Source organism: Citrobacter sp. RHBSTW-00524 (assembly GCF_013747755.1).
GTDB classification, from domain to species: domain Bacteria; phylum Pseudomonadota; class Gammaproteobacteria; order Enterobacterales; family Enterobacteriaceae; genus Citrobacter; species Citrobacter braakii.
In genome coordinates this window covers 229,978-286,802 of record NZ_CP056421.1, presented here as the reverse complement: position 1 = coordinate 286,802, position 56,825 = coordinate 229,978, and the positions used below count along the sequence as shown (strand labels likewise).

At 52.6% G+C, this 56,825-nt stretch carries 55 protein-coding genes and 3 pseudogenes (2 of these 58 only partly in view); 24 read left to right on the top strand and 34 right to left on the bottom strand.

Going from position 1 to position 56,825, the window contains the following annotated elements:
• The 3 genes from gntR to HV229_RS01315 all read right to left on the bottom strand — a co-directional run.
• Window positions 1-722 carry the 5' portion of a gluconate operon transcriptional repressor GntR gene (gntR, locus tag HV229_RS01325; RefSeq protein ID WP_016157654.1) on the bottom strand. Its footprint begins 274 nt before the window's first position, so the window shows 722 of its 996 coding nt (coding positions 1-722); its start codon is at window positions 720-722; its stop codon lies off the left edge, out of view.
• 223 nt (window positions 723-945) lie between these two features.
• Window positions 946-1,641, bottom strand: coding sequence for a quercetin 2,3-dioxygenase (yhhW, locus tag HV229_RS01320; protein WP_016154822.1), 696 nt, complete (start codon window positions 1,639-1,641; stop codon window positions 946-948).
• Between the two features lie 123 nt (window positions 1,642-1,764).
• Window positions 1,765-2,802 (bottom strand): oxidoreductase, encoded by a 1,038-nt coding sequence (locus tag HV229_RS01315; protein WP_016157655.1) that lies wholly within the window; start codon window positions 2,800-2,802, stop codon window positions 1,765-1,767.
• A 457-nt stretch (window positions 2,803-3,259) separates the two neighbouring features.
• On the opposite strand from HV229_RS01315, the gene yhhY reads away from it, so the two are divergent.
• From yhhY to HV229_RS26185, 3 genes and pseudogenes are all read left to right on the top strand, one after another.
• On the top strand, window positions 3,260-3,748 hold the full coding sequence (yhhY, locus tag HV229_RS01310) for an N-acetyltransferase (RefSeq protein WP_101700390.1): 489 nt from the start codon (window positions 3,260-3,262) through the stop codon (window positions 3,746-3,748).
• 46 nt (window positions 3,749-3,794) lie between these two features.
• Window positions 3,795-4,676: pseudogene (locus HV229_RS26475) on the top strand (hypothetical protein); the annotation flags it as partial.
• A pseudogene (locus HV229_RS26185) lies at window positions 4,671-4,782 on the top strand (hypothetical protein); the annotation flags it as partial. The pseudogenes HV229_RS26475 and HV229_RS26185, both read left to right, overlap by 6 nt.
• 82 nt (window positions 4,783-4,864) lie before the next feature.
• Here HV229_RS26185 and ggt read toward each other — a convergent pair.
• Entirely contained in the window at window positions 4,865-6,610 is a 1,746-nt protein-coding gene (ggt, locus tag HV229_RS01300) for a gamma-glutamyltransferase (RefSeq protein WP_181546741.1), read from the bottom strand.
• Between the two features lie 118 nt (window positions 6,611-6,728).
• Here ggt and HV229_RS01295 point away from each other — a divergent pair, with 118 nt between their 5' ends.
• Window positions 6,729-7,169, top strand: coding sequence for a DUF2756 family protein (locus tag HV229_RS01295; protein WP_016157658.1), 441 nt, complete (start codon window positions 6,729-6,731; stop codon window positions 7,167-7,169).
• On the opposite strand, the gene ugpQ is transcribed toward HV229_RS01295, so the two are convergent.
• The 11 genes from ugpQ to livK form a co-directional block, all read right to left on the bottom strand.
• Window positions 7,166-7,909 carry a glycerophosphodiester phosphodiesterase gene (ugpQ, locus tag HV229_RS01290; protein ID WP_019078127.1) on the bottom strand — a complete coding sequence of 248 codons (744 nt, stop codon included), beginning with the start codon at window positions 7,907-7,909 and terminating at the stop codon, window positions 7,166-7,168. The genes HV229_RS01295 and ugpQ overlap by 4 nt on opposite strands.
• Window positions 7,906-8,976 (bottom strand): sn-glycerol-3-phosphate import ATP-binding protein UgpC, encoded by a 1,071-nt coding sequence (locus tag HV229_RS01285; RefSeq protein WP_016154829.1) that lies wholly within the window; start codon window positions 8,974-8,976, stop codon window positions 7,906-7,908. The genes ugpQ and HV229_RS01285 overlap by 4 nt, the downstream gene beginning before the upstream one ends.
• A 2-nt stretch (window positions 8,977-8,978) precedes the next feature.
• Window positions 8,979-9,824: a sn-glycerol-3-phosphate ABC transporter permease UgpE gene (gene ugpE, locus HV229_RS01280; RefSeq protein WP_181546738.1), complete on the bottom strand. Its 846-nt coding sequence runs from the start codon at window positions 9,822-9,824 to the stop codon at window positions 8,979-8,981.
• Window positions 9,821-10,708: a sn-glycerol-3-phosphate ABC transporter permease UgpA gene (gene ugpA / locus HV229_RS01275; protein WP_016154830.1), complete on the bottom strand. Its 888-nt coding sequence runs from the start codon at window positions 10,706-10,708 to the stop codon at window positions 9,821-9,823. The genes ugpE and ugpA overlap by 4 nt, the downstream gene beginning before the upstream one ends.
• A gap of 112 nt (window positions 10,709-10,820) precedes the next feature.
• Complete coding sequence (ugpB, locus tag HV229_RS01270; RefSeq protein ID WP_016154831.1) at window positions 10,821-12,137, bottom strand: sn-glycerol-3-phosphate ABC transporter substrate-binding protein UgpB; 1,317 nt, start codon at window positions 12,135-12,137, stop codon at window positions 10,821-10,823.
• Between the two features lie 248 nt (window positions 12,138-12,385).
• A complete protein-coding gene (locus tag HV229_RS01265) occupies window positions 12,386-12,667 on the bottom strand; it encodes a hypothetical protein (protein ID WP_046274511.1) in 282 nt (93 codons plus the stop codon).
• A gap of 101 nt (window positions 12,668-12,768) precedes the next feature.
• Complete coding sequence (livF, locus tag HV229_RS01260; protein WP_085951092.1) at window positions 12,769-13,482, bottom strand: high-affinity branched-chain amino acid ABC transporter ATP-binding protein LivF; 714 nt, start codon at window positions 13,480-13,482, stop codon at window positions 12,769-12,771.
• Between the two features lie 17 nt (window positions 13,483-13,499).
• A complete protein-coding gene (livG, locus tag HV229_RS01255; protein ID WP_181546736.1) occupies window positions 13,500-14,267 on the bottom strand; it encodes a high-affinity branched-chain amino acid ABC transporter ATP-binding protein LivG in 768 nt (255 codons plus the stop codon).
• Entirely contained in the window at window positions 14,264-15,541 is a 1,278-nt protein-coding gene (livM, locus tag HV229_RS01250) for a branched chain amino acid ABC transporter permease LivM (RefSeq protein ID WP_016154835.1), read from the bottom strand. The genes livG and livM overlap by 4 nt, the downstream gene beginning before the upstream one ends.
• Window positions 15,538-16,464, bottom strand: coding sequence for a high-affinity branched-chain amino acid ABC transporter permease LivH (livH, locus tag HV229_RS01245; protein ID WP_003023435.1), 927 nt, complete (start codon window positions 16,462-16,464; stop codon window positions 15,538-15,540). Before livH ends, livM begins: the two co-directional genes overlap by 4 nt.
• A gap of 60 nt (window positions 16,465-16,524) precedes the next feature.
• Entirely contained in the window at window positions 16,525-17,634 is a 1,110-nt protein-coding gene (gene livK / locus HV229_RS01240; protein WP_016154836.1) for a high-affinity branched-chain amino acid ABC transporter substrate-binding protein LivK, read from the bottom strand.
• A gap of 424 nt (window positions 17,635-18,058) precedes the next feature.
• Here livK and panM point away from each other — a divergent pair, with 424 nt between their 5' ends.
• Window positions 18,059-18,442: an aspartate 1-decarboxylase autocleavage activator PanM gene (gene panM / locus HV229_RS01235; RefSeq protein WP_016154837.1), complete on the top strand. Its 384-nt coding sequence runs from the start codon at window positions 18,059-18,061 to the stop codon at window positions 18,440-18,442.
• A gap of 157 nt (window positions 18,443-18,599) precedes the next feature.
• Here panM and livJ read toward each other — a convergent pair whose 3' ends face one another.
• On the bottom strand, window positions 18,600-19,703 hold the full coding sequence (gene livJ / locus HV229_RS01230; protein WP_181546734.1) for a branched chain amino acid ABC transporter substrate-binding protein LivJ: 1,104 nt from the start codon (window positions 19,701-19,703) through the stop codon (window positions 18,600-18,602).
• Between the two features lie 529 nt (window positions 19,704-20,232).
• On the opposite strand from livJ, the gene HV229_RS01225 reads away from it, so the two are divergent.
• The 6 genes from HV229_RS01225 to dapA are packed head-to-tail and all read left to right on the top strand — an operon-like array spanning window position 20,233 to window position 24,547.
• Entirely contained in the window at window positions 20,233-20,634 is a 402-nt protein-coding gene (locus HV229_RS01225; RefSeq protein WP_181546732.1) for a PTS sugar transporter subunit IIA, read from the top strand.
• A gap of 6 nt (window positions 20,635-20,640) precedes the next feature.
• Entirely contained in the window at window positions 20,641-21,126 is a 486-nt protein-coding gene (locus HV229_RS01220; protein WP_049283116.1) for a PTS sugar transporter subunit IIB, read from the top strand.
• 15 nt (window positions 21,127-21,141) lie between these two features.
• Window positions 21,142-21,888 carry a PTS sugar transporter subunit IIC gene (locus tag HV229_RS01215; protein ID WP_101700397.1) on the top strand — a complete coding sequence of 249 codons (747 nt, stop codon included), beginning with the start codon at window positions 21,142-21,144 and terminating at the stop codon, window positions 21,886-21,888.
• On the top strand, window positions 21,881-22,735 hold the full coding sequence (locus tag HV229_RS01210) for a PTS system mannose/fructose/sorbose family transporter subunit IID (RefSeq protein WP_101700398.1): 855 nt from the start codon (window positions 21,881-21,883) through the stop codon (window positions 22,733-22,735). The genes HV229_RS01215 and HV229_RS01210 overlap by 8 nt, the downstream gene beginning before the upstream one ends.
• A 1-nt stretch (window position 22,736) precedes the next feature.
• On the top strand, window positions 22,737-23,657 hold the full coding sequence (locus tag HV229_RS01205; protein ID WP_101700399.1) for a phosphoglycerate dehydrogenase: 921 nt from the start codon (window positions 22,737-22,739) through the stop codon (window positions 23,655-23,657).
• Window positions 23,657-24,547: a 4-hydroxy-tetrahydrodipicolinate synthase gene (gene dapA / locus HV229_RS01200; protein ID WP_101700400.1), complete on the top strand. Its 891-nt coding sequence runs from the start codon at window positions 23,657-23,659 to the stop codon at window positions 24,545-24,547. Before HV229_RS01205 ends, dapA begins: the two co-directional genes overlap by 1 nt.
• 239 nt (window positions 24,548-24,786) lie before the next feature.
• On the opposite strand, the gene rpoH is transcribed toward dapA, so the two are convergent.
• The 4 genes from rpoH to ftsY form a co-directional block, all read right to left on the bottom strand.
• Window positions 24,787-25,641, bottom strand: coding sequence for an RNA polymerase sigma factor RpoH (gene rpoH, locus HV229_RS01195; RefSeq protein ID WP_003023425.1), 855 nt, complete (start codon window positions 25,639-25,641; stop codon window positions 24,787-24,789).
• 255 nt (window positions 25,642-25,896) lie between these two features.
• On the bottom strand, window positions 25,897-26,955 hold the full coding sequence (ftsX, locus tag HV229_RS01190; protein ID WP_016154839.1) for a permease-like cell division protein FtsX: 1,059 nt from the start codon (window positions 26,953-26,955) through the stop codon (window positions 25,897-25,899).
• Window positions 26,948-27,616 carry a cell division ATP-binding protein FtsE gene (gene ftsE / locus HV229_RS01185; protein ID WP_003023420.1) on the bottom strand — a complete coding sequence of 223 codons (669 nt, stop codon included), beginning with the start codon at window positions 27,614-27,616 and terminating at the stop codon, window positions 26,948-26,950. The genes ftsX and ftsE overlap by 8 nt, the downstream gene beginning before the upstream one ends.
• A gap of 2 nt (window positions 27,617-27,618) precedes the next feature.
• The gene (gene ftsY / locus HV229_RS01180; protein WP_181546731.1) at window positions 27,619-29,145 is read right to left on the bottom strand and encodes a signal recognition particle-docking protein FtsY; all 1,527 of its coding nucleotides are present in this window, start codon (window positions 29,143-29,145) and stop codon (window positions 27,619-27,621) included.
• 276 nt (window positions 29,146-29,421) lie between these two features.
• Between ftsY and rsmD the strand changes: the two genes are divergently transcribed.
• The gene (gene rsmD / locus HV229_RS01175; protein WP_016157666.1) at window positions 29,422-30,018 is read left to right on the top strand and encodes a 16S rRNA (guanine(966)-N(2))-methyltransferase; all 597 of its coding nucleotides are present in this window, start codon (window positions 29,422-29,424) and stop codon (window positions 30,016-30,018) included.
• Window positions 30,008-30,283, top strand: coding sequence for a DUF1145 family protein (locus HV229_RS01170; RefSeq protein WP_016154842.1), 276 nt, complete (start codon window positions 30,008-30,010; stop codon window positions 30,281-30,283). Before rsmD ends, HV229_RS01170 begins: the two co-directional genes overlap by 11 nt.
• A gap of 84 nt (window positions 30,284-30,367) precedes the next feature.
• Here the strand turns inward: HV229_RS01170 and HV229_RS01165 are convergent, their stop codons facing one another.
• Complete coding sequence (locus HV229_RS01165; RefSeq protein WP_065554373.1) at window positions 30,368-30,742, bottom strand: DUF2500 domain-containing protein; 375 nt, start codon at window positions 30,740-30,742, stop codon at window positions 30,368-30,370.
• 141 nt (window positions 30,743-30,883) lie between these two features.
• Here HV229_RS01165 and HV229_RS01160 point away from each other — a divergent pair, with 141 nt between their 5' ends.
• Together HV229_RS01160 and zntA are read left to right on the top strand one after the other, a co-directional pair.
• A complete protein-coding gene (locus tag HV229_RS01160; RefSeq protein WP_016154844.1) occupies window positions 30,884-31,510 on the top strand; it encodes a lysoplasmalogenase in 627 nt (208 codons plus the stop codon).
• Between the two features lie 74 nt (window positions 31,511-31,584).
• On the top strand, window positions 31,585-33,783 hold the full coding sequence (gene zntA, locus HV229_RS01155) for a Zn(II)/Cd(II)/Pb(II) translocating P-type ATPase ZntA (protein WP_181546729.1): 2,199 nt from the start codon (window positions 31,585-31,587) through the stop codon (window positions 33,781-33,783).
• Window positions 33,784-33,829: 46 nt separating this feature from the next.
• Here the strand turns inward: zntA and tusA are convergent, their stop codons facing one another.
• Complete coding sequence (tusA, locus tag HV229_RS01150) at window positions 33,830-34,075, bottom strand: sulfurtransferase TusA (RefSeq protein ID WP_003827551.1); 246 nt, start codon at window positions 34,073-34,075, stop codon at window positions 33,830-33,832.
• 168 nt (window positions 34,076-34,243) lie between these two features.
• Between tusA and HV229_RS01145 the strand changes: the two genes are divergently transcribed.
• On the top strand, window positions 34,244-34,909 hold the full coding sequence (locus HV229_RS01145) for a 7-cyano-7-deazaguanine/7-aminomethyl-7-deazaguanine transporter (protein WP_016154846.1): 666 nt from the start codon (window positions 34,244-34,246) through the stop codon (window positions 34,907-34,909).
• A gap of 72 nt (window positions 34,910-34,981) precedes the next feature.
• A complete protein-coding gene (locus HV229_RS01140) occupies window positions 34,982-35,539 on the top strand; it encodes a DcrB family lipoprotein (protein WP_181546726.1) in 558 nt (185 codons plus the stop codon).
• Between the two features lie 3 nt (window positions 35,540-35,542).
• Here HV229_RS01140 and HV229_RS01135 read toward each other — a convergent pair whose 3' ends face one another.
• A complete protein-coding gene (locus HV229_RS01135) occupies window positions 35,543-36,760 on the bottom strand; it encodes an MFS transporter (RefSeq protein ID WP_049283121.1) in 1,218 nt (405 codons plus the stop codon).
• A 133-nt stretch (window positions 36,761-36,893) separates the two neighbouring features.
• Here HV229_RS01135 and HV229_RS01130 point away from each other — a divergent pair, with 133 nt between their 5' ends.
• Window positions 36,894-37,943, top strand: coding sequence for an AI-2E family transporter (locus HV229_RS01130; RefSeq protein ID WP_181546724.1), 1,050 nt, complete (start codon window positions 36,894-36,896; stop codon window positions 37,941-37,943).
• A gap of 62 nt (window positions 37,944-38,005) precedes the next feature.
• Window positions 38,006-38,596, top strand: coding sequence for a 4'-phosphopantetheinyl transferase AcpT (gene acpT / locus HV229_RS01125; protein WP_046274499.1), 591 nt, complete (start codon window positions 38,006-38,008; stop codon window positions 38,594-38,596).
• Here the strand turns inward: acpT and HV229_RS01120 are convergent.
• Window positions 38,588-39,094, bottom strand: a complete 507-nt coding sequence (locus tag HV229_RS01120) for a phenolic acid decarboxylase (RefSeq protein WP_142418081.1) — start codon at window positions 39,092-39,094, stop codon at window positions 38,588-38,590. The genes acpT and HV229_RS01120 overlap by 9 nt on opposite strands.
• Window positions 39,095-39,193: 99 nt before the next feature.
• On the opposite strand from HV229_RS01120, the gene HV229_RS01115 reads away from it, so the two are divergent.
• The 3 genes and pseudogenes from HV229_RS01115 (at window position 39,194) to nikR (ending at window position 40,547) form a co-directional block, all read left to right on the top strand.
• Window positions 39,194-40,054 (top strand): LysR family transcriptional regulator, encoded by an 861-nt coding sequence (locus HV229_RS01115; RefSeq protein WP_047415905.1) that lies wholly within the window; start codon window positions 39,194-39,196, stop codon window positions 40,052-40,054.
• Window positions 40,051-40,131: pseudogene (nikE, locus tag HV229_RS26180) on the top strand (nickel import ATP-binding protein NikE); the annotation flags it as partial. The gene HV229_RS01115 and the pseudogene nikE, both read left to right, overlap by 4 nt.
• 14 nt (window positions 40,132-40,145) lie before the next feature.
• On the top strand, window positions 40,146-40,547 hold the full coding sequence (nikR, locus tag HV229_RS01110; RefSeq protein ID WP_005121550.1) for a nickel-responsive transcriptional regulator NikR: 402 nt from the start codon (window positions 40,146-40,148) through the stop codon (window positions 40,545-40,547).
• A 79-nt stretch (window positions 40,548-40,626) separates the two neighbouring features.
• Here nikR and HV229_RS01105 read toward each other — a convergent pair whose 3' ends face one another.
• From HV229_RS01105 to HV229_RS01060, 10 genes are all read right to left on the bottom strand, one after another.
• Window positions 40,627-41,751, bottom strand: a complete 1,125-nt coding sequence (locus HV229_RS01105; RefSeq protein ID WP_016157684.1) for an ABC transporter permease — start codon at window positions 41,749-41,751, stop codon at window positions 40,627-40,629.
• Entirely contained in the window at window positions 41,751-44,498 is a 2,748-nt protein-coding gene (rbbA, locus tag HV229_RS01100) for a ribosome-associated ATPase/putative transporter RbbA (RefSeq protein ID WP_181546722.1), read from the bottom strand. Before rbbA ends, HV229_RS01105 begins: the two co-directional genes overlap by 1 nt.
• Window positions 44,495-45,562 (bottom strand): HlyD family efflux transporter periplasmic adaptor subunit, encoded by a 1,068-nt coding sequence (locus HV229_RS01095; protein ID WP_046274495.1) that lies wholly within the window; start codon window positions 45,560-45,562, stop codon window positions 44,495-44,497. The genes rbbA and HV229_RS01095 overlap by 4 nt, the downstream gene beginning before the upstream one ends.
• Window positions 45,563-45,914: 352 nt before the next feature.
• Window positions 45,915-47,081, bottom strand: coding sequence for an iron-containing alcohol dehydrogenase (locus tag HV229_RS01090; RefSeq protein ID WP_103766965.1), 1,167 nt, complete (start codon window positions 47,079-47,081; stop codon window positions 45,915-45,917).
• A gap of 32 nt (window positions 47,082-47,113) precedes the next feature.
• Complete coding sequence (locus HV229_RS01085; protein WP_080859317.1) at window positions 47,114-47,428, bottom strand: putative quinol monooxygenase; 315 nt, start codon at window positions 47,426-47,428, stop codon at window positions 47,114-47,116.
• Window positions 47,429-47,445: 17 nt separating this feature from the next.
• Entirely contained in the window at window positions 47,446-48,021 is a 576-nt protein-coding gene (locus HV229_RS01080) for a glycerol-3-phosphate responsive antiterminator (protein WP_080859316.1), read from the bottom strand.
• Entirely contained in the window at window positions 48,018-49,577 is a 1,560-nt protein-coding gene (locus HV229_RS01075; protein WP_181546720.1) for an FAD-binding oxidoreductase, read from the bottom strand. Before HV229_RS01075 ends, HV229_RS01080 begins: the two co-directional genes overlap by 4 nt.
• Window positions 49,574-51,253 carry a glycerol-3-phosphate dehydrogenase/oxidase gene (locus HV229_RS01070; RefSeq protein WP_181546719.1) on the bottom strand — a complete coding sequence of 560 codons (1,680 nt, stop codon included), beginning with the start codon at window positions 51,251-51,253 and terminating at the stop codon, window positions 49,574-49,576. Before HV229_RS01070 ends, HV229_RS01075 begins: the two co-directional genes overlap by 4 nt.
• Window positions 51,250-52,794 carry an FGGY-family carbohydrate kinase gene (locus HV229_RS01065; RefSeq protein WP_080859313.1) on the bottom strand — a complete coding sequence of 515 codons (1,545 nt, stop codon included), beginning with the start codon at window positions 52,792-52,794 and terminating at the stop codon, window positions 51,250-51,252. The genes HV229_RS01070 and HV229_RS01065 overlap by 4 nt, the downstream gene beginning before the upstream one ends.
• Entirely contained in the window at window positions 52,791-54,266 is a 1,476-nt protein-coding gene (locus HV229_RS01060; RefSeq protein ID WP_103766968.1) for an MFS transporter, read from the bottom strand. The genes HV229_RS01065 and HV229_RS01060 overlap by 4 nt, the downstream gene beginning before the upstream one ends.
• A gap of 562 nt (window positions 54,267-54,828) precedes the next feature.
• Between HV229_RS01060 and HV229_RS01055 the strand changes: the two genes are divergently transcribed.
• Both HV229_RS01055 and HV229_RS01050 read left to right on the top strand, forming a co-directional pair.
• Window positions 54,829-56,118, top strand: a complete 1,290-nt coding sequence (locus HV229_RS01055) for an MFS transporter (protein WP_080859311.1) — start codon at window positions 54,829-54,831, stop codon at window positions 56,116-56,118.
• Window positions 56,090-56,825, top strand: partial view of an alcohol dehydrogenase catalytic domain-containing protein gene (locus HV229_RS01050; RefSeq protein WP_103766969.1) — the 5' portion only. 290 nt of this gene lie beyond the right edge of the window; the window shows 736 of its 1,026 coding nt (coding positions 1-736); it begins with the start codon at window positions 56,090-56,092; its stop codon lies beyond the right edge, outside the window. The genes HV229_RS01055 and HV229_RS01050 overlap by 29 nt, the downstream gene beginning before the upstream one ends.

Genomic DNA, 56,825 nt, shown 5'->3' with positions numbered 1-56,825 from the left:
TCGAGCTGCGGGTATTCACGCCGCGCCTGACGGATAAGTTCAATACCGGAGGAGTAGGAAGAGGACTGCTCCACCATCACGCTGTACGGCACCAGGTCGGCATCGCGCATTGCCTGCTCGTAGCCTCTCTGTTTGATGATAGTACGTTCATCAAGGCGTGCGCCAAGATAGGCAACATGACGGTGCCCGCGGGCGATGATAGCGGCTGTCATCTGACGCGCGGCTTCGAAGTTGTCGAAGCCCACGGCAATATCAAGACATGGGGACTGGCTGTCCATCAGCTCAACCACCGGGATACCGGCAACCTCAATCATTTTCAGCGTACGGGGCGTATGGCTACGTTCGGTGAGGATCAGGCCATCAATATTCCACGACAGCATCGATTCCAGACGCTCTTGTTCCATCTCAGGCTTATAGCCGTAGTGCGCCAGCATGGTTTGATAACCATGAGCGTCAGTGACAGCCTCAATGCCGCGTAGCACTTCAGCAAAAACCTGGTTAGTAAGAGACGGTAACAGCACGCCGATAGCGCGGCTGGTGGCGTTAGAAAGGATATCAGGAGCGCGATTGGGAATATAACCCAGCTCATCAAGTGCAGCGGCAATTTTGCCCCGCAGCGCCACGGAGACCTGCTCCGGGTTACGCAAAAAGCGGCTGACCGTCATTTTGGTCACGCCCACGCGGTCGGCTACATCCTGAAGTACGGGTCTTTTCTTTTTCATCGTCCTGAAGCGTTAAAAAGGGATAGATTCCCCCAGTTTACCACGGACGTGCGTGAACCTTCGCAGAGAAAAAAAGGAGTTTTTTAATGTGAGAAATACACAAAATCATTCGAGTTGCATCAAGGCGGCGACGCAGTAAATCCCCGGGAGCGTACATTAAGTACGCGACCGGGGTGAGCGAGGAAAGCCATCACAGATGCGGCTTGAAGGATGCCGTGTATTTTTATACAGGCGGCAGGTCAAACAGTAACACTTCGCTGTCGCTGTCGGCATGAATAGAAATGGCCTGTTCATCCCAGATTGCCAGACCATCGCTGGTGGTCGCTTTGGTCCCGTTAATTGTCACGTTACCTTTTACTACCTGGATCCAGACGCGGCGTTCAGCGGCAATCTGATGCACCGACTGCTCATCTTTGATCAGTGCCCAACGGTACAGTTCCATATCCTGGTACACTTTCAGCGACCCATCACGGGCATCCGGCGACAGCACAAGTTGTTTACCCTGAGCGGCATCAAAACGGCGCTGCTCATAGCGTGGGGTAATACCGTTTTCCTGCGGCATGATCCAAATCTGATACAGATGCAGCTTCTCTGTATTGCTCGGGTTGTACTCCGAGTGACGGATCCCCGTCCCGGCGCTCATTATCTGGAACTCACCGGCCGGAACCTGCTCTTTGTTCCCCATGCTGTCCTGATGTTCCACCGCACCTTCCAGCACGTAAGTCAGGATTTCCATGTCTTTATGGGGATGAGTACCAAAGCCCTGGCCTGCGTCAATCACGTCATCGTTAATCACGCGCAGTGCCGAGAACCCCATAAAATTTGGATCATAGTAGTTGGCAAAAGAGAAGGTATGCCAGGAATCGAGCCAGCCATGATTAGCGTGGCCACGGTCATTAGCTTTGCGTAAGTAGATCATTGTGTTCACCCCCAGATGTTTTCGATGGAGTAAGTGTGGACTCAATCCGCCGGGGATCATAGAGGGTGAAAATTGACTCCTCTGTTCAAAAAAAATGAACAAGTCCAGAGGAGTCTGCGCAGGCTATTTGGCGAGAGTTATCGTCGCCGGAGAAGCCTGTTCAAAGGCGCGTTCGAGGAGTTCCAGATTGGTAAGAACTTCAGATTCCTTGACATAATTAGGCGTACCGGCTGTCAGCGTCTGGTAAAGCGCATCATAGACGCGACCATAGTCCCCCACTTCCGGCTGCACCTCTTCTTTTACCGTCAGGCCGTCATCATTGACGTACTCCAGCATCCCAATGGAATCGTCAGCAGCGAAACCTGGCTCACCTGGCATGATATTGGCCTTCAGGCTGGTTTCCTGCTGGTCGATGCCATACTTCACAAACGAGCCTTTGGTACCGTGAACGATAAACTTCGGATAGTCGATTTTCACCAAGTGACTGGTTTTAACAATGGCTTTCAGAGAGCCGTAGAACAGCTGCGCTTCAAAGGTATCGTCCGGGTTCGCTTTGTTGCGCAGGCTGCGGATGTCATAGGCCACGCAATCGGGACGACCGAACAGCGAGATAATCTGATCCATGGTGTGTACGCCCAGACCATAGAATGCGCCGTCCTGCGGCAGTCCCGGCTTGGTTTCCGCCACGGGGCGGTAGTAATCGAAATGGCTTTCAACCTCAACAATTTCACCGAGCTTGCCGCTCTCAATCGCTTTTTTAGCGGTGAGGAAGCAGGAATCAAAACGACGGTTCTGATATGGCGTAACGGTCAGCCCTTTGCTTTGCGCCAGTTCGAACAGTGCTTTTGCTTGCGCAAGCGTCGGCGTGAAGGGTTTCTCAACCAACACGTTTTTACCCGCTTCCAGCGCGCGTTTGGCGTATTCAAAATGGCTGTCAGCATGGGTACAGACGATCACCAGCTTCACCTGCGGATCGTTTAAGATCTCGTCAAGGTCACTGGTGAAGTGAATATGTGAATATTGTGGTGCCTGCTCTTCCGGCTTGGCGTGGCGGCGAAAAATGTGCGCGACATGCCAGCTATTTTTGCGGTTGAGGACGTACGGCAAATGGTAGCGAGTGGTGCTTTTACCAAAACCAATAAATGCGCAGTGTAAGGTCATGAGACGATCCTTTCGAAGGTGATTGTCTACACCATAGCGCAAAGCGGCTGGAGACTGAATGTTGGATTCTTTGCCGGATGGCGCTTGAACTGCACCACAGGGCGACAGGATCGGCCGTCGGCGTCGCAGGCAGTTTGTTCACGGCAAGCGCGCATGGCCCGGAGCGTACTAAATGTACGTGAGGAGCACGAGCACTTCCCGGGGACGAAATGGCAAGTAAGCCAGGCAGACACAAAACCTCAAAAAAAAAAGCCAGCAAAAGCTGGCTAAAGTAATACTGGAAGCAATGTGAGCAATGTCGTGCTTTCAGGTTCTCCGTAGGGGTTCCCCTGAACGCAGAGCAATAATAATCATTCTCATTCGCACTTGTCTACTTCTTTTTGCAAAAAAATGCAGTTGACGGAATTTTCTTTCTCAGCGAGTGTAAATACACAATTAACCCTGCTGGAGATAAGGAATGAGTGAGATAGTGATACGCCACGCTGAACCGAAAGATTACGACGCAATTCGTCAGATCCACGCCCAGCCGGAGGTGTACCACAACACGCTACAGGTTCCTCATCCTTCCGTGGAGATGTGGCAGGAGCGGCTAGCCGATCGACCCGGTATAAAACAGCTGGTCGCTTGCATTGATGAAATTGTCGTTGGTCATTTGTGCATCGACGTTGCCCAGCGTCCGCGCCGCAGCCATGTGGCCGATTTTGGTATCTGCGTGGATGCTCGGTGGCACAATCGCGGCGTTGCCAGCGCGTTGATTCGCACGATGATCGACATGTGCGACAACTGGCTGCGCGTCGAGCGTATTGAGCTAACGGTATTTGTTGATAATGAGCCGGCCGTGGCGGTGTATAAGAAATACGGCTTTGAAATCGAAGGCACAGGTAAGAAATACGGCCTGCGCAACGGTGAATACGTTGATGCCTACTTTATGGCGCGCGTGAAATAAAATTAAGGGCGAGTCTTATCGCCCTTCTTATTGAAAGGACGCAAGAGTGAAAAAGTACCTTCTCCTGGTGTTGCTGGCAGCACTCTCCCCTGCTTTCGCCACTACCGTACAAAATCTCGATTCCGTGCCCAGCGCTATTCAACACCCGGAAGGTAAACAGATTTTTGCTGAGCAAATGGCGGGAGCAACCCCTGCCAAAGGATTTGGCGAGCTTCCACAGGGATTATCTGAGAACGCGTGGATTGCCTGGGTTGCGCCGAATGAAGATCCTGACAACCTGATCCTCACGGGTGCCAAAGCCTGGGGCAAAGACGGCAAATATATCGGTGTCGCCTGTTTCGCCGACAATCCGGCCGACGCCGGGCAGGCAAAGAAATACGCGGATAACAACTGTCCGGAAAACTACAGCAACGGGCGCGCCAATAAATTATATCTCGGCGTTTTTTCCTGGCAGGACCAACAGCTAACGCCGATTGCACGCTCGGAAAAACCATTAAACCAACTCTCTGAGTGGAATAAAACCGCCGAAAAAGAGAGCGATGATGAGTCCGTCAGACCGCTGGCCTATTATACAAAACTGGATCTGGCACCGTACCGGATCGCACCCGATACGCTGGCGTTTGGGGTGCGCGGTGGATACTCTGAGGCGTATTCCGGCGGCGGCGCATTTTATGAAGTGCTGGAGCTCTATGCGATCAAAGACAACAGGATAATCAACGTGTATTCCGACCTTGTTTATCAATATACGGACATCGCCGGAGAGTGGAATAAAGACGGTACAAGACAGCACGACATCAGCGAAAGTAAATATATCCTCAAAATGCGTTCGGCAAAAACGCACGGGTTTTATGATTTAGAGCGAGTAAACCTGCAGGATAAAAGCAGCCAAATATTCCGCTGGTCTGAATCGCTGCAGCGATATGCGCCATTCATCATCGATAAAAGATAGCGGCGAAATCTTTAGTTTAGGCACTGCCTGGCCGCTGGAGAAATATTTACAAGACTACGAAGAGAGCAAAACAACACGAAGCTAAGGTTACCTGGAGACAATGAATTATAATAACTGCCATTGGGCCTTCCAAACCGGCCCTCTTCCAGCGAAGAGGGCCGTTATCCTCAGTAACCCGCCGTTAAATCATCCACGGAACGCGGGTCGGACGCTCCATACAGTGCGCCATCCGGTCCAACCATAATGCTCTGCGTGCTGCCCATCGCTTCTTTCAGCGCCACTTTCTGTCCTTTTTGCTCCAGCAGCTTAATTGTATCCGGGCTGAAGCCCTTCTCAATACGAAGCTCATCCGGCAACCACTGATGATGGAAGCGTGGTGCATTGGTCGCTTCGGCGACGTTCATCCCGAAATCAATGCTGTTGACCACCATTTGCAGCACAGTAGTGATAATTCGGCTCCCGCCTGGGCTGCCGGTAACCAGCCAGGTTTTCCCATCTTTTACCACGATAGTCGGCGACATAGATGACAGCGGACGCTTCTTCGGTCCGACCGCGTTGGCATCGCCGCCTACCAGACCGTATACGTTCGGTACGCCCGGCTTGGCAGAGAAGTCGTCCATTTCATTATTGAGCAGAATGCCAGTGTTACCCGCCACAATACCGGTCCCGAAAGTGGTATTCAGGGTATAGGTCACCGCCACGGCATTGCCGTCTTTATCCACCACCGAGAAGTGAGTGGTCTGATTGCTTTCATACGGGGCGAGCTTGCCAGGTTTAATCTGGCTGGAAGGCTTAGCCTTGTTGATATCAATCTGATCGGCAAGCGTTTTAGCATAGGCTTTGTTGGTCAGAACCTGCCATGGCACTTTCACAAAATCGGGATCGCCCAGATACTCCGAGCGGTCAGCGTAGGCATATTTCTCCGCTTCAGCCATGACCTGCATGGCGTCGGCGCTGCCAAACCCGTACTTCTTCATATCAAAGTTTTCAAGAATATTGAGGATCTGCACGATGTGAATACCGCCAGAGGACGGCGGCGGCATGGAGAAGACCTGATACCCGCGATAGTCACCGCTAATCGGCGTACGCTCCACGGCTTTATAGCTGGCTAAGTCCTCTTTGGTCATCAGCCCGCCGTTCTTCTGCATTTCCCCGGCGATCTGATCGGCAATAGCCCCTTTATAAAACGCATCCGGGCCGCTTTCGGCAATCATTTCCAGGCTTTTCGCCAGGTTCTTTTGTACCAGCTTATCGCCTTTTTTCAGTGGCTCGCCGTCTTTCCAGAAAATGGCTTTGCTGTTCTCGTGATTAGGGAGCACTTCACTGCCATAGGTTTTCAGATCGTCGGCCAGTGCGTCATTAACCACAAAGCCCTCTTCCGCCAGCTTCATCGCCGGACGTACTACTTTGTTCAGCGGCATCGTGCCGTATTTCTCCAGCGCCAGCGAGAAACCCGCGACGGTACCCGGCGTACCGGATGCCAGATGCGACGTCAGCGACTTTTTCGCATCGGCGTTGCCCTGCTCATCAAGGAACATGTCACGGGTCGCGCCAGCAGGGGCCATTTCGCGAAAATCAATCGCCGTGGTGTTACCGTCTTTGGTACGCAGCAGCATAAAACCGCCACCGCCCAGATTGCCCGCCTGGGGATGCGTCACCGCAAGCGCGTAGCCAACGGCCACGGCGGCATCGACGGCATTCCCACCCTGTTTAAGAATATCCACCCCCACCTGAGTGGCAAGCGCATCCACGGAGGCCACCATCCCCTGCTGCGCACGCACGGGATGGAACACATCCTCCTCAACACCGTATGATACCGGCGGCGGTGCAGCCGGAGCGGCAGCAACGCTAAAACAACTTCCTGAGAGCAGAGCAGCAATGGCTACCCGGCGTAAAAACGTCGGTTTTATCATCGTTATTCTCCAGATGTATGGGGGTCAGCCCCCACTAAGCCTGGTGCATAACTCTGAAATAATCATCGTAACGGCGAGAAAGGAGTAAACTTAAGAGATCCCCGAGAGGAGAAAAGCGATGAAACGACTCTTACTTTTAGCCATGCTGTTGCCGTTTGCAGGCTTTGCACAGCCCATCAACACCATGAATAACCCGAATCAACCCGGTTATCAGATCCCGAGCCAGCAGCGTATGCAAACCCAAATGCAATCGCAGCAGATTCAGCAGAAAGGGATGCTCAATCAGCAGTTGCAAACGCAGACGCGTATGCAACAACAGCATATGGAAAACCAAATCAATTCCAACTCCCAGCGCGTCCTTCAGTCTCAGCCTGGCGAGTTTAATTCCAGCCAGCAGCAAATGCTGCCCAACAGCAACGGTGGGATGTTAAGTGGAACCCGTAACCCGGACAGCTCGCTGAATAAGCAACATATGCTGTCGGAGAAAAAGAACGGCGACATGCTGAAGCCCTCCAGCACGCCGCAGCCTAACGTTCCGTTAAAAACAATTGGGCCTTAACAGGGCTGGAAATCCGGACCAATCGTATCAATGGCATCGGTACAGATGCAGTCCACTCCCCAGCGTAGCAGTTCCGCCGCGCGCTGGGGTCGGTTGACGGTATACACCAGAATACGCAGTCCTGCGTCGCGCAGCGCATCCACGCGCGCTTCATCCAGCAGCTTGTGATTAAGGTGAATAGAGACGCAACCCAGCCGCGTTGTCAGCTCACGCCAGTCCTCGCGCCACTCATCAAGCAGTAAGCCTCTCGGCAGTTCAGGCGCCGCCTGCTGCGCCGCTGCAAGCGCGTCAATTTCAAAGGATGACAACAGCGGTGGTGTCATTCCCGCCCACAGTTCCCGAGCGGCCAGCGCTACGGCTTTGCCGGTTAACGTTCCGGTGCCGGTGGTGGGTTTAATTTCAATATTCGCCATCATACCGTGCTGACGGCAGCGCTCGGCCACTTGCGAGAGCAGCGGTAGCGGTTCGCCTTTAAACTCACCGCTAAACCAGCCACCGGCGTCCACGCGCAATAAATCCTGCCAGTTCAGCTCGCCTGCCACACCCCAACCATTGCTGGTGCGTTCCAGGTTGTCGTCATGCAGCAAGAAGATCTCACCGTCTTTCGACAATTTAGCGTCAAACTCAATCATGGTATGCCCGTATCGCGCCCCCATGTCGATCGCCGCCAGGGTGTTTTCCGGTGCCAGCTTACCGCCGCCGCGATGGGCGACGATATGGGGGTAAGGCCAGTTACTCATACGCGTTGTCCTGTTTCGCCATCAAAAAGATGCAGATGATTTTCTGGCAGATGCAGCCACAGCGTGCTGCCTGCCGTCGGGCGATGCTGATGCGCCAGTCGCACCACCAGCTTTTGCTCACCCCAACGTCCGTGTGCCAGGTTATCCGCTCCCAGCATTTCCAGCGTGTCGACGACCAACGGCACGCCGCCTTCGGCCTGCGAGCTTAGCGCAATATGCTCCGGGCGGATACCCAACGTCATGTTGCGCCCACCAGACTCCCTCGCGCTTCTGCCGAGGGGCAACGTCATGCCGTCATCCAGCTCAAAATGGGTGCCCGAGGCGCTGATGCGCCCGTCCAGCAGATTCATCGCCGGGCTGCCGATAAAACTCGCCACAAAGCGGCTGGCAGGCTTTTCATATACCTCAACCGGCGTGCCGATCTGCTCGGCAATGCCTTTGTTCATCACCATCACCCGCTGGGCGAGGGTCATCGCTTCAACCTGATCGTGCGTCACATACAGTGAGGTGGTTTTCAGTCGGCGATGCAGATGTTGTAACTCCAGACGCATCTGTACGCGCAGCTTGGCATCGAGGTTAGACAGAGGCTCATCAAACAGGAATACCGCTGGGTCACGGACAATCGCCCGCCCCATCGCCACACGCTGGCGCTGACCGCCAGAAAGCTCGCGCGGACGACGCTTGAGCAGTTCACCCAGCTCGAGAATACGCGCCGCCTCTTTCACCCGTTCGGCAATATGCTCCTTGCCCATCCCGCGGATTTTCAGCCCCCAGGCCATATTTTCTTCCACGCTCATATGTGGGTAGAGCGCGTAGTTCTGAAAGACCATCGCAATGCCGCGATCCTTAGGCTCCATTTCGGTGACGCGTTTATTATCAATCCAGATATCGCCGCCGCTCACCCGTTCAAGCCCGGCCACCATCCGTAGCAGCGTTGACTTACCGCAGCCGGATGGGCCAACCATCACGATAAATTCTCCGTCCGCGACATCCAGCGTCAGCGGTTTAATCACCTGGGTTTTGCCGTCCCAGCTTTTGGTTACTGCCTGTAGTTTTAAACCAGCCATTTTTATTTCTCACTATCGACCAGGCCACGTACGAAGGCACGCTGCATGGCTAACACGATGATTACCGGAGGGATGAGCGTCAGCAGCATGGCTGCCATTACCTGATTCCACTGCGTGGTGCCTTCACCAGTAGCAATCATGCCTTTGATACCTGCCACCGCAGTGCCCAAATTGACATCGGTAATAATTAACAACGGCCACAAATACTGGTTCCAGCCGTAGATAAAGGTGATCACAAACAGCGCCGCCAGATTGGTTTTTGACAGCGGTAGTACAATATCGCGGAAAAAACGCATCGGTGACGCGCCGTCAATACGCGCCGCCTCAACCAGTTCATCCGGCAGGGTCATAAAAAACTGCCGGAACAGGAACGTAGCAGTCGCCGATGCCATTAACGGCAGCGTCAGACCCGCATAGCTGTCGAGCATTTTCAGGTTGGCGATCACTTCCACCGTCGGGAAAATACGCACCTCGACCGGCAGCATCAGCGTGATAAAAATCATCCAGAAGAACAGGTTACGCAGTGGAAAGCGGAACCAGACGATGGCGAATGCGGAGAGCATAGAGACGGTGATTTTCCCTACCGTAATACTGAACGCCATGATGAAACTGTTGAGCATCATCAGCCAGAACGGCGCGCTGTTAACGCCCACGCCGTTGACCCAGATGTATTTCATGTTTTCCAGCAGATGTGTGCCGGGAATCAGCGTCATCGGCGTTTCAAAGACTGCTTTGTTATCCAGCGTCGCCGCGACAAACGCGACGTACAGCGGAAACAGGATCACCATGATCCCCATAATCAACATGGCATGGCTGAATATTGTCAGCCCACGACGATTCTCAATCATTGGTAACGCACCTTACTTTCCACATAGCGGAACTGCACCACCGTCAAAATAATGACCAGGAACATCAGCACTACCGATTGGGCGGCCGAGGCGGAGAGATCCAGCCCGACAAAGCCTTCGCGATAGATCTTATAAATCAACGTAGTGGTCGCCTGTACCGGCCCACCCGCCGTAGCGGCATCGATCACCGGAAAGGTATCAAAGAAGGCATAAACCAGATTCACCACCAGCAGAAAGAAGCTGACCGGTGCAATCAGCGGCAGCGCCAGCTTAAAGAAGCGGCGAACCGGTCCCGCACCATCAATCGCGGCGGCTTCAATCAGCGACCGCGGAATAGACTGTAGTGCGGCAAAGAAGAACAGGAAGTTGTAACTAATCTGCTTCCAGACCGACGCAAACACCACCAGAAACATCGCCTGACCGCTGTTTTGCGCATGGTTCCAGTCATAGCCAAACTCACCGAGAAAATGGGTAATCAGCCCGCGCCCTGGGTTAAACAGGAAGATCCACAATACGGCGGCGACGGCGGGCGCGACGGCGTAAGGCAACAGCATCAGCGTCTGGTAAAAACGGCTACCGCGTACCACGTAATTCACCAGCGCCGCAAAAAATAACGACACCAGCAAACCGCTTACCGTGACTAACGTACTGAACTTAATGGTGGTCCAGAATGAATCAAGGTAGTACGGGTCATGAAACAGCGCGATAAAGTTTTCCAGTCCGACAAACTGGCTAGAAAGACCAAACGGATCAACGGATTGTAGTGAATACCACAGCGCTTCACCGGCGGGCCAGATAAAGAAAATAACGGTGATAACCAACTGTGGGGCCACCAGCAAATAGGGAAGCCAGCGCGAGCGGAACACCGGACGGGATGAAGACATGTAGGTTCTTTTCCTGGAAGGTGCCAGATTGCGGTGCACACACCGTATCCGGCCTACAAACTACACGCATTTGTAGGCCGGGTAAGTCGCAGCCGCCACCCGGCATTTCACATTACGATTTAGTCGATTGCTCAAAGCGGCGCAGTAACTGATTGCCACGCTCAACGGCAGCATCCAGCGCCTGCTGCGGGGTTTTCTTCCCGGTCCAGACGCTTTCCAGTTCTTCATCTACGATGGTGCGGATCTGCGGCATGTTGCCCAGACGCAGCCCTTTGGTGAACGGCAACGGTGGCTTGTTCAGCATCTGGCGGGTGGCGATATCAGCCCCAGGGTTCTTATCATAGAAGCCCTGCTCGCGGGTCAAGTCGTACGCGGCGGTGGTAATGGGCAGGTAGCCGGTCTTCTGATGCCATTCAGCAGCAATTTCAGGTTTCGCCAGGAAGTTGAGGAACTGCGCCACGCCTTCGTAGGTTGCTTTGTCTTTACCCTGCATCACCCACAGGCTGGCTCCCCCGATAATCGCGTTCTGCGGCGCGCCCTTCACATCGGCATCGTACGGCATCATGCCGACGCCATAGTTGAATTTGGCGTAGTGGCGGATGTCAGCCAGAGAACCGGAAGAGGCAGTGGTAATGGCACAATCCCCGTTATAGAACTTCTCGGTAGACTCGTCTTTACGCCCGAAGTAGCTGAAATCCCCTTTTTTGTTCAACTCTTCCAGCAGGGCGATATGTTTCACCTGTTCCGGTTTATTGAATTCCAGCACCGCGTCAGTACCGTCAAAGCCGTTGTTTTTGGTGGCCACCGGCAGACCATTCCAGGCGCTGAAGTTTTCAATCTGAATCCATCCCTGCCAGCCGCTGGCGTAACCGCACTTCATGCCTGCTGCTTTCAGCTTCGCGGTGTATTCCGCCAGATCCTGCCAGGTTTTTGGCGGCTGCTCAGGGTCTAAACCGGCTTTTTTGAAGGCATCTTTGTTGTAGTACAGCACCGGCGTGGAGCTGTTAAACGGCTGGGAGAGTAAGTGTCCGCTTTTAGAGTCGGTGTAATAACCGGAAACCGTCGGCACGAACTGAGACTCATCGAAGTTAATACCAGCCTCTTTGAATACTTCATAGACCGGTTTAATGGCTTTCGAGGCCATCATCGTTGCCGTGCCCACTTCATAAACCTGCAGTAGCGCAGGTGCGTTTCCGGTACGGAAAGCCGCAATACCTGCGCTCAGGCTCTGCTCGTAGTTGCCTTTGTACTGCGGAACAATTTTGTAGTCGGGATTGGCGGCATTAAAACGTTGCGCCAGTGAATCAACTTCTTTACCCAGTTCACCTTCCATTGAGTGCCAGAACGGGATAGTGGTGACGGCCAGAGCCTGACCTGCAAACGCCAGGCTAAGTGCCAGTCCTAAAGCTGTATGTCGTAACGATATCATCGGTTATCTCTCTTGTTGTGCCGGATGCGCGATATCACGCGTTTTATGCTCGCGGGGGTAACATGACATGCTCGAATGACAGAAAAATAACTTTTTTATTACAAAAAAAAGATAGTAAGGCGACAAACAGATGGCAAGGCGGTGAAAGCGTAGTGACAGGAAAATGCGGGGTGGTGCACAACAAAGCCGGGTAGCGCTATGTCTTACCCGGCCAGGATGACGTTATCTGTTGCAGCCAGCAAGGAACATTAATCTTTACGCCAGCGTCGTTCATATTCATTCTGTAAACGCTGCTGTTCCCGCCGCTCACGTTCGCGCTGAATATCCGATTTCTCATCTTCCCAGCCCGGGCAGACAGAGGTGGTGAACACTTCACAGGGCGAGCTGGACTGGGCTAACGAGTTGTCCGGTTTCTCTTCCCAGATTGAAGGGTCGCGCGGGTCGAACGCTGGCGGTGTTAAGGCCAGGGTATTTGATGAAAGCGTCCAAAACAAACCGCCAATCATCATGCAGATACCGGAACGTATCATCCTTTCTCCATGTTCACTTTTATTATTGATAACTATTCTCAATAATAACATAGAGCAATAAAAAGGGGCCATATCAGGCCCCCTTGTCCATTCAGAGAATGTTAACCGCCCAGATACGCGCTGCGCACTGCTTCGTTAGCCAGTAACGCATCACCAGTGTCTTCCAACACCACATGACCGTTTTCCAGCACGTAGCCGCGATCGGCGAGCTTCAGCGCCTGGTTAGCGTTCTGTTCGACGAGGAAGATTGTCATCCCCTGCTCGCGCAGTTGTTCGATGGTGTTGAAGATCTGCTGGATGATAATCGGCGCCAGACCCAGCGACGGCTCATCAAGCAGCAGCAGCCGCGGCTGACTCATCAGCGCACGGCCTATCGCCAGCATCTGCTGTTCACCGCCGGACATCGTGCCCGCACGCTGAATTCGACGTTCATGCAGGCGGGGAAACAGGTCATACACCCACTTGATGCGTTCCTGAAACTGGTCCTTTTCGGCAAAGAAGCCGCCCATCGCCAGGTTCTCTTCCACCGTCATGCGGGAAAACACGCGACGCCCTTCCGGAACAATCGCTACCGCTTCGCGCATGATTTTCGCCGTCTGCCAGTCGGTAATGTCTTTACCATCAAAAACAATTCGCCCACTTGTCGCTCGCGGATCGCCGCACAGCGTACCAAGCAGCGTGGTTTTTCCCGCGCCGTTGGCGCCGATCAGCGTCACGATTTCACCCTGATTGATATACAAGCTGACGTCGTGCAGCGCCTGTATCTTGCCGTAGTGGGCGCTGACTTTGTCAAAGGACAACATGACTTTTTCCATATTATGCGTCACCACCATTATGCTTCACCTAAATAGGCGCGGATCACGTCCGGGTTGTTACGAATCTGTTCCGGCGTCCCGTTCGCCAGCGGCGTGCCCTGATTCACCACGTAAATACGGTCGGAAATACCCATCACCAGCTTCATGTCGTGCTCAATCAACAAAATGGTGGTGTTGTGATGGTTACGCAGTTCAGCAATCAGCTCGTCCAGCTCTTTGGTCTCTTTCGGGTTGAGGCCTGCGGCGGGTTCGTCGAGCATCAGGATTTCCGGCTGGGTCACCATGCAACGTGCAATCTCCAGACGGCGCTGGTCGCCGTAGGCCAGGTTACTGGCCTGACGGTTGGCGTGCTCCAGCAAACCAATACGCTCCAGCCAGGTGGCGGCGCGATCCAACGCTTCACTCTGCGCGCGACGGAACGACGGGGTTTTCAACAGGCCGGAGAAGACGCCGGTTTTCAGCTGCTGATGTTGCGCCACCAGCAGGTTTTCAATCACCGTCATTTCGCGAAACAGACGCACGTGCTGGAAAGTACGCACCACACCCATCCGCGCAATTTGTTGACCCGGCAGCCCTTCCAGATGCTGGTCGCGCAGCTTAATCGTCCCACCCGTCGGCTTATAAAAACCGGTCAGACAGTTAAAGACCGTGGTTTTTCCCGCGCCGTTTGGCCCGATTAACGAGACGATCTCCTGTGGTCTCAGCTCCAGTTCAACGTTGTTTACCGCCAGCAGACCGCCGAAGCGCATCATCAGGCCGTTGACGGATAATAATGGCTGAATCATGCCTGCTCTCCTTTTGCTTCCCCGTTTTTCAGCTTCAACTGCGGACGGGTCATCGGCAACAAGCCCTGCGGACGCCAGATCATCATCAGTACCATTAAACCACCCAGCATTAACATGCTGTATTCATTGAAATCACGCATCAGCTCGCGTGACACCACCAGCAGGATGGCCGCGAGGATCACTGCAAACTGTGAGCCCATTCCGCCCAGTACCACAATCGCCAGCACAAAGGCCGACTCGGCAAAGGTGAAGGATTCCGGGCTGACAAAACCCTGACGCGCGGCAAACAACGTACCGGCAAAACCGGCAAACGCGGCGCTGATGGTAAAAGCGGTCAGCTTGATGCGCGTAGGGTTTAAGCCCAACGAGCGACAGGCTATTTCATCTTCGCGCAGCGCTTCCCACGCACGACCCAACGGCATACGCAGCAGACGGTTGATGACAAACAGCGAGAAGACCACCAGCAGCAGCGCCACCAGATAGAGGAAAATCACGCGGTCAGAGGGATCGTACTTCACGTTAAAGAAGTTGCTGAAGGTATCCCAGCCACCTTCACGGGCAGTACGGCTGAACTCCAGACCGAAAAAGGTCGGTTTCGGGATCTGGCTGATACCGTTCGGACCACCGGTCACTTCGGTGTTGTTGAGCAGCAGGATACGGACGATTTCGCCGAAGCCTAAAGTCACAATCGCCAGATAGTCACCGCGCAGGCGCAGTACCGGGAAGCCGAGCATAAAGCCCGCAGCAGCGGAAACCAGCCCCGCCAGCGGCAGACAGGTCCAGAAGCCGAGTCCGTAATAGTGGTTCAGCAGCGCGAAGGTGTAAGCACCGATGGCATAGAAGCCGCCGTAACCCAGCACCAGCAGACCGGAAAGCCCCACCACCACGTTTAAGCCGAGGCCGAGGATGATATAAATCATCGTCAGCGTGGCAATATCAACCGTACCGCGCGACACCATAAACGGCCACGCCACGGCAATCACCAGTAGCGCGACCAGGAACAGCTTCTGTTTAACGGTGGAGCCATCAATCGCCGGCAGAATAAACTTCGGTCCGGACACGCTCTTCAGGCCCTTCTGGAAAGCTGGACGCAACAGTTGGAAGAGAAAGACCACGCCAGTGCCGATAAACACCCACTGCCAGCGGATATCCGCGGCGGTATCCACCACCAGTTTGGTGCCGTCAAGCTCCAACTGGACGCCCATAAAGACGCCCGCCAGGATGAAGAACATAGCGGCAGAGAGCAGCGCCATTGCAAAATGCATCGGTTTCATACTTTCTCTACCTCCGGGCGACCCAGAATACCGGTCGGCATCACCAGTAGCACCAGAATCAGCAGCGCGAATGAAACCACGTCTTTGTATTCGGTACTCAGATAAGCAGAGGAGAGCGCTTCCGCGACACCCAGAATCAGGCCGCCGATCATCGCCCCAGGAATGCTGCCGATGCCGCCCAGTACCGCCGCGGTAAAGGCTTTCATCCCGGCCATAAAGCCGATATAGGGATTAATTACGCCGTAGAACTGGCCGAGCAGTACGCCCGCTACCGCCGCCATTGCCGCGCCAATCACAAAGGTCAGCGCAATCACGCGATCGGTATTTATGCCGAGCAGGCTGGCCATTTTCAGGTCTTCCGCGCAGGCACGGCAGGCACGGCCCATACGGGAGTAACGGATAAACAGCGTCAGCGCCAGCATCGCCAGGAAGGTTACAATCCAGATAACCAACTGCATGGTGGTGATGGAAGCAGAGAAGTTTTCGCTACTGCCGACGGTCCACTGGCCGTTAAACAGGCTGGGCAGCGCCACATCGCGCGAACCTTCCGTCAGGCTGACGTAGTTTTGCAGGAAGATGGACATCCCGATAGCGGAAATCAGCGCGATCAGGCGCTTAGAGCTGCGCACGGGCCGATACGCTACGCGTTCAATGCTCCAGCCGTAGGCGCTGGCAATCACAATCGCGCCGACAAAGCCCGCCGCGACCAGTAGCCAGCTGGAATCAATACCCATCATCATTAGCGCAGCGATGATCATAAAGGAGACATAGCTGCCGATCATATACACCTCGCCGTGGGCGAAGTTGATCATGCCGATAATGCCGTACACCATCGTGTAACCGATAGCGATCAGCGCGTACGTGCTTCCCAGCGTGACGCCGTTAAACATCTGCTGCAAGAAATAGAGGAACTGCTCGGACATAAGGTAACCTTTCTTAACCCGCCCGTTTGCACGGGCGGTGGGATAACTCGTCTTCAGCTATTACTTCGCGACGGTCGATGATCCGTCCGCGTGCCACTGGAAGACACCAAACTCAAATCCCTTCAAATCGCCTTTTTCGTCCCATTTCAGCGGCCCAATCACGGTGTCAGCCCCGTGTGCTTTCAGATCTTTCACCAGCTCCAACGGCTCTTTGCTACCGCTGCGATCCATTGCTGTCGCCAATGACTGGACGGCTGCATAAGTGATCCACACGTACGGCCCGGTTGGATCTTTCTTGTCAGCTTTGAGCGCATCGACGATAGCTTTATTCGCCGGATCCTGGTCATAGCGTTTTGGCATGGTCACCAGCATGCCTTCAGCGGCATCACCGGCAATATTAGACAGCGACGCATTGCCCACGCCCTCAGGTCCCATAAACTGGGTATTCAGCCCGACGGAGCGAGCCTGGCGCAGCATTTGTCCCATTTCCGGGTAGTAGCCGCCGTAATAAACAAAATCGATATTTTCTTTTTTAAGGCGGGCGATCAGCGCAGAAAAATCTTTTTCCCCGGCAGTGATCCCGTCAAAGAAGACGATATTGGCTTTGCCCGCTTTCAGGCTCTCCTGCACTGAACGCGCCAGGCCTTCACCGTATTGCTGTTTATCGTGAATGATCGCGATGCGTTGCGGCTTCACCTTCTCCAGAATGTATTTCGCGGCGGTCGGCCCCTGAGAAGAGTCCAGGCCCGCTGTACGCATAATGTGTGCGTAACCGCGCTGGGTCAGTTCCGGGTTGGTCGCGCCCGGGGAAATCATCAGAATGCCTTCGTCTTCATAGATATCTGATGCGGGCTGCGTGGAAGATGAGCACAGATGACCAATAACGTACTGAATGCCGTCATTGACGATTTTGTTCGCTACCGCAACGGCCTGTTTCGGATCGCAGGCGTCGTCATATTCGACGGCAACCAGTTTGTCGCCTTTGACCCCGCCTTTGGCATTGATATCTTTAATGGCCTGACGTGCGCCATTAAATTCCATATCACCCCACTGCGCGACCGGACCTGACATCGCCCCGACAACAGCGACCTTGATATCCTCCGCCATGACCGCGTGTGACATTGCCAGTGCTATCACCCCTGCGATGATTGTTTTCGCATTCCGTTTCATTTTCCTGAATCCCCATTCGTGATGATGTATATATTTTGTATTTATGTGGTTAAAAAGCAGACTGTGCTTTTTTTGAACTGTACTATTTTTACCAGTCTCGTTAATGGTTTAGCGCAGTTTTTTAAGCAAATTACGGCTAAAATCTCTATTTTTCAGTCGATTAAGAAAAGATAATATTCTGCTTTTCACTATAGATAAACAAAAAAAAGTGCATTTGTCAGCATAAAATAACGGCACAAAGAGCGGAATAAAATGCTGCATTCCAGGGTATTATCCTGCCTGTTTTTCAATCTCTACTGTTTCAATCTGTCATTGTCGTTGTTACAAAACTATTAACCTGGTTAATCGCATTAAAAAGAGAAAGCATCCGGGCGAATTATTTCGGTACACTGATTCTATCTTTTGTGATTTGGACATGCTGTTAATGAAGCTGACCATCGTTCGTTTAGATAACTTTAGCGACCAGGACCTGATTGATCTGGGCAAAATCTGGCCGGAATATTCCGCCTCATCATTAAGCGTAGATGAAACGCACCGGATCTACGCCGCACGCTTTAACGAGCGTCTGTTAGGTGCCGTGCGGGTAACCCTGAGCGGCACACAAGGCGCACTGGATTCATTGCGCGTGCGCGATATCACCCGCCGTCGCGGCGTCGGGCAGTATTTGATCGAAGAAGTGATCCGGGAAAACCCTGACGTGAGTTCGTGGTGGATGGCCGACGTCGGCGTTGAAGACCGCAGCGTGATGGCCGCATTTATGCAGGTGTTAGGGTTTACGGCCCAGGAGAATGGCTGGGAGAAACGGTAGAAAACCGCCCCCAACCAATTGTATTACGAGTATTTTCCCAAGAATTTTGTGTTGCAGGCAGGCGGCAAGTTATAAAATCCCCGGAGCTTACATAAGTAAGTGACCGGGGTTGAATAACGCAGCCAACACACCTGCGGCACGAAAGGCGCCGGGAAAATCACTTGGCGTCTGTCGCCGTCCCGTTTGCATGCCAGTCAAACACGCCGAATTCGAAGCCTTTCAGGTCGCCTTTCGCATCCCATGACAGCGGCCCCATCACGGTTTCCACTGAGTTTGCTTTCAGATACTTGGCAATTTCAGTCGGATCGTCAGACTGGTTCAGACCGGCCTGCAAAGATTGCAGCGCGGCGTAGGTAGTCCATACGAATGCGCCGCTCGGATCCTGTTTCTTGGCTTTGATAGCATCTACGATGGGTTTGTTCGCCGGAACCTGGTCGTAGTTCTTCGGTTTCGTTACCAGTAAGCCTTCTGCTGATTCACCGGCGATGTTAGACAGCGACACGTTCGCTACACCTTCTGGCCCCATAAACTGGGTTTTCAGACCCGCGGCGCGTGCCTGGCGCAGGATTTGCCCCATTTCCGGGTGGTAACCGCCGTAGTAAACGAAATCGATGTTCTCTTTCTTCAAACGCGCTACCAGCGTAGAAAAATCTTTTTCCCCGGCGGTGATCCCGTCAAAGAACACCACGTTGGCGTTACCCTTTTTCAGGCCATCCTGCACCGCGCGGGCCAGACCTTCACCGTACTGCTGCTTATCATGAATAATCGCGATGCGCTGCGGCTTCACTTTTTCAACGATATATTTGGCGGCCGTTGGGCCCTGATCGGAATCCAGACCAGTGGTACGCATTACCAGGCTATAGCCGCGCGCGGTCAGCTCCGGCGCCGTTGCCGCTGGAGTGATCATCAGAATACCTTCGTCTTCATAGATGTCTGACGCAGGCTGAGTGGAAGAAGAGCACAGGTGACCGATTACGTATTTAATCCCGTCGTTGACCACTTTGTTCGCAACCGCTACCGCTTGTTTCGGGTCACAGGCATCGTCATATTTCACCATGACCAGTTTGTCACCTTTCACGCCGCCCTTGGCATTGATATCCGCAATTGCCTGCTCTGCGCCGGTAAATTCCTGATCGCCATATTGTGCTACCGGGCCAGACATCGCCCCCACAACAGCAATTTTTATATCTTCTGCTAATGCCATGTTGCTGAATGCGAGTGCAATACATCCTGCCAGTAACGCTTTACCCTTCATTTTCATCCTGAGGTTCCTCATTGTTATGGTTGTTGCATTTGTTGTGATGTTGTTATTTGGCACATTATTCTGATATTGGCGTCACACCAAGTATAAGACATTGATATTTAGGCATGCTGACCGTGCATTTTCAGCATACTCTGCTAAAACATACCCCATTTTTATGGATTTGAAACGTGAATTTTTGCGATGACATAACATATAGGTGACAAAACTATAAATATCAATTTCATCTCCATAATATGACCTTGTATCATCGATATAAAATATAATCTTAATTAAGATGTATTGTTGAATATATATAAATGACAGTATTATTTATAAAAGCCAAATATTATATTATTTTGTTATGCGTTATATGCATCCGCTAGAAATAGCCATATTAGTCAATACATTCAATATGTGATCTTGGTAACGTTTAAAAATCCATAAAACAATATATATTCAAAGAACAGAAACCACTCTCAAGAACGGAATCTGTTACATACAAAATATAAATCAAACTTATGGATTATATATATAAGGAAGATAACCATTGAATCTCTATGATATCATCATATTAACACATGGTGACGCAGGTAAAGAGTTATTAAACAGTAGTGAAATGATTGTTGGCAAAACGAAAAATACAACGGCTATTTCTCTGATCATCGGGATGTCACCAGAAACGTTAATGGAGCAAACAAGGAAAATACTCAGACCCAATATTAAAACCGTCGTTCTTACCGATATATATGGTGGAACACCATCAAATGTAGCGACGGTTCTCTCCAGAGAATACCCTATTCATTGTATTAGCGGCGTAAACCTTGCCATGCTGCTTGAAGCGAATATGTTACAAGACTCCGATAAAGAAATCACCATCGAAGAATATGTTCAATGTATTCATGATGCCGGTAAAGATATGGTTCAAAGTTATCAATTTAATAAAGGATAATAGAGTATGAGTATAGTACATGCCCGCATTGATTATCGACTAATTCATGGACAGGTTATCACCAAATGGCTGAAAAGGAGCAACGCCGATAAAATAATAGTTATTGATGACGAATTATATAATGATCCTTTTTTAGCCGAAGTTTATAAAATGGCGGCCCCCAGCGGCATCGAAGTAATCATGACATCCATTGAGGAAACGACAACCCGCTGGAATGAGAAAAATTTCTATACTGGCAAACTTTTAATCCTTTTCAAATCTATTGATTCAGCATTAAAGACTATTCAGGGCGGATTAGAACTTGAAGAGTTGCAAGTAGGCGGCATAGAAAACATCCCTGGCAGAAAAATCGTCTTTAATCAGATATCAATAAATAAAGAAGATGCAGAAAAACTACAAGTAATAGAAGACAGGAATATTAAAGTTTATTTCCAGACTATCCCAGAAGAAGAACCAGCCAGTCTGCAAAAAATAAAGAATAAGTTACCTTAAAAAGGAGAGGAACTTATGGGCGTTTCTACAGCAATATTGATTGGTTTAGTTTATTGGATATCACAAGCGAAGGTATGGTATGGCTTTTCAATCATGCGCATGCCGTTATCTATTGCCCCCATTATGGGAATTATCTTTGATGATATGCCGACTGCATTATCAGTCGGCGCGACATTACAGATGATCTATATAGGTAGTATTGCTCCTGGTGGGAACCCGCCAGCAGATGAGGGATTGGCCTCCTGCATCGCTATACCTATTGCTCTTACTGCGGGGATAAAACCTGAAATAGCTATTTCGTTGGCAATCCCAATAGGTTTATTAGGGGTTGTCCTCGAAAACGTTCGTAAAACGGTTAATACCACATTTGTTCATATGGCCGATCGCTATGCCGAAAAAGCAGATATCAAAGGGATTCAGCGGGTAGCAACTATCTATCCTATTCTGTTGGCCTTCCCTATGCGCTTCGTTCCTGTTTTCGTTGCCTGTTTGTATGGCCCAGATGCTATTGCCTCATTTGTCAAACTGTTACCCTCCTGGACCACCAACGGCTTAGCTATCGCTGGTAATATTCTTCCAGCATTAGGTTTTGCTATCACTATCATTGTGATCGGGAAAAAACAATACATCCCGTTATTCATCATTGGTTTCTTCTTGGTCACATATTCAGGGCTAAACACCATAGGGATATCCATTTTTGGTTTATGTGCTGTTCTCTTATACATGCAATCAAAAACTGCGAAAGGAACACAAAATGGCTAATAATATCGACTTAAAGGAAGCCGAAAGCTCACCAATTACGAATAGAGATGTGCAGATTGTCTGGTTAAAATGGCATGCTTTCTCGGAAACATCATTAAATTTTGAACGGTTACAGGCTCTAGCCTTTTGTAATTCAATGACAGGGATTTTAGCTAAGCTATACCCGAATGAGAGGGATCTTTCAAAAGCGTTACAGCGCCATTTGACGATGTTTAACACACAAGCTAACTGGGGCTCAGTGGTAAACGGCATCACTATCGCACTAGAAGAAAAAGCATCCCAGGAACCGGAAGAACAGCGAACAGCCACAACCCAATTAGTGACCAGTTTAAAAACGGGGCTAATGGGTCCAGTTTCAGGTATCGGGGATACGCTAGATTTTGGCACATTGCGACCTATTGTTATTGGGGTATGTATTCCTTTTGTATTGCAAGGGTACGTATTAGCCGCGTTACTGCCATTGATCTATCAAGTTGTCTATATGTTCTTCGCTAGCCGATTTGCACTTAATATTGGCTATAAAAAGGGGAAAGAGTCAATTTTAGAGATACTCCACTCTGGCAGTATCCATAAAATTATTGAAGGCGCAGGTATGTTCGGCCTGTTGATGATGGGGGCGCTTTCTGCCACTTATGTAAAGATTAAGACACCGCTACATATTACTACTGGTGGGGGGAATACTATTGTCCTGCAGGACATGTTAGACAAAATTGTGCCTAACTTACTCCCCCTGGTTGCGGTTCTCGGTATTTATATATACATCCAGAAGTGTGGACCGCATTTCCTAAGAATACTGGTAGCAATCCTCTCTTTAAGCCTTATTTTTTCATTCTTCGGTTTATTGTAATATGAAAAAAATACTTATAACGCCAAGGCCCTTTCTTAGTAAGGGGCAAAAATATCTGGATGAATTACAGGCAGCAGGTTATATCGTCGAATGTAATACGAGCGGCGGACGTTTTAGTAAAGAAGAGTTGATGGTAAAAATTAAAGATGCCGATGCTATTATTACAGGCAACGACCCTTTAGATCAAGACGTTATAGATTGTGCGAAAAAACTAAAAGTAATCTCAAAATATGGTGTTGGTTTAGATAATATTAACGTTGAGTATGCGAACAGCAGAAATATTGTGGTGCATAAAGCACTCAACGCCAATTCTGTATCGGTAGCAGAAATGGCTATTCTAATGATGCTATCCAGTGCCAGAAAGTATGTTGAAATCGAACAACAGGCTAAATGCAGTAATGATGTAAGATTGGTGGGTACTGAGTTACATAAAAAGACATTAGGGCTGATTGGCCTTGGTGCTATTGGCAAACATGTAGCCCACATCGCTAACGCTATGGGTATGGAGATCATCGCATACGACCCTTATATCAATCAGAGTCAGGTTTTTCCGTATATAAACTTTAAAGAGTTAGATGAGGTGTATCAGCTCAGTGATGTTATCTCGCTTCATTTGCCTTTATTAGATAGTACCAGGCACATGATTGATCAGCACGCATTCGAAAAAATGAAACCTTCCGCAATATTAATAAATACTGCACGAGGCGGTTTGATTGATGAAGATAGTTTATACAATGCTTTAATTACTCACAAAATTTCTTTTGCTAGTGAAGATATTGAACTTAAAGAACGAAAAGAAGCAACAAAACAACTCATAAATTACTCGATCACGCCACATGCGGCTTCGTTTACTCAGGAAGCAGATCTTAACACAATTCAAATCTCGATTAAAAATGTTACCAACGAACTGGAGAAAAGATAATGAAAGAACTTAAGGGAATTATTACTGCGATGGTGACACCATTTGATGAAACGGAAAAAATGGATATCCCGGCAGCAAGAAAGATGGCTCGCTGGTTAGTCAATAATGGTGTTCATGGATTATTTATTTGTGGCACCAACGGTGAATTTCATCTGTTATCAGATGATGAAAAAGTAGAACTCACCAAAGCAGTTGTTGATGAAGTGGGTGATGACGTAACTATTTGCGCCGGTGCCGGTTGCTGTAGCACACAGCAAACTATTGCTCTGACTCAACGACTCGTTGATGCTGGCGCAGATTACATTTCAGTTGTAACCCCCTACTATCTGGTGCCTAATCAGGAAGATTTATATAAACATTACTATGATATTGCGGCCAGCACAGCAGCACCTATTATTCTATACAATCTCCCAGGGCAAACGGGCCTAAGTATTGAATACGAAACAGCGAATCGCCTGGCTGATATCGATAATATCGTGGCAATCAAAGATAGCAGTGGAAAATTTGAAGTACAAAAACAGTACCTTGAGATTTCAAAACACAAAAATTTTAAAGTATTGAACGGTTCAGATTCGCTGATGCTTGATGCATTTAAAGAAGGTTCAGTTGCCAGCGTCGCAGCCACATCAAATGTTTTACCGAAGATTGAAGTGGATTTGTATAACTACTTTATCGCGGGGCAGTTGGATCAAGCACAGGAAGAGCGTAATAAGATCGATGCGCTGCGTATGAACATTAAGAAAATGACCGCACCTGCAGTAATGAAAGAGGCTCTTAACTTAATGGGGATCACCGCAGGCATTACCAGAAGACCAATACATATGCCGAATGAAATCATCACTCAGGATATCAAAGAGATGCTGGCAGCCTATAATCTCCTGCCACAATAAGTTATACCGACAGTATTCGGCTGCATTAAGGTGACATGTTTGCCCAGAAACCGGGCAAACATGTCACCTTGTCAGGCGCAGGGGCATCAATCACTTCGGCCCCCCCCACCCCACAACACCAGAGAGGCAAAAGCAAACCTGGCAGAGGAAAGCGTGATAGCAGTTTGAAGTATCAATGAGACATAAAAAACCCCGGATTTTCATCCAGGGTTTATCAGCATTTCCAGGTCGGCGGAAGATTACGCTTCGATCGCCGCACGCAGTTTTTTCATGGCGTTCTTTTCAAGCTGACGAACACGTTCAGCAGAGACGCCGTAGCGATCGGCCAGTTCTTGCAACGTCGACTTGTTGTCTTCGTCCAGCCAACGGGCGCGAATGATGTCCTGGCTACGCTCGTCCAGACCCTCCATTGCGTGGGTCAGTTTGTTCGCGGCCTGATCTTCCCAGTTATCTTCTTCAATGCCGTCGGCAAAGTTAGATGATTTATCCTGCAGATACAGAACCGGTGCCATCGGCTGGCTGTCAGACTCGTCGTCTGAAGACATGTCAAACGTCATGTCCTGCGCCGCCATACGGGATTCCATTTCGCGCACGTCTTTGCTGGAAACACCCAGCTCACGAGCAACCATTTCAACTTCGTCCTGATTGAACCAGCCCAGACGCTGCTTGGTTTTACGCAGGTTAAAGAACAGCTTACGCTGCGCTTTGGTGGTCGCGACTTTTACGATACGCCAGTTACGCAGAACGTATTCGTGGATCTCAGCTTTGATCCAGTGCACGGCGAAAGAAACCAGGCGCACACCCACTTCCGGGTTGAAACGGCGCACGGCTTTCATCAGGCCGATATTGCCTTCCTGAATCAGATCCGCCTGCGGCAGGCCATAGCCCGCATAATTACGAGCAACATGAACAACAAAGCGCAGGTGAGACAGGATCAGCGTTTTAGCTGCTTCCAGATCGCCCTGGTAATGCAGCTTTTCAGCCAGTGCCCGCTCCTCGTCAGCCGACAACATCGGCCACGCGTTCGCAGCCCGGATGTAAGATTCCAGGTTACCAACAGGGGCTAAAGCTAAATTTTGCATTTCTTTGGTCATTCAAATCCTCTCAATCTTTTCATCTGACGCGTTGGCTAAAACCAATAGCAACAACCATGCCAGAGCTTATGAGCAACGAGAATATCATTCAATCTTTTATCAGACAGTGATTTTATCCACAAGTTCCATGTCGTAATGTGTATAGATTACGCACAAAATGTGACATCACAATGAATACGCCGGGAAGAGATAACAGGGACTCTTTCCCTGCAGAGCGAACTACTCAGTGCAGGGAAAGATTATACCAGAGATTTTTTAATCGGGGGTAAAGTGGCGTAAATGTTGAACCGTGGCAAGCCAGGCTGCCACCCAGCCAATCATCGAGCACACCAGCAGCAATAACAGGCATTCATCGAATGATAAGCCGTTGATATCAAACTTAGTTCCAAAAACCTGCGCCACCTCAGTAACCGCTGACGACAGGCGCATCACCAAAATTTCTGACAAAATTAGTGAAAGAAATGCGCCGGAAAAACCGAGCAGCGCACCGCCGTAGAGGAACGGACGCAGGATAAACCCATCCGTCGCGCCAATCAGTTTCTGCACGTTAATGGTATCGCGACGCGCAAAAATACTCAGCCGCACACTGTTACCGATGACGAGGAAGACCGCCGCTACCATCAGCACGCCAATCATCGCGGAGACGCGTCCGACAAGGCCAGTCAGCGCCGCCAGACGGGCAAACCAGCTGTCATCCATGCGCACTTCATCAATACCGTTGATTTGTGCGATACGGTCGCGCAGCGTGTTCAGCGACTCCGTGCCCTGGAAGTCCAGTTTCGGGATAACTACCGCCACGGCCGGTAGCGGGTTCTCTTCCAGCATATCCAGCGCGCCGCCAAAGCCGGACCAGTTACGGAATTCGCCCAGCGCGTCATCGCGGGAAAGATAATTCACTTTCTCCACGCCCTGCTCGGCCTGCAACTGACCAACCACCCGCGCCGCTGCATCATCATCCAGCGTTTTTTGCAGGTAAACGGTGATCTGCGGAGAAGGATAATACTGGCTTGCCGCATGGTCGACGTTCTTATAAACCATGTAGCATACGCTTGGCAGCGTCAGGGAGATGGCAATAACCATCACCGTCAGGAACGTCGCCAGCGGCTTGCTTTTCAGGTCCTGTAACGCGCCCTGGAACGCGTAGCGTACCTGCTCGTTAAAGACATTGGTTTTACGCGAGTTCGGCTTTGGCGCGGCTTTCGCCCGCTTTGGCGCGTTACGACCGCCATCTCCCGGCGCGCCGCCCGATTTACGGAAGCGATCCAGTCGGCCACCGAACTGTTTGATTTGATTAATAGCGTCACGTCTATTCATGGGCCAGGCCTCCATGCAGATGTCCATCGCTCAGAACCATTTGGCGATAGGAGCGACGGGAGATCAGGCCAATATCGTGCGTGGCCATTAATACCGTGACCCCGACGCGGTTAAACTCTTCAAACAGGCGAAGGATCCCTTCCGACAACGCGTCATCCAGGTTCCCTGTTGGTTCATCCGCCAGCAATACCGCCGGTTTATTCACCACCGCACGGGCGATGCCCACGCGCTGTTGTTCACCGCCGGAGAGCTGAATAGGGAAGTTTTTCGCTTTGTCCAACAGTCCGACCTTATCCAGCGCCGCTGACACGCGACGACGAATATCGTCCCCGCTGGCGCCCGCGATGATCAGCGGGATTGCCACGTTGTCAAACACGGTTCTGTCCATCAACAGGTGGTGATCCTGAAAAATCATGCCAATCTGACGACGCAGAAACGGCACTTCACGGTTTTTCAAACGGCTGATGTCATGCCCGCTGAAGTAGATTTTCCCGGCGCTGGGCCGTTCAATTCCACAAATCAGCTTCAGCAGGGTACTTTTCCCCGCGCCAGAGTGGCCGGTCAGAAATGCCATCTCGCCAGGCTGCATATGGAAGGTAACTCCCTGCAGCGCTTGTCTCCCACCGAGATAGGCCTTGCTGACATGTTCAAAGCGAATCATTGTTAATCCTCTCGGGCAAAAAGTGCCTCTATAAAATCGTCCGCTTTAAACGGACGTAAATCCTCGATACGTTCGCCCACACCGATATAGCGGATAGGGATGCCAAACTGATCGGCAACCGAGAAGATGACCCCGCCCTTCGCTGTACCGTCCAGCTTAGTCAGGGTGATACCGGTTAAGCCCACGGCTTCATGGAACAGTTTGGCCTGGCTTATCGCATTCTGCCCGGTGCTGGCGTCGATAGTCAGCATAACTTCATGCGGCGCATCTTCGTCGAGCTTCTTCATGACGCGAACGATTTTTTTCAATTCTTCCATCAGGTGCGATTTGTTCTGTAAACGCCCTGCGGTATCAGCGATCAGCACATCTACATTACGCGCCTTCGCCGCCTGGATGGCATCAAAGATGACGGACGCGGAATCCGCGCCGGTATGCTGAGCAATCACCGGGATGTTGTTACGCTGCCCCCAGACCTGCAGCTGCTCTACCGCCGCCGCACGGAAGGTATCGCCCGCCGCCAGCATCACCGATTTACCCTGCTGCTCAAACTGACGCGCCAGCTTTCCGATAGTGGTGGTTTTACCCACGCCGTTGACGCCAACCATTAAGATAACAAACGGCGTCTTGCCATCAACATTCAGCGGTTCTTCCACCTTCGCCAGAATCTCGCCCATCTCTTCTTTCAGCAGACCGTACAGCGCTTCCGCGTCTTTGAGCTGCTTACGGCTGGCACCTTCCGTCAGATTCGCAATAATCTTGCGGGTCGTTTCTACGCCCACGTCGGCGATCAGCAGTTGCTCTTCCAGCTCTTCAAACAGATCATCGTCGATCTTTTTACCACGGAACAGACTGATAAATCCGGAACCAAGGTTTTCTTTTGTTTTCAGGAGGCTGCGTTTCAGACGCGCAAAGAAACCTTCTTTCGTTGGTTTTTCCTGCTCCTGGACTCCCTCTTCTTCCGTCGGTGCTTCTACGGCAGGTTCTTCTACCGGCACCACCATCACGGCTTCTTCGGCAGCCTCAGCAGCCAGCGCCTGCGCTTCCAGCTCTTCATCAGTCAGGTGCGGTTCGTTTTCGGCTTCTTCTTCAACCGCCTCAACGATTTCCACGGTTTCCGCTTCGGCCTGCCACTCTTCGGCAGAAACCTCTTCGGTTTTCACCTCTTCCGGCAGCGGCAATTCTTCGCGTTCGATAACCGTCGCTGCTGGCGTTTCCACAACGGGTTCAGCTGCAGGTTCAGCAACCCGCTCAATCTCCGGCTGCGGTTGTTCGGCAACAGGTTCTGCTTCCGGCTGCAGTTTTTCGATTTCCGCAACCTGTTCAGTCACTTCAACAACTTCAGCTGCAAAAGCTTCCGTTTCCGCCTCGCTACGGGTTTCCTCGGCGTGCGGCTGTTCGTCAACGACGGTAGTTTCTTCAGCAACCGGTTGTTGTTCTTCGTTTTTTAATTCTGTCTCGTTTTCCGGTGCCTGCTCTTTTTGACCAAAGCCCAGCCAGGAAAAAAAGCCACGTTTTTTCTCTTTCGCCATTTGCGACTACACTCCCCCGCTGTTGCTTCATGGCACAGCGTCAACGCTATGTACATAGCAGCTAAAAAAATGATGAAATAGTCTATCACTTATACCCAATGAATTTCGAGTTACGTCAAGGTGGCAAGCGCACGAATCCCGATGAGCTTACTTTTAGTAAGTGATTCGGGTGAGTAAGTGCAGCCAACGAAGAGGTAACTTGAAAGGCGACGGGTTAACTTAACTCACATCACCGCCTGGAATGACACGTCAGCAGCGGATTGAGCAATAATTGAAATGAAAAAACCGAATCACTCTGGTAGCGGCCAGATCCGCATTATTGGCGGCCAATGGCGTGGCCGTAAACTCCCGGTTCCGGATAGTCCCGGTCTGCGCCCAACCACCGACCGCGTACGCGAAACCTTATTTAACTGGCTGGCCCCGGTAATGGTCGATGCTCACTGCCTGGACTGCTTCGCCGGCAGCGGCGCGCTGGGGCTGGAAGCCCTCTCTCGCTATGCGGCAAATGCGACGCTTCTGGAAATGGATCGCGCGGTATCACAGCAGCTACAAAACAATCTCGCCACGCTGAAAGCTCCCCATGCCCGGGTCGTCAACACCAATACCCTGACATTTTTGGCCCAGACGGGTACGCCGCATAACGTGGTGTTTGTTGACCCGCCGTTTCGCAAAGGATTACTGGAAGAAACATTAACTCTTCTGGAAACTCATGGCTGGCTGGCAAATGAAGCGTATATTTACGTTGAAAGCGAAGTAGAAAACGGTTTGCCGCCGGTTCCGGTGAACTGGTCGCTGTACCGTGAAAAAGTCGCCGGACAGGTCGCCTATCGCCTTTACCAACGTGAAGCACGAGGAGAACACGATGCTGATTAACCTGGGACGCCTGCTGATGTTGTGCGTCTGGGCATTTTTACTACTCAATATTTTCCAACCCTTTCCACGCCCGCTTAACATCTTCGTTAACGTCGCACTGATTTTTATGGTGCTGATGCATGGCATGCAACTGGCGCTGTTAAAAAGCACCATGCCTAAAGATGGCCCGCAGATGACCCGCGGAGAGAAAATCCGTATTTTTCTGTTCGGCGTCTTTGAGTTACTGGTTTGGCAGAAGAAGATTAAAGATCAGTTGAAAAAGTAACTGTGATCTTTTCGCCCGGCGGCGCTTAGCAGGCCGGGGCGACAAAATCTCCAGGCCGGACAAAGCGTAAGCCGCCATCCGGCATCAGTCAGATGAAACCTTAGCGTTCACTGTAAAATCAACAAAACGCGAACCTTTGTAACTCAGCGTTCCCTTATCCCCGACCGTTAACGCATGGTACTGCTGGGCATCCAGACGAAACGTCTGCTCGAAGCCGCCACTTTGTGGCTTAAAACTGACTTCATAGCGCATGCTGGTCCCCGCCGGGCTCACTTCCTGCTGGCGGGATCGCCGATCGTTAAGCGGTTTTTCCCGTTTGTTACTCACCACCACCTGCTTATGCACTAACGGCGCCGTATCATTATCGGCTTTTTCACGCCGCTGCTGAACGAAGCGAAACGACGCAGCAACAACGATTAAGACAATGATAACAATGAAAAAAAGTGGTGGTTTGCTCATATTATTAACCCATCAGAAAATGCGGAAATAAGCATACATTGCCTGTTATGGTGTTGTCATCTGGCAGTGTCGACCTCTACACTGAACAGTAGAGCCGTGAGCACCCCGCTTACGAAAAAATAACGAATTCAAGGAACTAAGATGCTTTGGTCGTTTATCGCTGTCTGCCTTTCCGCATGGTTGTTCGTGGATGCTTCCTATCGTGGGCCCGCCTGGCAACGCTGGGTCTTTAAACCCCTAACCTTACTCCTGCTGGCGCTGCTGGCCTGGCAGGCGCCAATGTTTAATGCTGTCAGCTATCTGGTGCTGGCTGGCCTGCTTGCCTCGCTGCTGGGCGATGCGCTGACGCTGTTACCGCGCCAACGCCTTTTGTATGCCGTGGGGGCATTCTTCCTGTCGCATCTGCTGTATACCATTTACTTCGCCAGCCAAATGACGCTGTCGTTCTTCTGGCCTTTGCCGTTGGTGCTGGTGGTGCTGGGGGCGTTGCTGATTGCCGTGATCTGGACGCGACTGGAAGAGCTACGCATCGCTATCTGTACCTTTATTGGTATCACGCTGATGATGGTCTGGATGGCTGGTGAGCTGTGGTTCTTCCGCCCGACCGCTCCGGCGCTGTCGGCTTTTATGGGCGCATCACTCCTGTTCATCGGCAACATTGTCTGGCTGGGTAGCCATTACCGTCGCCGCTTCCGCGCCGATAACGCAATTGCTGCCGCCTGCTACTTCGCCGGACATTTCCTGATTGTTCGTTCGTTGTATCTTTAAAACGCTTGACTCTGGAGTCGACTCCAGAGTGTATCCTCCGGTTAATATGAAATGATTATCAACCGGAGGATGCCATGTCGACACCCGATTCCAGTGGCAAAAAAGCCCCACAATTTTCTTCTTTCAAGCTAGCGCCTGCGCCACAAAAGACTGACGACTGCTGCTGCGAAGGAAGTTGCGCCACCCCACCACCCGTATCCGGTACCGTAATGGGTACCCGCTACTCCTGGAAAGTGGCAGGCATGGACTGTGCAGCCTGCGCCCGAAAAGTGGAGAATGCGGTCCGCCAGGTCAACGGCGTCTACCAGGTCCAGGTTCTGTTCGCCACCGAAAAACTGGTAGTCGACGCGGGTTCCGATATCCGCCTGCAAGTTGAAAGCGCAGTGCAAAAGGCAGGCTATACCCTGCGCGATGAGCAAGCGCCAGACGCCGCCCCCGAGTCGCGATTTAAAGAGAACCTGCCGCTGATTTCGCTGATTATCATGATGGCGATTAGCTGGGGGCTGGAGCAGTTCAATCACCCCTTTGGCCAGATAGCATTTATCGCCACCACGCTGGTAGGTCTGTATCCCATTGCCCGTCAGGCCCTGCGTCTGATGAAAACCGGCAGCTACTTTGCCATTGAAACGTTGATGAGCGTGGCCGCCATTGGCGCACTGTTTATCGGCGCGACGGCAGAAGCCGCCATGGTGCTGCTGCTGTTTTTAATTGGCGAACGCCTGGAAGGATGGGCCGCCAGCCGCGCCCGTAAAGGGGTCAGCGCACTGATGGCGCTCAAGCCGGAAACCGCCACGCGCCTGCGTAACGGCGAGCGCGAAGAGGTTGCTATCAATACTCTCCAGCCAGGCGATGTTATCGAGGTTGCCGCGGGTGGGCGTTTACCTGCCGACGGCAAGCTGGTCTCCGGATTTGCCAGCTTTGATGAAAGCGCCCTGACCGGCGAATCGATACCGGTTGAGCGCGCCACCGGCGAGAAAGTCCCGGCGGGCGCCACCAGCGTGGACCGTCTGGTAACGCTGGAAGTACTCTCCGAACCGGGTGCCAGCGCCATTGACCGTATTCTGAAATTGATTGAAGAAGCGGAAGAACGCCGTGCCCCCATTGAGCGCTTTATTGACCGTTTCAGCCGGATTTACACCCCAGCCATTATGGCGGTTGCGTTGTTGGTCACCCTTGTACCACCGCTGCTGTTTGCCGCATCCTGGCAGGAGTGGATTTATAAAGGGCTGACGCTGCTGCTGATTGGCTGTCCATGTGCGCTGGTGATTTCCACACCCGCCGCCATTACCTCTGGCCTTGCCGCCGCGGCACGTCGTGGCGCGTTAATCAAAGGCGGGGCCGCGCTGGAGCAGTTGGGTAGGGTAACGCAGGTCGCGTTTGATAAAACCGGCACCCTGACCGTCGGTAAACCGCGCGTCACGGCGATTCACCCGGCAAGCGGTATTGGCGAGGCAGAACTGCTGGCGCTGGCGGCAGCAGTAGAGCAAGGCGCGACGCACCCGCTGGCGCTGGCGATTGTTCGGGAAGCCCAAACGCGCGAACTGACTATCCCTGTCGCAAAAGATCAGCGGGCGCTGGTTGGCTCTGGCATTGAAGCACTGGTCAACGGCGAACGCGTGCTGATTTGCGCCGCCGGTAAGCAGCCTGCCGATGCTTTTGCCGGGCAGATAAGCGAGCTGGAAAGCGCGGGTCAAACGGTGGTGCTGGTGCTGCGTAACGATGCCGTTCTCGGCGTGCTGGCCCTACAGGACACGCTGCGCGACGACGCCCGTAGCGCCATCAGCGAGCTTAATCAGATTGGCGTGAAAGGGGTGATCCTGACGGGTGATAACCCGCGAGCGGCGGCAGCTATTGCCAGTGAATTGGGTCTCGAATTCAAAGCGGGTCTATTACCGGAAGATAAAGTACAGGCCGTTACCCATCTTAACCAACAGTCGCCGCTGGCGATGGTCGGCGACGGCATCAACGACGCTCCGGCAATGAAAGCAGCCACCATTGGCATTGCGATGGGAAGCGGGACCGATGTCGCGCTGGAAACCGCCGATGCCGCCCTGACCCACAACCGCCTGCGTGGTCTGGTGCAAATGATTCAGTTAGCCCGCGCCACCCACGCCAATATTCGCCAGAACATTGCGATTGCGCTAGGCCTGAAGGGGATTTTCCTCGTCACCACGCTGCTCGGGATAACCGGACTGTGGCTGGCGGTGCTGGCAGATACGGGGGCGACGGTACTGGTGACCGCTAACGCGCTGCGGTTACTACGTAAAGGATAATGCGTCTGTGCCGGACGGCAGTTGCATTAGCGCCATCCGGCTGAGATTACTGGCCTTTGCGCACCAGATAGCGGTACGGCAGAGAATCGGTCTCTTTTGCTACCAGCTCATGCTCCATAAAGGTACAGAAGCCGGGAATGTCACGGGTTGTCGCCGGATCGTCGGCGACAATCAGCAGCGTTTCACCCGCCTGCATGCCGCGCACGGTTTTACGCACCATCATTACGGGTTCCGGGCAGCGCAGCCCCTGGGCATCAAGAGTATGGTCGGGAGAGGTAAACAGATCGCTCATCGTAGTCTCGTTCATTCAAAAACGGCGTTATTTTACGCTCTGTTGTGGCGTAAGCCAATCAGGTTAACGATTGCGTGAAAAACAACCATTGCAATGTGCTCTTAAAGCAGTATCATGCGACGGTTTTTTATTGGGTTCCCTCACCCCATCCAACAAAAAGGTCACAATATGACTCCGTTTACACAATCTCAACGCGTAAAAGCGTTGTTTTGGCTATCGCTATTTCATCTGCTGGTGATCACCTCCAGCAACTATCTGGTGCAGCTACCGATCTCCATTTTTGGTTTCCATACCACATGGGGCGCTTTCAGCTTTCCGTTTATTTTCCTCGCGACCGATCTGACCGTGCGTATTTTTGGCGCTCCGTTGGCACGACGTATCATCTTTGCGGTAATGATCCCCGCGCTGCTGATCTCCTATGTCGTTTCATCACTGTTCTATATGGGATCGTGGCAGGGATTCGGCGCACTGCTGCACTTTAATCTGTTTGTCGCCCGTATCGCCGCCGCCAGCTTTATGGCTTACGCGCTGGGTCAAATTCTGGATGTGCATGTCTTTAACCGCCTACGTCAGAACCGTCGCTGGTGGCTGGCGCCAACGGCTTCCACGCTGTTTGGCAACATCAGCGATACGTTAGCCTTCTTCTTTATCGCTTTCTGGCGCAGCCCAGATGCCTTTATGGCCGAGCACTGGATGGAAATCGCGCTGGTTGACTACTGCTTCAAAGTGCTGATCAGCATTATTTTCTTCCTGCCGATGTACGGCGTGCTGCTGAATATGTTACTGAAAAGGCTGGCAGATAAATCCGAAATCGCTGCATTGCAGACGAGTTAAAGGTTCATTTTCCGAGTTGTGATAAGATGGACGAATGAGCCGTTATGGCCGTTTATCGAAAGGAAGAAGTCAATGCGCAATCTGGTTAAATATGTCGGTATTGGCCTGCTGGTTATGGGGCTTGCGGCCTGTGATAATAGCGATACAAAAGCGCCAGCAGAGGGTGCTGCCGCAGAAAGTAGCGCCACCGGACAACCGGTCAGCTTGCTGGACGGTAAACTCAGTTTTTCCCTGCCAGCGGATATGACCGATCAGAGCGGCAAACTGGGCACCCAAGCGAACAATATGCACGTTTATTCTGACGCAACCGGCCAGAAAGCGGTGATTGTGATTGTTGGCGACAATACCAACGAAGACCTGGCTGTGCTGGCAAAACGCCTGGAAGATCAGCAGCGTAGCCGCGACCCGCAGTTGCAGGTCGTCACCAATAAATCTATTGAGCTGAAAGGCCACACGCTGCAGCAGTTAGACAGCATCATCTCGGCCAAAGGCCAGACCGCTTACTCTTCCGTGGTGTTGGGTAAAGTCGATAACAAACTGCTGACTCTGCAAATCACGTTGCCTGCTGACGATCAGCAAAAAGCGCAGACTACCGCAGAAAACATCATTAACACGCTGGTTATCCAGTAACAGTTAAGACGATGACTCGGCCTCCGGTGACACCACCTGAGGCCGTTTTTTTAATCGCCAGGTCAGCAATAACGCCACCGCCACCAACCCTGCCGCCGCCAGATAGATAACCGGCACGCCCGCCCACGTCATGACCAGCCCGGCCAGCGGCCCCGTAACTCCCAGTGATAAATCCATAAACACCGTATACGTCGCCAGCGCAGCGCCCTGATTTTGCTGCGGGACGGCTTTTACCGCCACCACGCCCAGCGCCGGGAACACCAGCGAGAACCCTGCACCGGCCAGCAGGACGCCGCTTTTCGCCATCCACGGCATGGAAGCCATCCCGACCAGCAGCAGCCCAACAATCTCGACGCTAAAGCAGATCATCGCCACATTTAGTCCACCTAAACGGTTGATACCATTTGGGAATAACAGGCGGGTCCCCACAAACGTGCAGCTAAAAAGCGTCAGCGCGAAAGCGGCACCGTCCCAGCCTTTGGCATCATAAAACAGGGTAATGAAAGTGGCGATCACGCCAAATCCGGCTGAGGCCAGGGCCAGCGCCATGCCGTACAACCAGACACGCCCAAGCACCGCGCGAAACGGCAACGGTTTGCCTTTGCTGGCCTTCACCGCCGGACGAGGGAGCGCCAGCAGTATTGCCAACAGCGCCACGCCCATCACGGTCATCGCCAATCCCTGTAAGCCACCCCAGGCATAAAACAGAACGCCCAGCGGAGCGCCTATCGCCATCGCGCCATAGGTCACGATGCCGTTCCACGAAATCACCCGTCCGATGTGCATTGAACCAACGACCCCAACCCCCCACAGCGTAGAGCCAGTCCCGGCAAAGCTTTGCCCGATCCCTAGAATCACGCGCCCCAGGCATAACAGCAGCAGGCTGGCCAGCGGCCAGCCATTCGTGAAGCCCGCCAGGAAGTAGCCCAGACCACTTAAAAAACAGCCACACAGTCCGAATACCACAATCTTCTTTGGCCCCAGCAGGTCGGCATAGCGACCTGCATGTGGACGGCTCAGCAGCGTAGCGAAATATTGCAGGCTGATGACCAGCCCTGCCCAAAAAGCGCTAAATCCCATCACATCATGGACATAGCCTGGCAATACAGCGAGCGGCAGACCAATGGTCAGGTAGCTGGCGAAGTTAAACATCACCACAGAGACAATACGCAGATTAAGGCGTAAACCGCTAAGCGTCGGTTCAGCGACGGGTTCGGGCATGGAGGATCACCACGTTTTCACAACAGTGTTTCATTTCTACCATGTTGCCGGGCAGAAATCAGTAGTCAGTTTAGGAATATCAGTCGCAAGCCAGCCGCTACACTTAATGCAAAAACGCAAACAGGAAGACGACATGACAACCGCCCAGCCCGATAAAACGGGTTTGCACATTCTGCTCAAACTGGCCGCTCTGGTGGTGATCCTCGCGGGTATTCATGCCGCGGCGGATATCATCGTACAGCTTCTGCTGGCCCTTTTTTTTGCCATTGTATTGAATCCGCTGGTCACCTGGTTTATTCGCCGGGGTGTACGTCGGCCGGTCGCGATAACGTTAGTCGTGGTGGTAATGCTGATCGTTCTTACGGCGTTAATCGGCGTTCTGGCGTCATCCATTACTGAATTCATGGCCATGCTGCCAAAATACAACAAGGAGCTGACGCGCAAGGTTCTGTATCTGCAAGAGATGGTGCCTTTTCTGAATCTGCATATGTCCCCGGAGCGCATGCTGCAACGTATGGACTCCGACAAGCTGATGACCTTCACAACCACGCTGATGACAAGTCTTTCCGGTGCCATGGCCAGCGTCGTTCTGCTGGTGATGACGGTGGTCTTTATGTTGTTTGAGGTGCGTCATGTCCCCTATAAGCTGCGCTTTGCGCTGAACAACCCCCAAATCCATATTGCGGGGCTCCATCGGGCGCTGAAAGGTGTTTCTCACTATCTGGCGCTGAAAACGTTGCTCAGCTTATGGACCGGTGCCATCGTCTGGCTGGGACTGGCGCTAATGGGGATTCAGTTTGCTCTGATGTGGGGTGTGCTGGCATTCCTGCTAAACTACGTGCCCAACATTGGCTCGGTCATTTCCGCCGTTCCACCCATGATCCAGGCGCTGCTGTTCAACGGCGTTTACGAATGTGTGCTGGTTGGGGCGCTGTTTCTGGTGGTGCATATGGTAATTGGCAATATCCTTGAGCCCCGCATGATGGGGCACCGGCTGGGATTATCGACGCTAATCGTGTTTCTCTCTCTGTTGGTGTGGGGATGGCTGCTTGGTCCGGTAGGTATGCTGCTCTCCGTGCCGTTAACCAGCGTGTGTAAAATCTGGATGGAAACCACCACAGGCGGTAGCAAACTGGCAATTTTGCTGGGACCCGGCAGGCCCAAAAGTCGATTACCTGGATAAACTTGCAAACAGCATGTATAGAATGGTAAACAACCCCATTATTACTAAAGGTTAGCCCTGATATGTACCGGATCGTTCTTGGGAAAGTTTCTGTTTTAAGCGCTGGCACACTGCCTGCCGCACTGCGTGAGCAGGCCCCGCAAGGCGCTCGTCGTGCGCGCTGGCTGGCAGGTCGCGTGCTGCTTTCCCATACTCTTTCGCCATTACCGGACATCGTCTACAGCGAGCAAGGAAAACCGGCCTTTTCCGCCGACACACCGCTGTGGTTCAATCTCAGCCACAGCGGTGATGATATTGCCCTGCTGCTCAGCGACGAAGGGGAAGTCGGCTGTGATATTGAAGTCGTTCGCCCGCGCGATAACTGGCAGACGCTGGCAAATACGGTGTTCAGTCTCAGGGAACATGCCGAAGTTGAGGCCGAACGCCCGGAGCAACAGCTGGCGGCGTTCTGGCGCATCTGGACGCGTAAAGAAGCTATCGTGAAACAGCGTGGCGGCAGCGCCTGGCAAATTGTCAGTGTCGACAGCACCGCGCTAACCTCCTCACTCTCAGTCAGCCAGTGCCAGCTCGATACCCTGAGCCTGGCGGTGTGTACGCCCACGCCGTTTACTCTGACCGCCGACGCCGTGCAGCGTCTGGAAGCCTTAGCGTAAATTTTCCGGGAAGTTTTCCGGCAATTCACTGGCCGCACAGGCAATAACGCTGTCATTATTCGCCCCACAGTCACGCACGAAGGTGATGGTCGCAAACTCGTCAATCACCTCAGTTGGATATGCCGGACCCGCATCGCGATATGACATCATCAGCGGAATATGGTCATTCTGGAAACAGACAGTTTTTTGCGGATGGTTAATCACCCAGCGTGGGAAAAAGATGGTGCCGTGAAAGAGTTTGTCGCCCAGATTTACGATCAGGCTGACGTCGGTCCCGGTCGGTTCGGTCCATGAAATTTTATAAACACTCTCGCCAACCCGCACAATGTACGCCCGCTGATCCTTCACCCAACGATTCCCCACAATGCCGCTGTGAATACGGTAATCCAGAGTGGTGTCGTTTTTCACGTAGATCTCGTAATTCCAGCCATTATCGTAGGTATAGACCAGATGTTTGCCGACAAAGCCGCTCAAATCATGTTTATCAAAAGTGCTCATATTCGTTCTCCTCTTACTTGATGCGAGGATCTTACCGCTTCAAAAATTGGATGAATAACGCTATGTTTACATCATATTCATTCAATTTTTAGATGAGTTATGCACAAGACAACGCTGGAGCAATGGGCCTTACTGGAGAAAGTCGTGGAGCTGGGCAGCTTTGCGAAAGCTGCGGAAGAGACCAACCGTAGCCAGTCTTCGGTGAGCTACAACCTGGCGCTACTGCAGGAGCGGCTTGGCGTGACGCTGCTGACGCCGGAAGGTCGCAGGGCGGTATTAACCCCTGCGGGAGAGCTACTGTTGGGCCAGGTCAAACCGTTACTGAAGGCCTTTTTATGGGTGGAAACCCGGGCAGCAACGTTGCAAAACGGCACGCGAACGCGGCTGGATTTCATGGTAGATAGCATCTTCCCACGCAAACGCCTGTTCGCGATCCTCAAGCAGTTTCAGCAGGCGTGGCCGCAGACGCAGGTACGTTTGACCGAAGTACTGGAGAATGCTGACGATCGACTGGCAGCGCATGCCGATGCGGACGTGATGGTCCTGACCCGACGCCAGGATATCACCGGCCGCGGCGAATGGCTGATGAATATTGACTTCGTGGCCGTTGCCCACCGCGATCACCCACTCTGCATGCTGGATGCGCCGCTGGATGAAGACGCGTTACGCGCGTGGCCGCTGATTCGCATTGCCGATCGCGACAACCCGCAGCAAGCGGTGCGCGATGCCTGGACCTTCTCGACCATTGATGCCGCGATTGAGGCGGTGATGTATCAGGTCGGTTACGGCTGGTTGCCTGAGGAGCGAATTCAGCAGCAGCTTGAGCAGGGGCTATTACGACCGCTGCCGTTAAGCCATGGCGCTCGCCGTGCCACCCCGCTGCATCTGATCGTCAAAGACACGCTCGCGCCGCTGGATGAACAGGTAACAACCCTGCTGCGTTTATTGCGAGAGCATTAACCTTTTCCCCGGATGCCGGACGTGTGTTACAAAATACGCTATTCCCCTTACTCCCTGTGCGCCCACGCGCCACATGAAAGGTTAATTGCAGATGCAACGAGTCACCATTACCCTCGATGACGATTTACTGGAAACGCTCGACAGCTTGAGCCAGCGCCGTGGCTATAACAACCGTTCCGAAGCGATCCGCGATATTCTGCGCGGCGCACTGGCGCAGGAAACCACCCAGGAGCACGGCACTCAGGGATTCGCAGTGCTCTCGTATGTTTATGAGCATGAGAAGCGTGACCTGGCGAGCCGTATTGTTTCCACCCAACATCACCACCACGATTTATCAGTCGCCACGCTGCACGTGCACATCAACCATGACGACTGTCTGGAAATCGCTGTGCTAAAAGGTGACATGGGCGATGTGCAGCATTTTGCCGATGACGTGATTTCCCAGCGCGGCGTGCGCCACGGTCATCTGCAGTGCCTGCCGAAAGAAGAGTAATTGCTTGTTTTGTTGCCCGGCCTACATTCGTTCCCGTTTGTAGGCCGGATAAGGCGCAGCCGCCATCCGGCAATAGTATTTACGCCATCGTGCCAATCGTCTTTCTGAAACGCAGCAGCGCTATCACGAAGAACGTACTGCCAATCGCCAGCAGCGTCAGGAACTGCGGCCAGACAATGTTAAACCCTGCGCCGCGGTAAAGTATCGCCTGCGCAAGGCTAACAAAATGGGTAGTCGGCATCGTCAGCATGATGTCCTGCACCGCCTGCGGCATGCTTTCACGCGGTGTAGAGCCGCCGGAGAGCATCTGTAACGGCAGCAGTACCAGAATCATCAGCAACCCCAGTTGTGGCATGGAGCGCGCCAGCGTGCCCATAAAAATGCCGATTGATGTGGTGGCGAACAGGCTCAGCGCCACTCCCAGCATAAATAGCGGTATCGAGCCTTCAATCGGTACGCCAAGCACCCCTTTTACCATCAGCATCAACGACAGACCGGAAACCACCAGCACCACCAGCCCCATCGACCAGATTTTTGCCATCATGATTTCAAACGGCGTCACTGGCATCACCAGCAGGTGCTCAATGGTCCCATGTTCACGCTCGCGAATCAGCGCCGACCCGGTAAGCACAATCGCCAGCATGGTGATGTTGTTGATAATCGCCATCACCGCGCCAAAGCGGGCGGGTTCCAGATTAGGGTTAAAGCGCATACGCATTTCCAGCGCCACTGGCAGCTCGCTGTTATCGCGGTAACGCGACACAAAGCTGTTCACCTCGCCACTGATGATATTCTGGATATAGCTGTTGCCGGTAAAGGCCTGGCTCATCCGCGTGGCATCGACGTTAACCTGAATATCCGGCTGCCGCCCAGCCAGTACATCGCGCTGAAAATCAGGCGGAATGTTCACAGCGAAGGTATAGCGCCCGGCATCCAGCCCGGCATCCATCTCATCGGCGGTAATCATCTCCGGTGGTAAAAACCACGGACGATAAAAACTGTTCACAATGCGATTCGACAACTGCGACTGGTCCATATCGGCAATGGCAATCGGCGCCAGGTGCAGCGACCCTGGCAGAACGGTCGCAGAAGAGTAAACCGAGACCGTGAAGGCGAAGACGATCAGCGTCAGCATCGCTTTGTCACCCAGCAGGCTGCGTAACTCTTTGATGCCGAGGTTATAAATATTCCGTAATCGGCGCATCACCCCTCCTGTTTTTTCAGCAGCAATACGCTCAGACCAATGACCACTGGAATGGCTACCGCCAGCGGAATAAACAGCGGCCAGAGATCGGTCAGATCCAGCGCTTTAGAGAACGTCCCGCGCGCGATGGTCAGAAAATGGCTGGTCGGGTAAATTTCGCCAATCCACCGTCCCGGCCCTTCCAGCGAGGCGACCGGGTCGATCATCCCGGAAAACTGCGTCGCCGGGATCAGCGTAATAATCGCCGTACCAAAAATGGCGGCGATCTGACTTTTCATAAACGTGGAGATTAACAATCCCAGCCCGGTGGCAATGGTGACGTACAGCAGCGCGGCCAGCGTCAGGGTCACAAAACTCCCCTTATGCGGGACGCCGAATACAAACACCGACAGCGCGCACAGCAGCAGGAAGTTCAGCATGCCCAGCACGATGTAAGGCAACTGTTTGCCGAGTAAAAACTCGCTGCGGGTAGTGGGCGTCACGTACAGGTTGATAATCGACCCCAGCTCTTTCTCACGCACCACGCTCAGAGCGCTGAGCATGGAGGGGATCATCATCAACAGCAGCGGGATCACCGCCGGAACAATCGCTGGCAGGCTTTTCACATCCGGGTTGTAACGATAGCGAGTTTCAATGGTCATCAATCCGTTTTGCCCGCTGGTATTTGGCTGACGCGCCATCACATCCTGCAGCCAGGTCTGGTGCATCGCCTGCACGTAGCCTCTGACCGTTTCCGCACGGCTCGGCATTGCGCCATCGACCCAGACGCCAATCTTCACCGGCGTTCCACGCGCGATATCGCGGCCAAAATTTGGCGGGATCTCTATGGCTACCGCGACTTCGCCCGAGCGCATCCGTTTGTCCAGCTCGTCATAGCTGGTGAGCGGCGGCTGCTCGATAAAATAGCGCGATCCCGCCAGATTCAGCGTCCACGCCTGGCTGCTGACTGTCTGATCACGATCGAGCACCGAAAAACGCAGGTTTTCCACATCCATGCTGATGCCGTAGCCCATGATCAACATCAGGATCACCGTGCCCATCAGCGCCAGCGTTGAACGTACCGGATCACGTCGCAGCTCCAGCGCTTCGCGGCGGCTGTAGCTGAACAAGCGCCGCAGGCTAAATCCCTGGTGCGGCGGCTGACTGTTTTCATGCACTGCCGGGATATTGGCTGGCGGTAACTGAGCCTCCGGCGCCGGACCTGCCGCTTCCTGTAACCAGGAGATAAACGCTTCTTCCAGACTGGCGGCACCACGCTGTTTCACCAGCTCCTGCGGCGTACCGCTGGCCAGGACTTTTCCGGCGTGCATCAGCGACATACGGTCGCAGCGCTCCGCTTCGTTCATAAAATGGGTGGAGATAAAAATGGTCACTTTATCCTGACGCGACAGATCGACCATCAGTTGCCAGAACATGTCTCTCGCCACCGGATCGACCCCGGAGGTTGGTTCATCGAGAATGAGCATCTCCGGGCGATGGATCACCGCCACCGCCAGCGACAGGCGTTGACGGATCCCCAACGGTAGCGCGCCGGGCAACGCGTCTTCGACTTCGGTCAGCGAAAAGCGCTGACTCATCTCTTGTACCCGCCCCGGGATTTCTGCTTCGGGGATATGGAACAACCGCGCGTGTAGCTCGAGGTTTTGCCGTACGGTCAGCTCGCTGTAGAGCGAAAACGCCTGCGACATATAGCCTACCCGGCGACGGGTATCGATATTCTTCGGGTCAACCGCTTGCCCAAACAGCCACGCCTCACCTTCACTTGCGGGTAGCAGCCCGGTGAGCATTTTCATGGTGGTGGATTTACCGCAGCCGTTGGAGCCGAGAAAACCGAAGATTTCCCCGCGCGGAATACGAAAGTTAACGTGGTCAACGGCCACGAACTTGCCGAAGCGCATGGTCAGATCTTTCGCCTCGATGGCAATCTCTTCCTGCTCAGCGTGATACGGCGGGATCACCACTGGCTTATGCGCCTGACGCTGGGCTTCGGGTAACAGCGCGATAAACGCCTGCTCCAGCGTGTCGGTGTTGGTTTTTTCGCGTAGCTGCTGCGCGCTCCCGGTGGCCAGCACCTCCCCGGCGTTCATCGCCACCAGCCAGTCAAAGCGCTCGGCTTCTTCCATGTAGGCGGTCGCAACCAGCACGCTCATGTTGGTCTGCCGCTGGCGAATGCTGTTAATCAGATCCCAGAACTGGGCGCGGGACAGCGGGTCGACCCCGGTGGTAGGTTCATCGAGAATTAACAGTTCCGGGTCATGGATCAACGCGCAGCACAGCCCCAGCTTTTGCTTCATCCCACCCGAGAGTTTCCCGGCCGGACGATCGCGAAACGGCGCCAGTCCGGTGCTGTTCAGCAGCTCGGTAATCCGCGCTTCGCGCTCCGCTTTGTCATGGCCAAACAGCCGGGCAAAGAAATCGACGTTCTCATACACCGACAGCGTGTGGTACAGGTTTTTCCCCAACCCCTGCGGCATCCAGGCAATGCGCGGGCAGACATCCCGGCGATGTTTCGGGTCGCGCATATCGCCGCCCAGCACCATCACGTTACCGTGTTCAATGACTCGCGCGCCGGAGATGAGCGACAGCAGGCTTGATTTTCCGACGCCATCCGGGCCAATCAGCCCCACCATACAGCGGGCGGGGATATCCAGCGTGATATTGTTCAGCGCTACCGTTTTCCCGTAATGCTGACTCACGCCGTCAAGGTGCGCCACGGGAGGAACGGGAACCAGCGCCAGATGCGTCATTGCGGCAACCTCACCATCAGGTCGTCAGGCCAGGCTCGATTTTCATCGATACGCACCCACGCCATGCCCGGCAGACCGGTTTTCACGTACTCGAGATGCTGCTGCAATAGCTCTGGCGGGATCCGCGCTTTAACGCGGAACATCAGCTTCAGCCGCTCATCGCTGGTTTCGACCGTTTTCGGTGTGAACTGCGCGACGCTTGCCACAAAGCTGATGGTCGCCGGAACACGCAGATCCGGTGCGGCATCCAGCACCAGGCGCGCTTCGCCGCCAATCTTCAGTAAGCCAGCCTGTTCGGTAGGCAAGAAGAACGTCATGTAGACATCGCTGAGATCGACCATATTCAGGACGCGCCCACCCGCAGAAAGCACCTCACCCGGCTCAGCAACGCGGTACTGCACGCGACCATCGCGCGGGGCTTTCAGCTCACTGTCATCAATATCAGCCGCAATACGACGTTCGGTGGCCTGCGCGGCTTCTACGCGGGTTTGCGCCTGAATGATGCTGGTGCGAGCGGCTTCAATTGCGGCTTTTGCCGCTGAGACCTGCGCCTTTGCGGATTCCAGCGCCGCACGTGCGCTTTCTGCCGCGGCCCGATCGTCATCCAGTTGTTGCTCAGACACGGCCCCACGCTGGGATAGCGAACGGGAACGCACGTGGCGTTTAGAAACCGACTGCAGCTCCGCCTCGCGCTGTTTTACTACCGACTGCGCGGCGCGCATTTCACTTTGCCGCTGTTCCAGCAGCGCTCGCGCCGCCGCCACCGCGCTTTCGGCCTCTTTGATTTGCGCGATCGCTTCCAGCCGCTGCTCCTGCAGCACGCGAGTATCCATTTTCGCCAACACCTCGCCCTGACGAACGAACTGCCCTTCCGACACAAGGATCGTGTCAATTCGCCCGGCAATCTTGGTAGCAATATCCACTTCGGTGGCTTCAATTCTGCCGTTGCTGGCTGCGAACCCCTCCGGTATTCCGGCAGGACGGAGCATCCACCATGCTATCGCAGCCACCACGACCAGGGTGCCCGCCCCCCACCACATCACATGACGCTTAAACTTATCCATATTCGACCCGCCGTAATCCCTGTTATCAAACGATGCGTGTCACAAAGCCCACTGAATAGCTATTCAGCGGGAGATTCCATCCGGGATGAGAAGGAATAAGAAACCATGGCCAGAGAGCGGACAGGCGTTAAGGCAACCAGCGCCGCGCAGGAAGTGAATGACGAAAATGCTGTGAAATCGGGTAGTAATGTTGTCATCATCAGCGTTCCTGGCCGGAAATGAAACACGCATACTCATAACTGCTATCTATTGAATACTAACACCTGGATTCAATATGTCTATTCGGTTGTAGTTGATATGTGATTGCCAGAAATTGTGCCCAGCAATCCATTCACCGGACACCTATTTGTGCTTAAAAGGCCTGCTGGTAAAGCCACAACGCATCGCCTTCAGTAAGCGTCACGGGATTGTTATCCAGCAAACGAGTCTGCTGCATAGCATCGTGGGCCAACAACGTCAGGCCGGTTTCAGGAACATCTACGTCACGCAGTCTGTTTGGCGCGCCGGTTGCCGCAATAATATTCACCATCGCGGCAATAAACGACTGGGCATCGTTTTCAACGTTGCCGGTCACCTGCGCCCCGATGACGGCAGCCAGTTCGCCATAAAGTGGAGCCGCTGCTGACGCGTTAAACTGCAGCACCGGAACCAACATCAGTGCATTCGACAATCCATGTGGAATATGGTGCCGGGCGCCCAGGGGATAAGCCAACGCATGCACTGCTGCCACCGGTGAATTGGCGAAAGCCTGGCCTGCCAGCATCGCGCCCAGCAGAACATTTTCTCGCGCTTCACGGTTGTTCCCGTCACGACATGCGGCCACCAGATGGCAACTGATTAAACGTAACGCCTCGCGTGCTAATGCATCCGAGAGCGGGTTCTTTTTATGTTTGCTGGTATAGGCTTCTATCGCATGCACCATCGCATCTATCCCGGCAGCAGCGGTGTGTACCGTCGGTAACCCCAGCGTCAGCTGCGCATCCAGTAGCACCAAATCGCCATACAGCTGCGGGGAGACAATGCCCATTTTGCTGTCATCATTAGTCGTTAAAATGGAAATATTGGTAACTTCAGACCCCGTACCTGCCGTGGTGGGAATATTTACCAGCGGCAAGCGTTGACCGATAACCTTGCCAATCCCGTAAAGTTCCTGCAGGTCTTGTTCTGAGTTGATTAATACGGCCACCAACTTCGCGACATCCAGCGAGGAGCCACCGCCCAGGCCAATAACCATGTCGCAGTTGCCGTCACGCGCTACCTGTAGGGCTTCGCGAACGAGGCGTTCATGCGGATCGGGTTGCACCCGATCATAAACCGTCACCTTAAACCCTGCGTCTTGCAGGCTATGGAGTACGGGCGGTAAAACCCCTGCTTTGACCAGTCCGGAGTCGGTTACCAGCAATACGCGACGCGCGCTAAACCGCGGCGAAAGGATCTCTCCTAATCGCGCCGCTCCCGCCCATTCGACGATGATTTCCGCTACCGTCGTAAACGTAAAATCTTTCATAACATGGTTCATTGATGTATTCCTTGTGGTAAGAAAGACAGCTTTTACCTATGTGGTTCATCGGGAGGAATGTGAAAGCTTTTCACCTCTTTACGCTCCAGCAGCGGGGTGATTATCCCAACGCCAATGCGTTGAAAATGTTCCGTTTGTCGGTGAAGTTCAAGACCTTCCGCACAACGATAAGTCTCAACAATCACAAAACGATTGCCGTCTTCCGTGGAACGGAAAAACTCATAGGTGATATTTTCAGGTTCTTTACGTGTCGCCTCCGCCAGCATTCTAAGCGCATCGTTGACCTTGTCGCCCATCGCCGGTTGGGCAAAATAATGCGCAACAACAAACAACTGCGTGTTTTCCATTTTTGGCTCCCGGTGGTTTAACGTAGAAGAGTCACATCCCATAACGCACTGTCGCTGCTTGAGACGGCTATCGCGCCGTGCAACAGGGCCGTCTGAGCATGTTCCTCATTGCAGACAAACCCGGACGCAACAATCGGTGGCAACACATTACGATCGGCCTGCGAGAGCAACGGCAGCATCTGCGCGGGCATCAGTTGCACATAATCAGGTTCGCTTTGCTCCACCGCTTTCAGGCTGCGTAGCCAGGTGGAACGGTCGGTGACGAAGATTTTCTGCATGGTGACCAGCCCGCATTTTTTCGCACGCTGTACAGTTTGCAAACGTGTGGAGAGCAACCCCATCGCCCCTGTTTCAGCCACATAATCGATGCCGCCTTTATCCTGAGACAGTCCGTTACAGCTGTCGATATTCACGATGACGTACTTTCCCGCCTTCGACAGCAGTTCGATCACCGGCTGGAGCTTGATCAGATCGATATTGGCAATAATGCAGACTTCAGCTTTGCTGGACAGCGCGGTTTTCAGTTGCTCAATGCCGTAAATCGCCATGATTATGGGATGGCGTGCCAGAAGCACGCCAAGGTTTTTTATCATGATTGACCTGCCTGATGTGATTGGAGCTCCGCGCTTAAACCCAGTTTTCCCGGGTTAAGGATATTCTGCGGATCCAGCGCTTTTTTAATATCCGCCAGAACCGAAAGCGATTCACCTAAAGAAGCCTGCATATAGGGGGAACGAAGCAGACCGACGCCATGGTGATGGCTAAGGGAGGCATTGTGTTTAATCAGCACCGCATTTGCCGCGTCCCATGCCGCACGATACCACGCCCCACGTTGCTCAACAGCCACATCGCCACGCAGCGAGAAGTAAAGGCATGCGCCGTCGACATAGGCGTGGGACTGGTGCGCTGAACCGGCCAGCGTCCCCGGCACGGCGTTAATCGCAGCCACTACGTCATCATATACCGCGCTGAGATCGCGCCAGCGCCCCACCATTTCCAGCGTGTCCGCCACCAGACCGGGGCTTTTCTTAAAGCCTTCGGCGCTTTTACCCGTCAGATACCGGGTATCCAGCCAGCGCTCAAAAATCGCCTCACCGTCAAGTTCCTTTCCACTACGCTGACAAACACGCTTACTGATAGCCAGCACCGCGTCTACCATCTCTGGCTCTCCCTCGTCCGCAATCAGCAGGACATTGGTCTCTGGCAAAGCAAACTGTACCCCGCTTTCCAGGTTATCGTACAAACGAAGTGCCGCCGGATTGGCACCATGTTGTAAGATTTCGCGACATGCCTCCAGCCCACTGGCAAAACTGGAAAAACCCCAGGCGATGGCACGGCCATAATCTGGCAGGCGATGAAGCTTCAAACGCACGCGCACAATCACGCCCAGCGTGCCTTCCGAACCAATAAACATTTGCTGTAAATCCGGCCCGATAGCACTGCGTGCATAACCGCCAACGGTGATTAAGCGCCCATCGGCAAGCACCACATCCATTCCAAAAACCATATCTTCAATTTTGCCGTAGCGGGTAGAAAGCTGTCCCGCACCACGACAGGCTACCCAACCGCCCACGGTACTGATACCAAACGATGACGGCCAGTGGCCCATAGTCATACCGTGCTCTTTTTGGATGATTTGTTCGAAAACATCGCCAAACATGCCGGCTTCTACCTCAACAATCTGGCTTTGTGGATCAAAGTCAATGAATTTGTTGAGTTCGCAAACGTCGAGCACGATCCCGCCACGTAGCGGCAATGCGGCTCCGGTAACGTTACTGCGCCCGGCAGAAACCGTGACTGGAATAGCGGATTCACTGGCAAGACGCATCACGTCCTGAATTTGTTCTACGGTGGAAACTCGCACAATCACCCCTTTTGAGGTGGCGGGTACGCCCTGGGTTTCCGCAATCATCGAACCGGCCCACCAGTCGCGGGTCCAGGTAATCACATCGGACTCCGACATCAGCACTTCATCGGCAATGACCCGCAGCCGGTCAAACGTCGCTTCGCTTATCGCAACGGGATCAACCTGCATTCCTTTCGCGCCACCGCTGCTGGTGATATCCGTTGCCCATGCGGGGCAAGTATGTGCGCCAACAGTATAATTTCCACGGTTGTAACCACGTTTAATCGCTTCTTTACTGATCATTCGGATGTCCCCATAAGCATTGATTTTTCATGTTTAATTGCGACCTGATAGCTGGCGACCTGTTTAGCCACGTGGTCAGGATGTAATTGGAGTTCTTGTTGTAGAATCTCCCCAACGCGTTCAGCGGCAGCGGCTGAGGCGTCGCGTGCCATCAGCCGTGCACGAATTCGGCGCGACAGCACATCGTCAACGGTGCTGGCGAGCTCATGGCGCACGGCATACACTACTTCCGCTTCGGTATAGGGAAGCCCTGCGACAATAGGTTTCATCAGCGAAGGTGCGGTCTGAATAATGTCACTGACAAAATGGGCTTCGGTGCCATAGCGTTCGCCCAGATGCGCAGATAGACCACCAGAGGCCAGAATGGCCTGCGGGTCATAGCCAGCTGCGCCCAGCAAATATGCAGTTTTCGTTGAGCAGGCCTTTTTACGGCCCAGTATTTTGCTGGCTGCGTCGATGGTTTCTTCCGCCATATGACGTGATGTCGTTAGCTTACCGCCGACGATGGTTATCAGCCCGTCCGCTGAAACCCGAATCTCATGGTTACGCTTCATCTCAACGGTCTTTCCACCCGCCATCCCCACCAGAGGACGGCAACCGGCGATACTTCCCACTACATCTTCCGGGCGCAGATCCGTTTTCAGCGCCGAGTTTGCCCCTTCCAGCAGAAAGTCCAGCTCAGAGCGATTACAGTGAACATCATTCAGATCGCCCTGATAGTCCTCATCCGTAGTGCCCAGATAGGAAACGTTGCCCCAGCGCGTAATGGTCGCGCGCCGACTTCGTCCGGCAACCGGGATGGTCACCGTGCAATCATTGCGAATTTTCATCCATGGGATCGCGACGTGAACCCCCTTCGCCGGACGAATATTCAGTGGGGATACCTCCCCTTTTTTCAGTCCATTCCAGTCACGCAGCCAGACGCCCGTCGCCATAATGACAACCCGCGCTTTGACCCGAATTTCTCGGGTATCGGCATACACAATGGCCCCATTGACTTTGCCGTGCAGGTCACGTGTGATTTCAATGACTTCGGCATGGTTCGTCACCGTCGCCCCATGAAACGCTGCCGTGCGCACCAGGGCCAGCGTCAATCTGGCATCATCAACGCGGGCATCGAAATACATAAAACCGCCGGAGAGTTGCTCTTCTTTCAGCGTTGGGCAGTGCGACAGTACTTCCGCTGGAGTCAATTTTTGGTGAAGGATTCCTTCCCGCCATCCACCTGCGAGATCGTAGGTCCAGAGCAGACTTTCAAATGCCGAAGACATGCGCTTATCGAACACGCCATTCTTATCGAGAACAGGAAATAAAAAGGGAAGCCGCTGCACCAGATGACGAGCATTCCGGCGCATGCGCTGGCGCTCTAGCAAAGAGTGGCGCACCAGCCCCAGGTTCCCCTGCTCGATATAACGCAGACCGCCGTGCACCATTTTTGATGACTTGGATGATGTCCCCGAGGCGAAATCACTTTTCTCAATCAGCGCGACCCGATAGCCACGCAGGCTGGCATCCAGCGCCGCATAAGCACCCGTCACGCCGCCGCCTACAATCAGAATGTCGTAGGTTTCGCTTTCCAGTCGGTCCAGTTGCTCAGGTCGCTGCAGACGCAGCGGCTCTGCGCCGTACATTTCACTGCGTGTTTTGTTGGGCTTTCGCGAAGGGAAAAACTTCATGAGTGGGTATGCTCCTGATTGGCTGAAGTGAGGCTGCTGGCGGTATCCATTTCGAGCGCAATACGCATCTCCCAGCGGTTTATTTTTTGTTCGCGAAGGACATGATTGATTTTGGGTTCAAACAGACGCGCTGTTTTCAGCGTGGCGCAGGCCTCGGGCAACGAGTTCCACAGCAGCCCATCGGCTCCTGCCAGAAACGCCGCACCGCGTAAGCTAGCCCGTGCTGTTTCTGTCATCCGCCGAACGGGGATCCCGCTAATATCAGCCTGAATTTGCAATAACGTATCGCTATTGGACAACCCGCCCCCGACCATCAGTTCTTGTGTGGGAATACCGGTTGCCGCTTCATTCGCGCGAATACAGGCTGCGACTGAATGCGCAATACCTTCCAGAATGGCGTAAGCCACCTGCGGGCGCGTGGTCGAGATTGAAATACCGTTAAGGGAAGCGCGGGCCTGTGGTTGCAAATGAGGTACACGCAGTCCCGTCAATGCAGGAATAAAACTCACGCCGCCAGAATCAGTGGCCTGCGCGGCCAGTTCGCTAATTTGTTCGGGTGAGTCAAACCAGCGCAGCTTTTCGCACACCCAGTTCAGGGCCGAACCAGTAGTCGGAACGAATGTTTCTACAGAGAAGTGTGAACGTCCTTTTTGGCGGCGCGCCGTCATCGTGAGCGTGCTTTCACAGCTCTTTTTCAGTGTCGGCACCGTCGGCCCCATCATTAAATCGACGAAGCTGCCGGTCCCATGCATACAAAAAGCCTGCCCGCGTTCAGTGCAGCCAAGCCCGATAGCCCCCGCAAACTGATCTCCGGCACAGGCCCGGATCGGGACGCTAATACCGAGGATATCTTCACGCGTGGTGCCAAAGTCATCGGCATCATCATGTAATTCAGGCAGCAATGACGTCGGGAAATTCAAAGTCTGCAGCCAAGGCAGATGATACTGATGCTCGTTGAGGCAATACGCCCCGGCAGAGGTGGCATTAGTGGGGGTTGTGACACATTTTTTTTCTTGCGCCAGATGCCAGAGCAACCAGCTGTCAACGGTGCCAAACACCAGCGTTCCAGCCCGGTACGCTTTGTTCACTGCCGGTGTATTGGCGATATGGTATGACGCCCAAAGGTAAGGAGAGCGTATCCCAACCGGCCGACCAATAAGCGGTAGCAGCTTTTCATCCCATTCAGGGGCAAGTTGCGCCAGTTCATCCGTAAAACGTGCATCCTGCCAAACCATCGCTGGTACCAGCGCCTTGCCAGTGCCTACATCCCAGAGCACCGCCGTTGAACGTTGCGTAGCAATTGCCAGCGCCACAATGCGCATCTTGCTACGCTGCGCGTTGGCAATCGCTGTGCGACATACCGCAATGGTGGCTTGTAATATTTCATCAGCATCTTGTTCGACGACGCCATGACGCTGGCTGCTGACCTGAAGCGGCTGGTATTCAAGGCAGTAGACTTGGCTATTTCGCGCCACCACTGCTGCGCGCGTACCGGATGTCCCTTCGTCTATCGCCAGAATGACATCTTCATACTCAATCATTTAGTGCTCCTGTTTGACTCCGGGGCCATCGACTCTGGATAAGGCGAATGTGATGGTGCGAACTGAGGGGCGCCAGGCTCGTTATCCGGCTGGATGGTAGTGCGAGTGGGATCCCACGGGATCGCAAAACAGACGATGCTCGCAAATAGCGGAACGGCGGACATGATCAGAAAAGTCGTTTGCAGGCCGTACAAATCGCGGAAAACGGGAAAAATAAACAACCCAAGCGCTGCACCGATTGCGCCAAGCGCCCCCACCACACCGTTGGCACCCGCCCGCAGTTCACTGCGAAAAGAGAGTGATGAAAGGCTTTTCCCGTTTGCGCCAGGCCCGCCAGAGTGGCAAAGAATAAACAGCGCGGGGACCAGCAAAGAGGCCCACAGCGGCATACTGTCGCTGAACAATCCCAACGTGAGCAGTACGAGAAAAGCCACGGCGAAACCGATCGCCGACGAACGGCGCAGGCCCAGGCTGCGACCTATTACGGGCGACAGGAAGCCCCCTACGATACCAAAAATGTTAAAAAATAATGAACAAATGGTTGCATATACAAAGTTTTTACCGAACATCGCGGCGCTAATAACCGGCAAATACCAGCCGACACCAAAATATTGTATTGACTGGCAAATCTGAACCGTAGAAGCCAGAATCGTGCGCGGTAAATAAACGCCACGAAATATTAAAAGTACATTTTTCACACCTTTTTCCGCTTGCCCAATGACAGGTTTTTGCTCTGCTTTTGGTGCCAGAATAAAATCATCACCGTATATTTTATTCATAGCAGCCACGGCTTCAGGAAGACGTGACTTTCTCGCCAGCCATACCGGACTTTCAACTAAATAACGAAACTGGAAAAAGAGGACAATCAGTCCGCATAACGCCGTCACAGCAATAGAATAACGCCAGATAGCATCCCCAACATCCCAGGAATAAAACATCAACGCCAATACCAGATTTAAACAAACTGCGACATACCAGACCCCTTGCCAGGTGTTTAAACGGCTTTTTAGTTTCACTGGGGTGAACTCCGCCAGCATCGCCATGGCCACGGCAAAATCCATCCCGTAAGAGACGCCAACAAAGAAGCGACCTATGATAATGGTGCTGAAACTGGAGGACGACATCACCAGCAACGCACCAATCACCGCCATTATTTTGGCAATAATCAGCGGCGGAACTCGACCCCAGCGATCGGCGATCCAGCCGCCAATGGGGTTAAATAATATGGCAACCCACGATGAAAATGAGGTCAGCAACGCAACTTCGGTCGCGCTCAAATTTAAATTACGGGTCATTGGATTTAATCCAGCGCTGAGAGCTGAATTTGAAAAAGCGTCAAGAAATAGGCCACCTAGCGCTAACCACCAAATAACACCGGCTCTGCCATTTATTTTTCTGTGAGAGTCGATGCAATTAATAACATCATCAACGCCACGGATTTTTATCGGATTTGAGAATGAGCATGCGGACATGGCTTTCCCCTTCATAATATTCGGAAGAAGGTCGCCATTAGCTAAAAAAATGCAATAAGAGACCATCTTAATTTCACAGATAGTCTCTTATCTAAAATCTGTATTTTTCCACTCTAGAAGGTAACGGAAAGCGTGTCAAAGCGACTTTTTAGACTGGCTTTAATTTTGTGATATGTAGCACAATTGTTAACAACACATTACATAGAAAAAGCTTCACGGCGGCATTTGCCGCTCATGCCAGCATGTCTCTTTACTGTGGCAGGACGTTCTATCTGCGCGAACGCCAGACGTAGGTTGAACATACGTAGATTTCTCGACCCATCATTAATGCAAAGCCCGCAATTAATAGACGCTGAAGGTACGATTAGTTTTACCTCAAATTAGCAGAATACAAATAAAATCATTTAAATTCATTTAATTACGATTAAAACTCTTCTCTTATCATTATTTACCAAGTTAATTTTTCGTTATGTTGATCACATTCACATCAAAATGGTAGTGATCTTAAAATAGGTTTTAAATATTGTGGTCAGGCCGCTAGACCACAATAAGAGGATATATCATGAAAAGAAAAACAATGGGATGGCTTATCGTTTTTCTTCTATTTATAGTTTACATGCTTAACTATATGGATCGTTCAGCATTGTCGATTACCGCTCCACTCATTGAAAAGGAATTAGGATTCAATGCCGCTGAAATGGGTATGATTTTCAGCGCATTTTTTGTTGGCTACGCACTTTTTAACTTTATCGGTGGCTGGGCCAGCGACAAGTTTGGCCCCAAAACTGTATTTCTGGTCGCCGCATTACTTTGGTCAGTATTTTGTGGAATGACCAGTTTAGTTACCGGCTTATGGACCATGCTGGCCGTGCGCGTATTATTCGGCATGGCCGAAGGACCGGTCAGTGCGGCTGGAAATAAAATCATCAATAACTGGATTTCTCGCAAAGAATCTGCCACTGCGATTGGTATTTTTAGCGCAGGTTCGCCGTTAGGTGGTGCAATTTCTGGTCCAGTAGTTGGCCTGCTGGCACTTTCATTAGGCTGGCGTCCGGCTTTCGGGATTATTTTTCTGTTTGGTTTAGCCTGGGTTATTCTCTGGTACTTCATTGCCAGTGATAAACCCTCCAAAAGTAAACAACTTGCCCCGGAAGAGCGTGTCGATTTTGAAAACCATGACGACATTATTTTAGCGGATGACGGTAAAGCTATGCCTTCTCTTGGCTACTACATGAAACAGCCAATGGTGTGGGCAACGACGCTGGCCTTCTTTAGCTATAACTACATACTCTTTTTCTTCCTGACCTGGTTTCCAAGCTACCTGAATCACTCATTACATCTTGATATTAAAGAAATTAGTATTGCAACCGTGATCCCATGGGTGATTGGCGCAATCGGCATGGTGTTGGGTGGCGTATGCTCTGACTTTATCTATCGCGTTACAGGAAATGCCCTGCTTTCTCGACGCCTTATTCTCGGCGTGTGTCTGGCTGGGGCGGCGATTTGCGTTGGCGTTTCAGGCACGGTAACCACCATCGGCAGCGCCGTTGGTCTTATGTCAGTCTCGCTGTTCCTGCTTTATCTGACCGGGCCAATTTATTGGGCGGTTATTCAGGATGTGGTGCATAAAGATAAAGTTGGTAGCGTTGGTGGGGCCATGCATGGGCTGGCGAATATCTCCGGGATTATTGGCCCACTGGTCACCGGATTCATCGTTCAGTTCAGCGGTAAATATGATTACGCATTCTATCTGGCTGGTGCTATTGCGATTGTTTCCAGCTGCCTGGTATTCGTATTTGTCAAAAATAAAGGATTAAAAGAAAATGAAAATCAAAGCTGTTTACATCAATAAACCTGGTGAAATTGAAACCCGCTGGGTTGATTACCCTGAAAAGAAAGATAACGAAGTTCTAATAAAAGTCGATGCAGCCGGAATCTGTGGTTCTGATATTGGTGCATTTCGTGGGACTAACCCGTTAGTAACCTACCCACGTATTATTGGACACGAAATTACTGGTATTGTAATTAAAGAAGGCAATGGTATGCCGGCCAATATTAAAGAAGGAGATCGTGTAATTGTCGACCCTTATATCTATTGTGGTCACTGTTACCCCTGCTCGGTAGGCAGAACAAATTGTTGTGAAAATCTAAAAGTAATTGGCGTGCATATTGATGGCGCAATGCAGGAGGTAGTTGCTCACCCCGCGCATTTGATTCACAAAATCCCTGATGACGTTGCCTCCGAGATGGCACCGCTGGCGGAACCGCTGACCATTGCGCTGCATGCGCTACATCGGGCCAAACTCACCGCAGGGGAGCACATCGCCATCATAGGCGCGGGTGCGATAGGTCTGATGGCGGCACTGAGCGCATTACGCTATGGCGCGACGCCTATTCTGATCGATATCGTGGAAGAGAGACTCCAGTATGCCAAATCACTGGGCGTCCCGTACGTTATCAATCCGTCAAATACACAGGTTGTTGACGCGATCAAAGACATTACGCAGGGAACGATGGCCCAAGTCGTGGTAGAAGCCTCTGGCGCCAACAGCGCGATTC

Bases quoted from the DNA above. Each gene is read 5' to 3' on its own strand.
- yhhW (WP_016154822.1), bottom strand. From the start codon at position 1,641: ATGATCTACTTACGCAAAGCTAATGACCGTGGCCACGCTAATCATGGC.
- HV229_RS01315 (WP_016157655.1), bottom strand. From the start codon at position 2,802: ATGACCTTACACTGCGCATTTATTGGTTTTGGTAAAAGCACCACTCGC.
- yhhY (WP_101700390.1), top strand. From the start codon at position 3,260: ATGAGTGAGATAGTGATACGCCACGCTGAACCGAAAGATTACGACGCA.
- ggt (WP_181546741.1), bottom strand. From the start codon at position 6,610: ATGATAAAACCGACGTTTTTACGCCGGGTAGCCATTGCTGCTCTGCTC.
- HV229_RS01295 (WP_016157658.1), top strand. From the start codon at position 6,729: ATGAAACGACTCTTACTTTTAGCCATGCTGTTGCCGTTTGCAGGCTTT.
- ugpQ (WP_019078127.1), bottom strand. From the start codon at position 7,909: ATGAGTAACTGGCCTTACCCCCATATCGTCGCCCATCGCGGCGGCGGT.
- HV229_RS01285 (WP_016154829.1), bottom strand. From the start codon at position 8,976: ATGGCTGGTTTAAAACTACAGGCAGTAACCAAAAGCTGGGACGGCAAA.
- ugpE (WP_181546738.1), bottom strand. From the start codon at position 9,824: ATGATTGAGAATCGTCGTGGGCTGACAATATTCAGCCATGCCATGTTG.
- ugpA (WP_016154830.1), bottom strand. From the start codon at position 10,708: ATGTCTTCATCCCGTCCGGTGTTCCGCTCGCGCTGGCTTCCCTATTTG.
- ugpB (WP_016154831.1), bottom strand. From the start codon at position 12,137: ATGATATCGTTACGACATACAGCTTTAGGACTGGCACTTAGCCTGGCG.
- HV229_RS01265 (WP_046274511.1), bottom strand. From the start codon at position 12,667: ATGATACGTTCCGGTATCTGCATGATGATTGGCGGTTTGTTTTGGACG.
- livF (WP_085951092.1), bottom strand. From the start codon at position 13,482: ATGGAAAAAGTCATGTTGTCCTTTGACAAAGTCAGCGCCCACTACGGC.
- livG (WP_181546736.1), bottom strand. From the start codon at position 14,267: ATGATTCAGCCATTATTATCCGTCAACGGCCTGATGATGCGCTTCGGC.
- livM (WP_016154835.1), bottom strand. From the start codon at position 15,541: ATGAAACCGATGCATTTTGCAATGGCGCTGCTCTCTGCCGCTATGTTC.
- livH (WP_003023435.1), bottom strand. From the start codon at position 16,464: ATGTCCGAGCAGTTCCTCTATTTCTTGCAGCAGATGTTTAACGGCGTC.
- livK (WP_016154836.1), bottom strand. From the start codon at position 17,634: ATGAAACGGAATGCGAAAACAATCATCGCAGGGGTGATAGCACTGGCA.
- panM (WP_016154837.1), top strand. From the start codon at position 18,059: ATGAAGCTGACCATCGTTCGTTTAGATAACTTTAGCGACCAGGACCTG.
- livJ (WP_181546734.1), bottom strand. From the start codon at position 19,703: ATGAAAATGAAGGGTAAAGCGTTACTGGCAGGATGTATTGCACTCGCA.
- HV229_RS01220 (WP_049283116.1), top strand. From the start codon at position 20,641: ATGAGTATAGTACATGCCCGCATTGATTATCGACTAATTCATGGACAG.
- HV229_RS01215 (WP_101700397.1), top strand. From the start codon at position 21,142: ATGGGCGTTTCTACAGCAATATTGATTGGTTTAGTTTATTGGATATCA.
- HV229_RS01210 (WP_101700398.1), top strand. From the start codon at position 21,881: ATGGCTAATAATATCGACTTAAAGGAAGCCGAAAGCTCACCAATTACG.
- HV229_RS01205 (WP_101700399.1), top strand. From the start codon at position 22,737: ATGAAAAAAATACTTATAACGCCAAGGCCCTTTCTTAGTAAGGGGCAA.
- dapA (WP_101700400.1), top strand. From the start codon at position 23,657: ATGAAAGAACTTAAGGGAATTATTACTGCGATGGTGACACCATTTGAT.
- rpoH (WP_003023425.1), bottom strand. From the start codon at position 25,641: ATGACCAAAGAAATGCAAAATTTAGCTTTAGCCCCTGTTGGTAACCTG.
- ftsX (WP_016154839.1), bottom strand. From the start codon at position 26,955: ATGAATAGACGTGACGCTATTAATCAAATCAAACAGTTCGGTGGCCGA.
- ftsE (WP_003023420.1), bottom strand. From the start codon at position 27,616: ATGATTCGCTTTGAACATGTCAGCAAGGCCTATCTCGGTGGGAGACAA.
- ftsY (WP_181546731.1), bottom strand. From the start codon at position 29,145: ATGGCGAAAGAGAAAAAACGTGGCTTTTTTTCCTGGCTGGGCTTTGGT.
- rsmD (WP_016157666.1), top strand. From the start codon at position 29,422: ATGAAAAAACCGAATCACTCTGGTAGCGGCCAGATCCGCATTATTGGC.
- HV229_RS01170 (WP_016154842.1), top strand. From the start codon at position 30,008: ATGCTGATTAACCTGGGACGCCTGCTGATGTTGTGCGTCTGGGCATTT.
- HV229_RS01165 (WP_065554373.1), bottom strand. From the start codon at position 30,742: ATGAGCAAACCACCACTTTTTTTCATTGTTATCATTGTCTTAATCGTT.
- HV229_RS01160 (WP_016154844.1), top strand. From the start codon at position 30,884: ATGCTTTGGTCGTTTATCGCTGTCTGCCTTTCCGCATGGTTGTTCGTG.
- zntA (WP_181546729.1), top strand. From the start codon at position 31,585: ATGTCGACACCCGATTCCAGTGGCAAAAAAGCCCCACAATTTTCTTCT.
- tusA (WP_003827551.1), bottom strand. From the start codon at position 34,075: ATGAGCGATCTGTTTACCTCTCCCGACCATACTCTTGATGCCCAGGGG.
- HV229_RS01145 (WP_016154846.1), top strand. From the start codon at position 34,244: ATGACTCCGTTTACACAATCTCAACGCGTAAAAGCGTTGTTTTGGCTA.
- HV229_RS01140 (WP_181546726.1), top strand. From the start codon at position 34,982: ATGCGCAATCTGGTTAAATATGTCGGTATTGGCCTGCTGGTTATGGGG.
- HV229_RS01135 (WP_049283121.1), bottom strand. From the start codon at position 36,760: ATGCCCGAACCCGTCGCTGAACCGACGCTTAGCGGTTTACGCCTTAAT.
- HV229_RS01130 (WP_181546724.1), top strand. From the start codon at position 36,894: ATGACAACCGCCCAGCCCGATAAAACGGGTTTGCACATTCTGCTCAAA.
- acpT (WP_046274499.1), top strand. From the start codon at position 38,006: ATGTACCGGATCGTTCTTGGGAAAGTTTCTGTTTTAAGCGCTGGCACA.
- HV229_RS01120 (WP_142418081.1), bottom strand. From the start codon at position 39,094: ATGAGCACTTTTGATAAACATGATTTGAGCGGCTTTGTCGGCAAACAT.
- HV229_RS01115 (WP_047415905.1), top strand. From the start codon at position 39,194: ATGCACAAGACAACGCTGGAGCAATGGGCCTTACTGGAGAAAGTCGTG.
- nikR (WP_005121550.1), top strand. From the start codon at position 40,146: ATGCAACGAGTCACCATTACCCTCGATGACGATTTACTGGAAACGCTC.
- HV229_RS01105 (WP_016157684.1), bottom strand. From the start codon at position 41,751: ATGCGCCGATTACGGAATATTTATAACCTCGGCATCAAAGAGTTACGC.
- rbbA (WP_181546722.1), bottom strand. From the start codon at position 44,498: ATGACGCATCTGGCGCTGGTTCCCGTTCCTCCCGTGGCGCACCTTGAC.
- HV229_RS01095 (WP_046274495.1), bottom strand. From the start codon at position 45,562: ATGGATAAGTTTAAGCGTCATGTGATGTGGTGGGGGGCGGGCACCCTG.
- HV229_RS01090 (WP_103766965.1), bottom strand. From the start codon at position 47,081: ATGAACCATGTTATGAAAGATTTTACGTTTACGACGGTAGCGGAAATC.
- HV229_RS01085 (WP_080859317.1), bottom strand. From the start codon at position 47,428: ATGGAAAACACGCAGTTGTTTGTTGTTGCGCATTATTTTGCCCAACCG.
- HV229_RS01080 (WP_080859316.1), bottom strand. From the start codon at position 48,021: ATGATAAAAAACCTTGGCGTGCTTCTGGCACGCCATCCCATAATCATG.
- HV229_RS01075 (WP_181546720.1), bottom strand. From the start codon at position 49,577: ATGATCAGTAAAGAAGCGATTAAACGTGGTTACAACCGTGGAAATTAT.
- HV229_RS01070 (WP_181546719.1), bottom strand. From the start codon at position 51,253: ATGAAGTTTTTCCCTTCGCGAAAGCCCAACAAAACACGCAGTGAAATG.
- HV229_RS01065 (WP_080859313.1), bottom strand. From the start codon at position 52,794: ATGATTGAGTATGAAGATGTCATTCTGGCGATAGACGAAGGGACATCC.
- HV229_RS01060 (WP_103766968.1), bottom strand. From the start codon at position 54,266: ATGTCCGCATGCTCATTCTCAAATCCGATAAAAATCCGTGGCGTTGAT.
- HV229_RS01055 (WP_080859311.1), top strand. From the start codon at position 54,829: ATGAAAAGAAAAACAATGGGATGGCTTATCGTTTTTCTTCTATTTATA.